Raw genomic sequence first — 56,119 nt, forward strand, 5'->3', positions numbered from 1 at the left:
CCAGAATTGCATTCGCCTTGATGAAGACTCAAGGCGAATACATGAGCAAAGGGGGCAAAAAGCATTGCCCACAACCATAGAATCTCCCACAGGTACCCCACTGGTTTCGAGACATGTGGTGTCCCTGTGGGAGCGGCTTCAGCCGCGAAGGGGCCGGTACAGGTTCAAGCAATCGATCAGTGCCACACCGCCATCAGCGCCTGCATTTCTGCTTCGCTGATCAGCCCTTGGGGATATCGTCCGGCAAGCAGACGTCGTGGGTCGGTCGTCCTGACCCTGATGCTTCCATGGTGTTTCAACCACTTCGCCACAAGCCTGAGCGATTGGTGATTCACTGCCGATGGGCGCAAAGCCGACTCACTTGCTGCGTTCATTTCTACACGTACTCCCTGGCCCGTGAGCGGCTAATTTACGTAAGGATTGTTACAGATCCGAGAGTTCGGCATGGCCGAGCTATCTGACTGAAAACAATACAAAACGTATGCCAGCACAGGCCTGAGGACAGCCTTGGAAACAAAAAGGCCCGTCATCCGACGGGCCCCTTCATTCACCGTGCGCTCAACGCTTGACCGGCGCCGGCTGCTGCTGGGTCAGGCAGTGAATGTTGCCACCGCCCAACAACAGCTCGCGACCGGGGATCATCACAACCTCGTGGTCGGGGAAGATCTTCGCCAGGATCGCTCTGGCCTCGGCATCTGCCGGGTCGTCAAAGCTTGGCGCGATGATGCCGCCGTTGACGATCAGGAAGTTCACGTACGAGCCGGCCAGGCGCACCGACGGGTCACGCTCCTGGCTGCCGGCCACCTGATCGACACCGGCACACTCTTCGGCGGTGGCGAACAGCGGGCCCGGGATCGGCATCTTGTGCACGATGAACTCACGGCCCTTGGCATCGCGGGTGTTTTTCAGCACCTCCATGGCGGCATGGCAACGTGCATAGTTGGGGTCGTTGGAATCATCGGTCCAGGCCAGTAACACTTCGCCCGGGCGCACGTAACAACAGAAGTTGTCGACGTGGCCGTCAGTCTCGTCGTTGTACAGGCCATCCGGCAGCCAGACCACGGTGTCCACCGCCAGATGGTCGCGCAGCACCGCTTCGATCTGCTCGCGGTTCAGATGCGGATTGCGGTTGCGGTTGAGCAGGCACTCCTCGGTGGTGATCACGGTACCTTCACCGTCCACGTGGATCGAGCCGCCCTCGAGCACGAAGCCTTCGGTGTGGTAGCGCTGGCAGCGTTCCATTTCCAGGACCTTGGCTGCCAGCTCCTCGTCGCGGTTCCACGGTGCGTACAGGCCGCCATCGAAGCCGCCCCAGGCATTGAAGCCCCAGTCCACGCCACGCACCTCACCCTGGTCGTTGATGACGAAGGTCGGGCCGGTGTCACGCACCCAGGCGTCGTCGTTGCTGATCTCGACCACGCGGATGTTCGGCTGGTCGAGCTGACGACGGGCATTTTCGTACTGGCCAGCGGAGACCGCGACGGTTACCGGCTCGAAGCGGGCAATGGCCTTGGCCAGTGTCACATGGGCAGCCTGCGCCGGCTTGCCGCCCAGGCGCCAGTTGTCAGGGCGCTCCGGCCAGACCATCCACACCTGGGTTTGCGGGGCCCACTCGGCGGGCATGTGGAAACCATCGGCACGGGGAGTGGAGTTGAGGGTTTTCATGATTGACCTCTGTGATGGCCCTGAGCCGGACTGTGCTGGGGCGTTTGTCAATTTATAACCGATATATATCGATATTTGAAGCCCGATAATCGGGAAATCTATGACCGAATACCGCCATTAAATCGATAACAATCGAAACATACGCAACCTTGGTCAAGAATCAAAGCGGCACGACCTCTACCATAGCCAGCCCTTGTGAATGCCTTTGAAGCTCAAGGCGGAAAAAACGGCCAGACCGGCTAGGGTCAATACATGAGCAGAACGGGCCAGCGAACCGCCATGAACATCATCCCTACCGCGATCCCCGAAGTACTGATCATCGAGCCGAAGATTTTTGCTGACAGCCGTGGTTTTTTCTTCGAGGCGTTCAACGCTCGTGAGTTCGCCCGGCAAACCGGCGTGAATGTCGAGTTCGTCCAGGACAACCACTCGAGCTCCATCAAGGGTGTGCTGCGCGGTCTGCACTACCAGGTGGAAAACACCCAAGGCAAGCTGGTGCGCGTGGTGCAGGGGGAAATCCGTGATATTGCCGTGGACGTGCGCAAAAGCTCGCCAACCTTCGGCCAATGGGTCGCGGTGCAGCTGTCGGCCGACAACCATCGCCAGTTGTGGATTCCGCCCGGCTTCGCCCATGGCTTTGCGGTGATGAGCGAGTCGGCCGAGTTTCTCTACAAGACCACCGACTACTACAACCCGGGCGCCGACCGCTGCATCCGCTGGGATGACCCGACGCTGGCCATCGACTGGGGGCTGCAGCAGCCACCAGTGCTGTCGGACAAGGACAAGCTCGGCCTGCCACTGGCAGAGGCGGAACTGCTGCCTTAACTAGCGCATAATTGCGGCAGACTTTTCTGGCGCCTTTACGTGATGATTGCAAAACCCACTCCCCCACGCCGTCCTCGCTGGCGCAGCCTGGCCCTGTTGGCCCTGTGCCTGGCCCCGTTACTGTGGCCCCTGCACCATCTGGCCGAACGCTACTACCAGGAAGAACTGGCCTCGCAGAACCGCCAGACCCTCGACCTGTACGTCGCCAACCTGCTCGGTACCCTGCACCGCTACGAAACCTTGCCGCAAATACTCGGCGACCTGCCGGCCCTGCGCGGAGTGCTGGCCGACCCGTTCCGTCTGGAAGCGGTGACCAACGCCAACCGCCTGCTCAAGGACATCGTCCAGCAGACCGGCGCCGAGGTGATGTACCTGATGGACGTCAGCGGCAACACCCTGGCCGCCTCCAACTGGGACAAGCGCGACAGCTTCGTTGGCCGCAACTTCGCCTTCCGTCCCTACTTCAACGAAGCCATGGCCGGCCGCCTGGGGCGCTTTTTCGGCCAGGGCACCACGTCGGCCAAGCGCGGCTACTTCTTTGCCGCCGCCGTGCGTGACCGTGAACGCATCGTTGGCGTACTGGTAGTCAAGGTCGACCTCGACCACACCGAAACCCTGTGGGGCCGCACACCCGAGCAGCTGTTGCTGACCGACCACAATGGCGTGGTCATCCTGACCTCCCGGCCCGACTGGCGCTTCCGTGCGACCCGCGCACTGACCGAGGCCGAGCGCCAGGCCATCATCGCCATTCAGCCCTACCCGACCCAGGCCCCGCAGCCGCTGGTGCTCAACCAGGACGCCTGGATCAGCCAGACCCGCGATATCAAGGAAACCGGCTGGCAGGTCAGCATCCTCGCCCCGCGCATGCTGGTCGACCGTTCGGTGCAAACCGTGATGGCCATCGGCGCTGGCACCCTATTGGTGCTTATGCTGCTGGCCGGCCTGGTGATGCAGCGGCGCCGTCATTACATCGACCGCATCGACTTCGAGGCACGTGGCCGCCAGGAGCTGGAAAAACGCGTAGCCGAGCGCACCGCCGATCTCGAAGGCCTGAACACCCGGCTCAAGAGCGCCGTGCTGGAGCGCGAAAACGCCCAGCAGGAGGCCGTGCGCGCGCAGGACGAACTGGTGCAGGCCGGCAAGCTGTCGGTACTCGGCACCATGTCGGCCAGCATCAGCCACGAACTCAACCAGCCGCTGGCCGCCATCCGCAGCTACGCGGAAAACGCCGAGATCCTGCTTGACCACCAGCGTACCGAAGACGCCCGCGGCAACCTCAAGCTGATCGGCGAACTGACCGGGCGCATGGCCTCGATCATCGCCCACCTGCGCGCCTTCGCCCGTCGTGACCGCCATGCCCCGGAGAGCGTGGCCCTGCAGCCGGCCCTGGACGATGCCCTGGCGCTGCTGGCCAAGCGCCGCCGGGCGATGGCCGTCGAGCTGATCCGCGACCTGCCGGAAGCCACCTTGTGGGTACAGGCCGGCGAGACCCGCCTGCGCCAGGTGCTCGGCAACCTTCTGGCCAATGCCCTCGACGCCCTGACCGAGAAGGCCAACCCGCGCCGCCTGTGGCTAAGTGCCGAGCAGCGCGATGACTGCGTCTACCTGTACATTCGCGACAACGGCCCCGGCTTCAGCCGCCAGGCCCTGGAGCACGCCAAGGAGCCGTTCTTCACCACCAAGACCCGCACCCAGGGCCTGGGCCTGGGCCTGGCCATCTGCGAAAGCCTGATGCGCGCCCTGGGCGGTGAGCTGCTGCTGGCCAACCACCCGGAGGGTGGCGCACTGCTGACCCTGCAGCTGCGTGTGGCCGCGCCTGGCGCTACTTTGCCCAATTCGGAGGACCCCTCGGCATGACCACCGAGACACTGATCGACAGCCGAGCCCAGATCATCCTGGTCGATGATGACCCGCACCTGCGCCAGGCACTGAGCCAGACCCTGGACCTGGCCGGGCTCAAGGTGGTCGCCCTGGCCGATGCCCAGGGCCTGGCCGAACGCATCGAGGCCGACTGGCCCGGCGTGGTGGTCAGCGACATCCGCATGCCGGGCATCGATGGCCTGCAGCTGCTGGAACAACTGCACGGCCGTGACAACGAACTGCCGGTGCTGCTGATCACCGGCCACGGCGATGTACCGCTGGCGGTGCAAGCGATGCGCGCCGGGGCCTACGACTTCCTGGAAAAGCCCTTTGCCAGCGACGCCCTGCTGGACAGCGTGCGTCGCGCCCTGGCCCTGCGCCGCCTGGTACTGGACAACCGCAGCCTGCGCCTGGCCCTGAGCGACCGCCAGCAATTGGCCACCCGCCTGGTGGGCCAGTCGCCGTCCATGCAGCGCCTGCGCGAGCAGATCGGCGCCCTGGCCGGCACCCGCGCCGATGTGCTGATCCTGGGTGAGACCGGTGCCGGCAAAGAGGTGGTGGCCCGCGCCCTGCACGACCTGTCCAGCCGCCGCGACGGGCCGTTCGTGGCGATCAATGCCGGCGCACTGGCCGAGTCTGTGGTCGAAAGCGAGCTGTTCGGCCATGAGCCCGGGGCGTTCACCGGTGCGCAGAAACGCCGCATCGGCAAGTTCGAGTTCGCCAACGGTGGCACGCTGTTCCTCGACGAAATCGAGAGCATGAGCCTGGATGTGCAGGTGAAACTGCTGCGCATGCTGCAGGAACGGGTGGTCGAGCGCCTGGGTGGCAACCAGCTGATCCCGCTGGATATCCGCATCATCGCCGCGACCAAGGAGGACCTGCGCCAGTCAGCCGACCAGGGGCGCTTCCGTGCCGACCTGTATTACCGCCTGAATGTGGCGCCGCTGCGTATTCCACCGCTGCGCGAACGTGGCGATGACATCCTGGTGCTGTTCCAGCACTTCGCCGACGCCGCCAGCCAGCGCCATGGCCTGCCGCCACACGCCCTGCAGCCGGCCCAGCGCGCCATGCTGCTGCGTCACGACTGGCCCGGTAACGTACGCGAGCTGCAGAACGCCGCCGAGCGTTTCGCCCTTGGCCTGGAACTGGCCCTGGACGGCCAGGCGCCACCTGCGGCAATGCCTGCGGTACCGATGCCGAGCGGCAACCTCAGCGAACAGGTCGAGCAGTTCGAACGCTCGCTGATCGCGGCCGAACTGGCCCAGCCACACAGCTCCATGCGCAGCCTGGCCGAGGCGCTGGGCATCCCCCGCAAGACCCTGCACGACAAGCTGCGCAAGCATGGCTTGAGCTTCGACGGCGGTAGCGGCGGGCATGACGATCAAGAGGACAACCGTTAATGAATACCGAAAGCCAGCACCTTCAGTCCGTCCTGCACGGCGACATCCCCCTGACCCGCGAAATGGGCCTGGAAGTGCTCGATTGGCAGCAGCACACCCTGCGCCTGCAATTGCCGCTGGCGGCCAACGTCAACCACAAGAGCACCATGTTCGGCGGCAGCCTGTACTGCGCCGCGGTGCTGGTGGGGTGGGGCTGGCTGCACCTGCGCTTGCGCGAGTTGGGGATCGATGACGGACATATCGTCATCCAGGAAGGGCAGATCAGTTATCCGCTGCCGGTTACCGGGGCGGCGGTGGCGCGCTGTGCGGCGCCGGATGAAAAGACCTGGGAGCGGTTCTTGACCATGTACCAGCGCCGCGGGCGGGCACGGTTGACGCTGGAGACCACGGTGAGCAATGCCGGTAGTGACGAGCCTGCTGTTACCTTCAGCGGCCAGTACGTGCTGCACCGCTGACCGCGGGCAAGTAGTGATGCCAGTCAGTTAGTGCTGTTGGGTCTGCTGCGCAGCCCATCGCCGGCAAGCCAGCTCCCACAGGTGCAGCGCCATGCTGAAGGTCTGCGCAGTACTTGTGGGAGCTGGCTTGCCGGCGATGGGCCGCAAAGCCGCCCCGGCGATATAGGCGGCGAAGCTGAAGTACTAAGCACCAACAGAGTGTGATGATACCCGTCAGATCAGGCTCAGGAAGGCTTGGCGCCACGCAGCATTTGCCGGCAATGCCAGGAAATGCGGGTTAAGCAACGACTCCTGCGCTGGGTACCGGAACGGCAAGCCATCCAGCCCGATTACCTCCCCACCAGCCCCTTCCACCACGCCCTGCGCCGCCGCGGTATCCCACTGCGAGGTCGGTGCCAGGCGCGGATAGCAGTCGGCGCTGCCCTCGGCCAGCAGGCAGAACTTCAAAGAACTACCGATATTAGCCAGCTCCAGCTCACCCACCGCAGCCCCCAACCCGGCCAATAACGCTTCCTGTTCCGGGCTGGTATGGCGACGGCTGGCGACCACGGTGAAACGCGCACCCGCCGGCGGCGCGTTGCGTACCTGGATCGCCTGGGCGGCCTCACCCGCTTCGGCACGCCAGGCGCCCAACCCGCGACCACCGAAGTAACAGCGCCCGTTGGTCGGCATGGAAACCACGCCAAACACCACCTCACCGTTTTCGACCAGGGCGATGTTGACCGTAAATTCCTCGCTGCCGGCGATGAACTCCTTGGTGCCGTCCAGCGGGTCGACCAGCCACCAGCGGCTCCAACCCTGACGCTCGGCCAGCGGAATGTTGCAGTCCTCTTCGGACAGCACCGGGATCTGCGGCGCCAGCGCCAGCAGGCCATCGGCAATCACCCGGTGCGCCGCCAGGTCGGCGGCGGTGACCGGCGAATCGTCGGTCTTGTTGGTCACGGCCACATCGGCACGCCAGAACGGCAAGATCGCGTCCCCCGCCAACAGGGCCAGCTTGACAACTTCGTGCATCAATTGCAGGTCGTTCATGCTTCCAGCAGCCCCCGCTGAATCAGCAGGTCACGCGCCAGGTACAGCGCCGCCAGCGCACGCCCCTCGGTAAACTGCGGGTGCATGGCCAGGGCCGAGAGTTCGCGCAGGTTGACCTTGTCGACCCGCATCGGCTCCGGCTCGTCGCCCTCCAGGCGCTCCTCGTACAGGTCGCTGGCCAGCACCACCTGGATCTTCTGGCTCATGTAGCCCGGCGACAGCGACAGCTCGGTCAGGTGCTCCAGCTGGCGCGCGCCAAAACCGGCTTCTTCCTTGAGCTCCCGGTCGGCTGCCGCCAGCACGTCCTCGCCCGGCTCGATCAGGCCCTTGGGCAACGACAGCTCGTATTCATCGGTGCCGCCACAATATTCCTCCACCAGCACCGCGTGCTCGGCATCGAGCATGGCCACGATCATCACCGCACCGTAGCCATTACCCCGGCCCACCAGGCGCTCGTAGGTACGCTCGTTGCCATTGCTGAAGCGCAATTGCACGGCTTCGACGCGAAACAGGCGGCTGCTGGCGACGATTTCGCGGCTGAGGACGGTGGGTTTCTGGCGCATGGGGCGGCTCCTTGGCGTGAACGGGTTACTATACCGTGGCTTGCCGACTGATCGAGAGTTTCCCATGCCTGTTCTTCCCTGGTCTGCCATCGATACCGTCCTGCTGGACATGGACGGCACCCTGCTCGACCTGCATTACGACAACCGCTTCTGGCTGGACCACCTGCCCCAGCGCTACGCCGAGCTGCACGGGGTGAGCCGGGCAATGGCGGAAATGGAGCTGCAGCCGCTGTTCGAACGCAATGCCGGCACGCTGAACTGGTATTGCCTGGACTTCTGGAGCCGCGAACTGCGGCTGCCGATCCGCGAGCTGAAACAGGAAATCGCCGACCTGATCGCCCTGCGCCCGGATGCCGATACGTTCCTTGCCGCGATCCGCAACGCGGGCAAGCGCGTGGTGATGATCACCAATGCGCACCGGGATTCGCTGTCGCTGAAGCTGGAGCGGGTGGAGTTGGCGCCGTATTTCGAAAGGCTGATCAGCTCGCATGACTATGGCTACCCGAAGGAAAGCCCGCAGTTCTGGGACGCATTGCAGGCGGACATCGGCTTTGAACCGGAGCGCAGCCTGTTCATCGATGACACCCTGGCGATTCTGCGCAGTGCACGACGGTTTGGCGTGGGGCATCTGCTGGCGGTGCGCCAACCGGATAGCCAGGCAGGGCCGCGGGATACCGAAGAGTTTGCGGCGGTCGAGGATTACCGGGAAATATTGGTAGGCCTGTGAGGGCCCTATCGCCGGCAAGCCAGCTCCCACAGGTACCTCGCAGGTCCTCAGGCCTGTGGTAATCCTGTGGAAGCTGGCTTGCCGGCGATAGGGCCAGTACAGGCTGCAGAGATCAGTCAGGAATACGCAACACCTGCCCCGGATAGATCTTGTCCGGGTGCTTGAGCATCGGTTTGTTGGCCTCGAAGATCTTCTGGTACTTGTTGGGGTCGCCATACACCTTCTTCGAAATGGCACTCAATGTATCGCCCTTCTCCACCGTCACGAACCGTGCGGCCTGGGCCACCGGTCCGGTCACGGTGATCTGGTCATCGACACTGGCCACGCCAGCGACGTTGCCCGCCGCCAGGATGATCTTCTCTTTCTCCTCCTGGCTGGCCACCTCGCCCGTGAGGATGATCTTGTCTCCCTCTACAGTGGCCTTGATATTCGGATTGCCCAGGCCGACACTTTCCACGTGTTTCTTCAACTGCTCTTCGGCATTGGCATTGCCGGGGGTCAGCAGGTCGATCAACTTCTCGCCCGCTTCCTTGACGAAACTGAACAAGCTCATAGCGCTCTCCTTGTTGACGAAACCTCGGACACAGCAGTCTAGGCCAGCTTTTCCCCTGGCGCCCCATGCGACCAATCGACGCGGTCTATCAAGGCATAGACCCTAGCGATTAGACGCCACCGACCCGCACGCCTAGGCTTGTGCTATCTGAAAGCCGCCAATAGCCCCGATGAAAAGTCAGCCCCGATGAACAGCAAACCTCCGGTATGCGCGGCCTCATCGCCCTTGACCATGCCCGCCGCCAGCAACACCTACGATTACGTCCAGCTCAATGACGCCAGACGCGACAGCACGCCCCTGGCCGAAGAAGTGGCCCTGGCCATTGCCTACAACGGCCTCAACCAGGCGGTGATGCTGGTCAGCCCCACCGACCTGGAAGACTTCGCCGTCGGCTTCAGCGTCGGCAGCGGCATTGTCGACGGCACAGCAGAAATCTACGATCTGAAACTCTCCGGCAGCGGCTCGGCGATGTATGCCGACCTGGAGATTTCCAGCCGAGCGTTCTGGAACCTGAAAAACCAGCGCCGCCAGCTGGCCGGCACCAGTGGTTGTGGCCTGTGCGGGGTCGAAGCATTGGAGCAGGCGCTGCCAGAGCTGGCCGAGCTGCCTGGCGCGCCCTTGCCACCGGCACAATGGTTGGTCGGCCTGCGTGAACGCATCGATGCCTTCCAGCCGCTCGGCCAGCACTGCGGCGCGGTGCATGCGGCGCTGTTCATGGACCGCCACGGCGAACTGCTGCTCGGCCGCGAAGACATCGGCCGGCACAACGCCCTCGACAAGCTGATCGGCGCCCTGCTGCGCCAGGGCATCGACAGCCAGGGTGGCCTGGCCATCGTCACCAGCCGCTGCAGCCTGGAGCTGATCCAGAAGGTGCTGCGGGCCGGTATCCAGACCTTGGTCAGCCTGTCGGCGCCAACCGGCCTTGCCCTGCAATGGGCGCGCAAGCACAACCTCAACCTTATCCATCTGCCCAAGCACAGCGCACCGCGGGTCTACAGCCCAGCGGCGGAGTCGTAACAGTCGTGACCTCGTACCAACACCTCCCGGACAACGCCCCAGCCTCTTCCCCTCGCTACAAGCCCTACCACGGCCCCGCCGGTGGCTGGGGCGCGCTGCGCAGCGTAGCCAAGGCCTGGGTGGGCAGCGATAACGCGCTGAAGAACATTCGCGCGCTGCTCAAGACCAACCAGAACGGCGGCTTCGATTGCCCCGGCTGCGCCTGGGGCGACTCGCCGGAAAGCGGCATGGTCAAGTTCTGCGAGAACGGTGCCAAGGCCGTGAACTGGGAGGCGACCAAGCGCCGCGTCGATGCCGCCTTTTTCGCCCGCTACAGCGTCACTTCGCTACTGCAGCAGAGCGACTACTGGCTGGAGTACCAGGGGCGCCTCACCGAGCCGATGGTCTATGACGCACCCAGCGACCGCTACCAGCCAATCAGCTGGGACGCCGCCTTCAACCTGATCGCCCGTGAGCTGAACAAGCTGGCCAGCCCTGACCAGGCCGAGTTCTACACTTCGGGGCGCGCCAGCAACGAAGCGGCGTACCTGTACCAGCTGTTCGTGCGCGCCTACGGCACCAACAACTTCCCCGACTGCTCGAACATGTGCCACGAGGCCAGCGGCGTGGCCTTGGGGCAGAGCATCGGGGTCGGCAAGGGCACCGTCACCTTCGACGACTTCGAGCACGCCGACGCGATTTTCGTCTGGGGCCAGAACCCCGGTACCAACCACCCCCGCATGCTCGACCCGCTGCGCGACGCGGTAAAACGCGGTGCCCAGGTGGTGTGCATCAACCCGCTCAAGGAGCGTGGCCTGGAGCGCTTCCAGCACCCGCAGAACCCGCTGGAAATGCTGACCAACAGCGACCGGCCGACGAACACCGCATTCTTCCGCCCGGCCCTGGGCGGCGACATGGCGCTGCTGCGCGGCATGGCCAAGTTCGTCCTGCAATGGGAACGCGAGGCCCAGGCCAACGGCGAACCAGCAGTCTTCGACCACGCCTTCATTGCCGAACATGGCCATGGCGTCGACGACTACCTGGCGGTAGTGGATGCCACCCCCTGGGAGCACATCCAGGCCCAGTCCGGCCTGGCGCTGGCCGACATCGAACTGGCCGCGCGCATGTATTGCCGTGGCAAGCGGGTGATCATGTGCTGGGCTATGGGTATTACCCAGCACCGCCACTCAGTGCCGACCATCCAGGAAATCGTCAACTTGCAGATGCTGCGCGGCAACATCGGCGTGCCAGGCGCAGGCCTGTGCCCGGTGCGCGGCCACAGCAACGTGCAGGGTGACCGCACCATGGGCATCAATGAGCGCCCGCCGGTGGCCCTGCTGGACGCCATCGAGCAGCGCTTCGGCTTCCCCGTGCCCCGGCACAATGGCCACAACACCGTCGAGGCGATCCACGCCATGCTCGACGGCCGGGCCAAGGTATTCATCGGCCTGGGCGGCAACTTCGCCCAGGCCACGCCGGACACCGAGCGCACCGCCCAGGCACTGAGCAACTGCGAGCTGACCGTGCACATCAGCACCAAACTCAACCGCAGCCACCTGGTACACGGCAAGCAGGCACTGATCCTGCCGTGCCTGGGCCGCACCGACATCGACCTTCAGGCAGAAGGGCCACAGGCGGTAACGGTAGAAGACTCGTTCAGCATGGTCCACGCCTCCAATGGCCAGCTGAAGCCGCTGTCGACGCAGATGCGCTCGGAGCCGGCGGTCATCGCCGGTATCGCCGCCGCCACCCTCGGCAAGAAGCCCGTGGACTGGCACTGGCTGGTAGCTGACTACGACCGTATCCGCGAGCTGATCGGCGACACCATCGCCGGCTTCAGCGGCTTCAACCAGCGCCTGCGCGAGCCGGGCGGTTTCTACCTGGGCAACAGCGCTGCCAGCCGTGAATGGAATACCAGCACCGGCCGCGCAAACTTCAAGGCCAACCTGCTGCCCGACACGCTGATCGACGAGCGTGTACGCGCCAGCGGGCAGGTGCCTGACCTGATCATGCAATCGATGCGCTCGCACGATCAGTACAACACCACCATCTACGGCCTGGACGACCGCTACCGTGGCGTGCGTGGCCAGCGCGAGGTGCTGTTCGCCAACGAAGCCGACATCATCCGCCTGGGCTTCCAGCCGGGGCAGCAGGTCGACATCGTGTCGTTGTGGGGGGATGAGCATGTGCGCCGTGTGCACGGCTTCACTTTACTGGCCTACGACATCCCGGCCGGGCAGGCGGCGGCGTACTATCCGGAGGTGAACCCGCTGGTGCCGCTGGAAAGCATTGGCGATGGCAGCCATACGCCGACGTCGAAGTTCATCGCCATCAAGCTGGAGCGGGCGCGGGACGACGGGCGCATCCTGTAGGAATGGTGTTGGCCTCTTCGCGGGCGTGCCCGCGAAGAGGCCGGAAGCCGTGCCGCCAAAAACGAAAAAAGCCCTGTTCCATCAAGGCTCAGGGCTTCGTCATAAAGGTCTCAGACAGCGAAAAAACGATAAAGTTTCACAGTAAATACAGTAAGTTAGAGAATTGTGTACAACTCGTGTTACTCGTCGGATTTCCGTTGCCAGGCGTGCCTGCAAGGCTCAAAAATCGCCCCGTCATCCTTATGAGGCTCTCTTGATGAAGAAGTACTCCTCGATACTGTTGTTGTCTTTCAGCTTGCTCAGCGGCGTTGCCATGGCAGGCGGCACCACCGAGGCCGGCATTGGCGGCGCATTGGGTGGGGTACTGGGCTCCGTGGTGGGCAACTCCATCGGTGGTAGCACCGGCGGCGCCATTGGTGCCGGTCTGGGCGGCGCAGCTGGCGGTGCCCTGGGTGCCGACAAGCGTCAGCGCGGTGAAGCCGCTATCGGCGGCGCGCTGGGCGCCGCAGGCGGTAACGTGGTCGGCCGCTCCGTGGGCGGCACTACCGGTAGCTACATTGGCGCAGCAGCCGGCGGTGGTGCCGGTGGTGCACTGGGTAACTACCTGGGTAAAGAGGCCGACAGAGACGATTACCACGAAGGCCGCCGCTACCGTCGTGGTTATGACGACGACCGTCGCCACTGGGACCGTGGCCACCACTACGGCCATCGCAAGCACAAGCACAAGCGCCACTGGCGCGACTAACGCCTGAGGGCCTTGCCCCGGCAACAAAAGCCCCGCCCCTGCCAGCGGGGCTTTTTTATGCCTGCTGTTCCAGCAGTACACCAGACAGGATCACCTGCAGCGTCTCTGGCAACACCACTGGCCGTCCATTGGCGCGTTCGATGAAGACCTGCACCACCGTGCCTGCCGCACACGCCTCCGGCTCCCCTGGGCGGAACAGGGCCAGGCGGTACTCCACCGTGCTGCCAGCCAGTCGTGCCACCCCCAGCCCTACTTCCAGCACGTCCGGGAAGCCGGGCAGAGCGTAGAAATCCGCCGCCGAACTGACCACGAATGCCGCCAGCTCGCCGTCACGCAGGTCCAGGTCGGCCTGTTCGACGAGGAACGCCTGGATGGCGGTTTCGAAGAAGCCGTGCACGGTGGCACCGGCAATATGGCCGTTCAGGTCGTTGTCCTGGGGGCGGGTGAGGATGGGGTGGAAGTGGGAGAAGGCAGTGCGCTGAGGGGATTCGGTCATCTGGCTGGCTCTTGTCTTCGCAATGGATGCTGACAGTGAAACAGAAAAACCGGATTTTCGCTGCCTGTGCCGGCCTCTTCGCGGCTAAAGCCGCTCCCACAGGTACACCACCAACGTTGAATGCAGTGCAGTACCTGTGGGAGCGGCTTTAGCCGCGAAGAGGCCGGTACAGGCAGTAGAAAACGAAAAGGCCGCCCGTAGGGGCGGCCTTTTCGTTACAGGTAAGCTCAGCTTACAGCTGCGGGCCAGCGGCCTTGATGGCGTCGGAAACTTCGAACTTCTTGAAGTTTTCGATGAACAGCTTGGCCAGGCCTTTGGCAGCCTCGTCGTAGGCAGCCTTGTCAGCCCAGTTGGTGCGCGGGTTGAGCAGCTCGGTTTCAACACCCGGAACGGCCTTCGGCACATCCAGGTTGATGATGTCCAGGTGCTCGGTTTCGGCACCGATCAGCGCGCCACTCTGGATCGCAGCGATCACGGCACGGGTGGTCGGGATGCTGAAGCGCTTGCCAACGCCGTAGCCACCGCCGGTCCAGCCGGTGTTGACCAGGTAGACCTTCGAGTCGAAGCCTTTGATACGCTTGATCAGCAGCTCGGCGTACTCGCCAGCCGGGCGCGGGAAGAACGGCGCGCCGAAGCAGGTGGAGAAGGTCGACTTGATGCCGCTGCCCGAACCCATTTCGGTGGAACCGACCAGCGCGGTGTAGCCGGACAGGAAGTGGTAGGCCGCCTGCTCGTTGTTCAGGATCGAAACCGGAGGCAGAACACCCGTCAGGTCGCAGGTCAGGAAGATGACTGCATTCGGCTCGCCACCCAGGTTCGCTTCGGAACGCTTGGCAACGTGCTCCAGCGGGTAGGCCGCACGGCTGTTCTGGGTCAGGCTGACATCGCTGTAGTCGGCGTGCTTGTTGGCGTCGAGAACGACGTTTTCCAGCACGGCGCCATGCTTGATGGCTTTCCAGATGACCGGCTCGTTCTTCTCGGACAAGTCGATGCACTTGGCGTAGCAACCGCCTTCGATGTTGAACACCACGCCCTCGCCCCAGCCGTGCTCGTCGTCACCGATCAGGTAACGGCTTTCGTCGGCCGACAGGGTGGTCTTGCCGGTGCCGGACAGGCCGAAGAACAGGGTCACATCGCCTGCTTCGCCAATGTTGGCCGCGCAGTGCATCGGCAGCACGTCGGCAGCCGGCAGCAGGAAGTTCTGCACCGAGAACATGGCTTTTTTCATTTCGCCGGCGTAGCGCATGCCAGCGATCAGCACCTTCTTCTGGGCGAAGTTGATGATCACGCAACCATCGGAGTTGGTACCGTCACGCTCAGGCTCGCACACGAAGTTGGCGACGTTGAGGACCTGCCACTCGCCACGGCCAGCCGGGTTGTACTGCTCCGGGTTGATGAACAGGCAACGGCCGAACAGGTTCTGCCAGGCAGTCTGGGTGGTCATCTTCACCGGCAGGTAGTGCTCGGCGGCCGCCCCTACGTGAACGTAGGAAACGAAGTGATCCTGGGCGTTGTTGAACGCCTCAACGCGGTCCCACAGGGCATCGAACTTGTCGGCCGGGAACTTGCGGTTGATCGGGCCCCAGGCAATGGCGTCCTGGGTGGAAGGCTCTTCGACGATGAAACGGTCAGCCGGCGAACGGCCAGTACGGTGACCGGTCTCCACGACCAGTGCGCCAGTATCGGCTAGTACGCCTTCACCGCGTTGCAGCGCTTCTTTTACCAGCTCATCGACGCTCAGGTCGGTGTACACGGTGTTGTTGGCTTGCGTCATGAGATACCCCATCCGGCCCGAGGCCGAGTGCTCCAAACGTTTTGTAGTTGTCTTGAAAAAACTACTACAGCGAAAAAAGTGGCCGGATTATGCCAGAAACGCCCAAAAAAAGTAGGCCCCTCCTGTCAGAACTGCGCTTTTGCGCAATTCGACAGGAGATTGTCCTGTGGTTAAACGTTTCAGTGACGAGTTTCTGAGGCTACGTCAGTGCCGCCACCGGCAAACAGTTGCGCCACATCGCTGGCGTCGAAGAAATAGCGCTCGTTGCAGAACTGGCAATCGATCTCCACCTGCCCGCCGCACTCTTCCACCAGCACCGTGGCATCGTGCTCGCCCAAACTGACCAGCGCATTGCCGGAACGTTCGCGCGAGCAGCTGCACTTGAAGCGCAGCGGCTGGATATCGAACAGGCGCACGGCATCTTCATGATACAGGCGGTGCAGCAGGGTTTCGTTGTCCAGCGCCCACTCATCAGCCTTGAGCGTGGTAGCCAATGCCACAACGTGCTGCCAGCTTTCTTCACGCTCTTCATCGTCCGGCTGGCGATCGCGCGGCAGTTGCTGCAGCAGCAGGCCACGGGCCTTGCCGCCCTCGGCGTTGAGCCAGAAACGGGTATTGAGCTGCTGCGACTGGACGAAGTAGTTGGTGAAGCACTCCGACAGGTTGGTGCCATCGAGATCCACGGTGCCTTGGTAGCGTTGGCCCTTGACCGGATCGATGGTCAGGGTCAGGTGGCCGTCGGGCATCAGTTGCGACAGGGTGGCGCCGTCAGGGATCTGCTCGGCGTCATAGCGAGCCATGCCACGGATGTCGCGCTCGCTCGAACACTCCACCATCAGCAGCGGGATCGGCCCTTCCGAACGTGCCTGCAGAATCAGCAGGCCGTCGAACTTCATCGCCCCTACGAGCAAGGCAGTGGCCGCCATCAGCTCGCCGAGCAGTGCCTGCACTGGCTGTGGGTACTCATGACGCGCCAGCACCGCGGCGTAGCTGTCATCGAGAGACACCCACTCGCCGCGCACATCGCGCTCGTCGAAGATGAAACGTTGGGTGAAATCGGTATCAGGCAAGTCGCTCATAGGTTTTGGCTATCTGAAAAATGATGACAAAATGGTTACAAGGGTTGTCGAAAACATGTGAGAACCCCGTGACAGAGCGCTCACGAGGCGCTCCGATTTCTGTTTGCAATAGAGGTATTTTATGGACAATTCACCACTGTTCCAAGCAAGGTGGTCCTGGGGGCCATTGGCAGCCTGTACGCTGCTCCCCATCGCTCTACTGTGTTTCTGGTTATGGCCCATTGGCCAGATCTTGTGCCTGACTTTCGACGAGTGGCTGTTCCACAGCCTGAATTCTCCGCTGGCCGACAACACCACCTGGCGCTACATCTGGACCGTCGGCAGCCTGCGCCCGTTCGACATCGTCGTCGGCCTGATCCTTCTGGCAGTGCTTATCCGTGGCGACTGGGTGTTCAAGGCAACCCAGGTACGCCAGGCCTTTTTCGGTTTTCTGGTCACGCTGATCCTCTTAGTGGTGATTCGCGCGCTGTTTTCCAAGTGGGTGGATGCAGCAGGCTGGCAGCACAAGAGCCCGTCGATGATGTTCGACGAGGTGGTGCACCTCAGCGACTACTATCCGAACCTGGAGGCGGCCTGGGAGCTCAAGGACCGCTCCAGCAAGAGTTTCCCGGGGGATCATGCCTCGGTGTTGCTGGTCTGGGCGCTGTTCATGAGCGTGTTCAGCCGCCGCCTGGTGCAATATCTGGTGGTCTGGGGGTTGGCGGTATTGTTCATGTTGCCGCGCCTGGTGGCCGGTGCCCACTGGGGGCAGGATGACTACATCGGCGGGCTGCTGATGGCGGTGCTGGCGTTGGGCTGGAGCTGCTACACGCCGCTGGCGGCCAAGGGGAGCGCGCTGCTGCTGCGCTGGACGGCGCCGATGTTCGCGATCGCGGCCAAGTTACCGCTGGTCGGGCGCTTGGCGGTGACCCGCTAGATCCCTGGGTCTACTGCGTAGCCCATCGCGACACAAGGCCGCTCCTACAGGGGTTGCACAAGTTTCAGGGCTTGCGCAGTACCTGTGGGAGCTGGCTTGCCGGCGATGGGCCGCAAAGTGGCCCCGGCTATTCGAAGCTCCCATGCAACAGGTGAATCTGGCGCCGTTGCTTCTTGGTCGGCCGCCCATCGGTGGTCACGCCCATCGCCCCGGCCTTGCGCAGTTCCGCCGCCTGTTCGCGCCGGCGCACGCTGTCCTCGGTCTCTTCGTACAACGTCTGCGCTTCTGGCGCACCACGCCGCACCACCGACAGAGCCTTCACCACCACGGTGCGCTCGTCGAACCCGGTACGCAGCACGAACTCGTCACCCACCCGCGGCTCCTTGCCCGGCTTGCAGCGCTCACCCCGGCAGTGCACCTTGCCGCTCTCGATCGCCGCCTTGGCCAGCGCGCGGGTCTTGTAGAAGCGTGCTGCCCACAGCCATTTGTCCAGGCGTACCTTGTCGTCATCTTCGGCTTTTTGTGCCATCCCATTACCTCGAACGCTGTGTTTCATCGAACTGTACTACCGTAACGATCGGATGCAAAAAATCCCCGCCGTGCTTACAGTTCAACACCTCATCCGCAGGGTGCGTTTCGTGAAGACATTTGACCATTTGACTGTGATCGGCCTGCGCGAGTGGGTCGCCCTGCCCGACCTTGGCGTGGCCGGGTTGCGCGCCAAGATCGACACTGGCGCCAGCACCTCCAGCCTGCACGCCACCGAGGTAGAGCCGTTCGAGCGCGACGGCCAGCCCTGGGTCCGCTTCACCGCACACCTTGGCTCGGTGGTGCAGTTGCGCCACCGGCGCTGCGAGGCACCGCTGGTGACCATGAAAACCATCAAGAGCTCCAACGGCCAGGCCCAGACCCGCTATGTCATCCGCACGTCACTGGCCCTGGGCGATGGTGTGTGGGAGGTGGAGTTCACCCTGGCCTGCCGCAAGAACATGCGTTATCGCCTGTTGCTGGGTTCCAAGGCCCTGATCCATGGTCAGCTGGTGGTCAACCCCGGTCTCAAATACGTACAAGACAAACCGGCCTTTCCGGCCACCCTTTCTCCTGCCACAGGTGCTGCATGAAGATCGCTGTGCTGTCGCGCAATCCGCGTCTGTATTCCACCCGCCGCCTGGTCGAAGCCGGTGCCCAGCGGGGCCACGAAATGGTGGTGATCGATACCCTGCGGGCCTACATGAACATTGCCAGCCACAAGCCGCAGATCCACTACCGCGGCAAACCGCTTGAAGGCTTCGACGCGGTGATCCCCCGCATCGGTGCCTCGGTGACCTTCTACGGCTGTGCGGTGCTGCGCCAGTTCGAGATGATGGGCGTGTATCCGCTCAACGAGTCGGTAGCGATAGCCCGCTCCCGCGACAAGCTGCGTTCGCTGCAACTGCTGTCGCGGCGCGGCATCGGCCTGCCGATTACCGGCTTCGCCCACTCACCGGACGACATCCCCGACCTGATCCAGATGGTCAACGGCGCCCCGCTGGTGATCAAGGTACTGGAAGGCACACAGGGCATCGGCGTGGTGCTGTGCGAAACCACCAAGGCCGCCGAATCGGTGATCGAGGCGTTCATGGGGTTGAAGCAGAACATCATGGTGCAGGAATACATCAAGGAAGCGGGTGGCGCGGATATCCGCTGCTTCGTGGTCGGCGACAAGGTCATCGCGTCGATGAAGCGCCAGGCCAAGCCGGGGGAATTCCGCTCCAACCTGCATCGTGGTGGGGTGGCCAGCCTGATCAAGATCACCCCGGAAGAACGCATGACCGCCATTCGCGCGGCAAAGGTGATGGGCCTGAGCGTGGCGGGTGTGGATATCCTGCGCTCCAACCATGGGCCGCTGGTGATGGAAGTGAACTCGTCGCCGGGGCTGGAGGGGATTGAAATTACCACCGGCAAGAACGTGGCCGGCATGATCATCGAGCATCTGGAGAAGAATGGCGGCCCTAATCAGACTCGGACCAAGGGTAAGGGCTGATTCAAGCCTGTACCGGCCCTATCGCCGGCAAGCCAGCTCCCACAGGATTACCACGACCTTCAGTTTTGTGGATTACCTGTGGAAGCTGGCCAGCCGGCGATAGGGCAGGTGCAGCCAACCAGATTCATACAGCATTACGCGGCAGCAACAACCCCAAAGGCAACCGTACCCGCGCCTCGATCCCGCCACCAGAGCGATTGCGCAGTTCCACATTCCCACCATGCTGCGCCGCGATCCGCTTGACGATCGCCAGCCCCAGCCCGGTGCCCTTGCCGCCGCGCGCCCGGTCACCACGAATGAACGGGTTGAAGATGGTCTCAAGCTCCGACTCGTCGATCCCCGTCCCGCGGTCCAGTACGCTCAGCACCACATACGGCGCACTCTCGTCGCCCGACACATAGGCGGCCACCTCGACCCCCTTGCCGGCATGGTGCAGGGCGTTGCCGATCAGGTTGCCCAGCATGCGTTTGAGCGAAACCCGGCGCAGCGGGAACGGTGGAATCGGCTCCAGGCACAACCGCACCCGTTCTTCCGGCTGGTTGTACGGTGCCACCACTTCGCGCACCAGGTCGGCCAGGTCGACCTCTTCAACCGGTTCGTCACGGCCATCGCGGATGAAGGCCAGGAACTGGTCGAGGATCGCGTCCATGTCCTCGATATCGCGGACCATGTCGTCACTCAGTTCGCTGTCGCTGTCCAGCAAAGACAGCGACAGACGCAGGCGCGTCAGCGGTGTGCGCAGGTCGTGGGAAACCCCGGCCAGCATCAGCTCGCGCTCGCGCCCGGCCTGCTCGACATCCTCGGCCATCTGGTTGAAGGCCTTGTACACCTCGGTCATCTCGCTGGGCGTGTCGCTGATCGGCAGGCGCACGCTGCGCCCCTGGCCCAGCTGCCGGGCGGCGAAAACCAGGCGCTTGAGCGGCTGGTTCAGCTGGCGCACGAAGATCCAGGCCGAAGCTGTGGACAACAGACCGATGGCCAGGAACCAACCCAGCACGTTCCAGATCTTCTGCCCACGCAGCGGGTGCGGGTATAGCGGTACCTTCAACCAGCCCGGGCCCAGGCTTGGCGCATTGACCCACAACGCCGGCGGCGCATGAATGCGCAGCCGTACCTCGGTGTCTTCACCCAGCTCGGCCCGCATCTGCCGCTGGTAGATTTCGCTGTAGGGCCAGTGCTGCTCACCCTCGGGCACGCCCGAGCCGGTAACCCGGATAAGGCCTGCCGCTTCGGCGATCTTGTCGCGGTTTTCTTCGTCGGCCGCCCAATAAGCGCGCAGGGTCAGCGCAACACCGTGGCTGTACTGACGGTCGACCAGCACGTCCTCGTTCATCAACAGGTAGACCAGGGTCAAGGCCTTGGAGAAGAGAACGACGATCAACACCAGCCACAGGGTGCGGGCGAAGAAACTTTGCGGAAACCAGAGCGGTGTTTTCATCGACGGCGCGGCATCATTTACCGGCGTTACCGTCTGGCACGAACACGTAGCCCACGCCCCACACGGTCTGGATATAACGCGGCTTGGACGGGTCCGGCTCGATCATGCGGCGCAGACGCGAGATCTGCACGTCGATGGAGCGCTCCAGCGCATCCCATTCTCGGCCACGCGCCAGGTTCATCAGCTTGTCGCGGGTCAGCGGCTCGCGCGCGTGCATGACCAGCGCCTTGAGCACGGCGAATTCGCCGGTGGTGAGCATGTGCACTTCGTCGCCACGCTTGAGTTCGCGGGTGGCCAGCGACAGCTCGTAGTCGCCGAAGGTGACCGACTCGTCTTCGCTGCCAGGCGCACCCGGCACGCTCGGTGCCTGGCGACGCAACACGGCCTTGACCCGGGCCATCAGCTCGTCCGGGTTGAACGGCTTGCCCAGGTAGTCGTCGGCGCCCAGCTCCAGGCCCTTGATACGGCTGAGCTCGTCACCCTTGGCGGTGAGCATGATGATCGGGATCTGGTTGTTCTGCTGGCGCAGGCGCTTGCATGCCGACAAGCCATCTTCGCCGGGCAGCATCAGGTCGAGCACCACCAGGTTGAACACCTCACGCTGCAGCAGGCGGTCCATCTGCTCGGTGTTGGGCACCGCGCGGGCACGGTAGCCCTTGCTGGTGAAGAAACGTTCCAGCAGGCTGCTCAGCCCCGGGTCGTCGTCGACGATGAGAATCTTGTCACCTTCAGCGGTGTTTGGCGTGCCGGTCATGAATAACTCCTCTGATATCGCCGCGCATTATGGCGTAGCCATTGCTGCACGTTGCGTGAGCATTGTTAGCAGATTTTTCCCCCGGCGCCAGTTCCGGCTGGCCGGGCGCCATCACCGCAAGCCGTTTGCGATGGGTATAATGCGCGGCTTTCATCCAGCGCCGCCGGGCGACAGGCCCACAGGCGACCCCCGTATTCACAAATGTCAGGTGGTTTACATGGACAGCATCAACAGCCGTATCGCCGAGGAACTGGGCGTACGCCCCCAGCAGGTCGAGGCGGCCGTGGGCCTGTTGGACGAAGGCTCGACCGTGCCCTTCATCGCCCGCTACCGCAAGGAAGTGACCGGTAGCCTGGACGACACCCAGCTGCGCCATCTGGAAGAGCGCCTGCGCTACCTGCGCGAACTCGACGAGCGCCGCGCCAGCATCCTGGCCAGCATCGAGGAGCAGGGCAAGCTGACCCCGGAACTGGCCCGCGAGATCAAGCTGGCCGATACCAAGACCCGCCTCGAAGACCTGTACCTGCCGTACAAGCAGAAGCGCCGCACCAAGGGCCAGATCGCCCTGGAAGCCGGCCTCGGCGAGCTGGCCGACGGCCTGTTCAACAACCCCGACCTGGCCCCGGAAAGCGAAGCCGCACGCTTCGTCAACGCCGACAAGGGCGTGGCCGACGTCAAGGCCGCGCTGGAAGGCGCCAAGTACATCCTCATGGAGCGCTTCGCCGAAGATGCCGCCCTGCTCGACAAGCTGCGCAGCTTCCTCAAGCAGGAGTCGGTACTCAGCGCCCGCGTCGTGCCTGGCAAGGAAGAAGAAGGTGCCAAGTTCCGCGACTACTTCGCCCATGACGAGCTGCTGCGCAACGCCCCGTCGCATCGCGCCCTGGCAATTTTCCGCGGGCGTAACGAAGGCGTGCTGAGCGCCTCGCTGAAAGTGGGCGAAGAACTGCCCGGCACCCTGCACCCGTGCGAGCTGATGATCGGCAACCACGTCGGTATCGAGAACCGCAACCGCCCGGCCGACAAGTGGCTGGGCGAAGTGGTGCGCTGGACCTGGAAGGTCAAGCTGTACACCCACCTGGAAACCGACCTGTTCGGCGAGCTGCGCGACAACGCCGAAGGCGAGGCGATCAATGTGTTCGCCCACAACTTGCACGACCTGCTGCTGGCCGCCCCGGCCGGCCCGCGTGCCACCCTGGGCTTCGACCCGGGCCTGCGTACCGGCTGCAAGATCGCCGTGGTCGATGCCACCGGCAAGCTGCTGGACCACACCACGGTCTACCCGCACGCACCGAAGAACGACTGGGACCGCACCATTTCGATCATGGCTGCGCTGTGCGCCAAGCACTCGGTGGAGCTGATCGCCATCGGCAACGGCACCGCCAGCCGCGAAAGCGACAAGCTGGTGGCGGAGCTGGTCAAGAAGTACCCGGCACTGAAGATCACCAAGATCATGGTTTCCGAGGCCGGCGCTTCGGTGTACTCCGCATCGGAACTGGCCGCCCGCGAATTCCCGGACCTGGACGTGTCGATCCGTGGCGCCGTGTCGATTGCCCGCCGCCTGCAGGACCCGCTGGCCGAGCTGGTGAAGATCGACCCGAAATCCATCGGTGTCGGCCAGTACCAGCATGACGTGTCTCAGCTGAAACTGGCGCGCGGCCTGGACGCCGTGGTCGAGGATTGCGTGAACGCAGTGGGCGTGGACGTCAACACCGCCTCGGTGGCCCTGCTGACGCGCATCTCCGGCCTTAACGCTACCCTGGCGCAGAACATCGTCGCCCACCGCGATGCCAACGGCCCGTTCGCCACTCGCGCGGCACTGAAAAAGGTCAGCCGCCTGGGTGAGAAAACCTTCGAACAAGCTGCCGGCTTCCTGCGCGTGATGAACGGCGACAACCCGCTGGACGCCTCCGCGGTGCACCCCGAGGCCTACCCGCTGGTGCAACGGATTGCCGCCGATACCGGCCGTGACATCCGCTCGCTGATCGGTGACAGCAGCTTCCTCAAGCGCCTGGACCCGAAGAAGTTCACTGACGAAACCTTCGGCCTGCCGACCGTCACCGACATCCTGCAGGAACTGGACAAGCCTGGCCGCGACCCACGCCCCGAGTTCAAGACCGCCACTTTCCAGGACGGCGTCGAAGACCTCAAGGACCTGGAACCGGGCATGATCCTCGAAGGCGTGGTGACCAACGTCACCAACTTCGGTGCCTTCGTCGACATCGGCGTGCACCAGGACGGCCTGGTGCACATTTCGGCGCTGTCGGAGAAGTTCATCAAGGACCCGCGTGAAGCGGTCAAGGCCGGCGACGTGGTCAAGGTCAAGGTCATGGAAGTGGACATCCCGCGCAAGCGTGTCGGCCTGTCCATGCGCATGAGCGACACCCCTGGCGAGAAGGTCGATGGCAACCGCGGCGGTAACCGTGGCAATGGCGGCAACCGCCAGCAGCAGGCGCCGCGCCAGCGCGAAACCGCCACCGCAGCACCGGCCAACAACGCCATGGCCGCACTGTTCGCCAACGCCAAACAGCTCAAGAAGAAGTGATGGACGTTCCACGCGAATACGTCGAAAGCGCCTTCAGCCAGCTCCTTGGCTGCCGCCTGCAACGCCTGGAAACAGGTGTTGCCGAGGTAGCCCTGGCGCTCGAGCCACACTTGCGCAACCGTGGCCAGAAGCTGCACGGCGGGGCGATCTTCAGCCTGGTGGACATCGCCATGGGCCTGGCCTGCTCGGCCAGCCATGGCTTCGACCAGCAAAGCGTCACCATCGAGTGCAAGATCAACTACATGCGCGCCGTCAGTGACGGCGAGGTGCTGTGCACCGCCCGTGTGCTGCACGCCGGGCGGCGCACCCTGGTGGTCGACGCCGACGTAGTTCAGGGCGACAAGCTGGTCGCGAAAGCGCAAGGAACCTTCGCGGTTCTCTAGCTCACCAAGCAGTATCTGCGGTATTTTCGGCAACAGCCGGGGGCCGCTTCGCGCCCCATCGCCGGCAAGCCGGGCCCCCACAGGTAATCCACAAGCCTGAATATCGTGGTTTACCTGTGGGAGCCCGGCTTGCCGGCGATGGGCTGCGAAGCGGCCTCCGAAGTCGGCGCTGCGCAATGCCGGAACCGCGTAAACCAGGCGACAACGCCAGTTCCTTTTCCCACTACCCTTGTAGACCGTCTTTTCTACCCCCATATTGGGGCGACTGACGCGTGAAGGAATACATCTTGAGCGACCTCCTCAACCGCCGCCTGAGCCTGCTCGGCGCCAATCTCCCCCTGCTCAAGCAGTGCCTGCACGGTATTGAGCGCGAATGCCTGCGCGTGACCGAAGAAGGTCGCCTGGCCCAGACCCCGCATCCGCAAGCCCTGGGATCGGCGCTGACCAACGAGCAGATCACCACCGATTATTCCGAGTCGCTGCTGGAGTTCATCACCCCGGCCCTGCCCGACCCGGCCAAGGTGCTGGAAAGCCTCGAAGAGACCCACCGTTTCGTCTACAGCAAGCTGGGCGACGAATACCTCTGGAGTCCGTCGATGCCCTGCACGCTGCCGGCCGAGGAGGACATCCCGATCGCCGAGTACGGCAGCTCGAACATTGGCAAGCTCAAGCACGTCTACCGCAAGGGCCTGGCCCTGCGCTACGGCCGCACCATGCAGTGCATTGCCGGTATCCATTACAACTTCTCGCTGCCCGAAGCGCTGTGGCCTTTGCTGCGCGCAGCAGAGGGCGGCAGCGAGAGCGACCGCGACTACCAGTCGTCGGCCTATATCGCACTGATCCGCAATTTCCGCCGCTACAGCTGGCTGTTGATGTACCTGTTCGGCGCCTCGCCGGCACTGGACAAAGGCTTCCTGCGTGGCCGCCCGCACCAGCTCGAAGAGCTGGATGCCGAAACCCTGTACCTGCCCTACGCCACCAGCCTGCGCATGAGCGACCTGGGCTACCAGAGCAATGCCCAGGCCGGCCTCACCCCGTGCTACAACAACCTGGCCAGCTACACCGACAGCCTGCGCAAGGCGGTGGGCACGCCCTACCCGCCTTACGTCGAAGTCGGCACGCACGTGGATGGCGAATGGGTACAGCTGAACACCAACATCCTGCAGATCGAAAACGAGTACTACTCGAACATTCGCCCCAAGCGCGTCACCTACACCGGCGAGCGGCCGATCCAGGCCCTGACCTCGCGCGGCGTTCAGTATGTGGAAGTGCGTTGCCTGGACATCAACCCGTTCCTGCCGGTTGGTATCGACCTGACCGAGGCGCGTTTCCTCGACGCATTCCTGCTGTTCTGCGCGCTGGAAGACAGCCCGCAACTGGACAACGGCGAATGCGGCCAGTGCACCAACAACTTCCTGACCGTGGTCAAGGAAGGCCGGCGCCCGGGCCTGGAACTTCACCGCAATGGCCAGCCGATCGGCCTGAAGGCCTGGGCCAGTGAGCTGATCGAGCGTATCCGGCCACTGGCCGAACTGCTCGACCAGGCGCAAGGCGGCGCAGAACACGGCAAGGCCCTGGATGCCCAGCAGGCCAAGGTCGACGACGCCTCGCTGACCCCGTCGGCCCAAGTGTTGGCGCGCATGACCGAGCATGACGAAAGCTTCGTCAAGTTCGCCTTGCGCCAGAGCCGTATCCACGCCGAAACTTTCCGCGAGCAGCCACTGCCAGTCGAACGCCAGCAGGCCTTCGAAATCCTCGCCCGCGACTCGCTGGCCGAGCAATCGCGCCTGGAACAACAGGAGGTCGGCGACTTCGACCTGTTCGTCGGTGCCTACCAGGCCAGCATCCTGGCGATCAGCAACTGATGACCCGCACTGCTACCCCGCGCAGGCCGCGCGCCAGCAGCCAGGCCAGGATCGAGGCGATTCTGGCGGCTGCACGCGAGTTGCTGGCCGAGCTGGGGGTGGCGGGCCTGTCGATCTACAGCGTGGCCGAGCGCGCGCAGATTCCACCGTCTTCGGTGTATCACTTCTTTGCCAGTGTACCGGCGCTGCTGGAGGCATTGACGGCCGATGTACACCGGGCCTTTCGTGAAGCGCTGAGCGCGCCGATCGACAGCAGTGCGTTCAACACCTGGCACGAACTGTCACGGCTGGTAGAGCAGCGCATGCTGGATATCTACAACGAGGACGCGGCGGCGCGACAGCTGATCCTGGCCCAGCATGGCCTGAGCGAAGTGGTGCAGGCCGATCGGCAGCACGACATGGAACTGGGCGACTTGATGCACAAGTTGTTCGACCAGCACTTTCATCTTCCGGTGATGCCGGCGGATGTGGACGTGTTTGCCTTGGCCATGGAATTGAGCGACCGAGTGTATGCGCGGTCGGTGCAGCTGCACGAAGCGATCACCCCGCGCATGGCCGAGGAAGGCAAGCGAGTGTTCGAGGCGTATCTGGGGTTGTATCTGCCGCCATTTCTGGCCAAGCGTTCCAGCTGAGATCATTGGGGCCGCTGTGCGGCCCTTCGCGGGCACGCCCGCTCCCACAGGGACCGCGCAAAACCTGAAACCTGCGCACTACCTGTGGGAGCGGGCGTGCCCGCGAAGGGCTGCAAAGCAGCCCCATGGCCAACACCCATCACAGCTTGGCGATGGACACTTCAGTCGACTTCACGAAGGCAATCACTTCACTGCCCACCTGCAGCTCCAGCTCACGCACAGAGCGGGTGGTGATGACCGAAGTGACGATACCCGAGGCGGTCTGCACGTCGATTTCCGACAGTACCGGGCCTTCGAGGATTTCTTTCACGGTGCCTTTGAACTGGTTGCGAACGTTGATGGCTTTGATGGTCATGATTTGATTCCTTCTCTATGGCTTCAGTCTGGTAAGTGAGTCAGTCAGTGCGCCCAACGCAGTTGCGTGGGCAAAGGGGCTACAGGATCCGGCTCGGGCGCAGCGCCCGGGGCCGACAGAACACGGTTGAGCACTTCGCTTTCCAGCGCGGCCAGGCGGTGCGAACCACGCGCCCGAGGCCGTGCCAGGTCGACAGTGAGGTCGAGCCCGACCTCGCCGTCCTCGATCAGGATCACCCGGTCAGCCACGGCGACTGCCTCGCTGACATCGTGGGTAACCAGCAACACAGTGAAGCCGTGCTGACGCCACAGGCGTTCGATCAGTTGCTGCATCTCGATACGGGTCAATGCATCCAGCGCACCGAGCGGCTCGTCCAGCAGCAGCAGGCGCGGCTGGTGAATCAGCGCCCGGGCCAGGGCCACGCGCTGCTTCTGGCCACCCGAGAGTGCCGCCGGCCATTCATTGGCGCGGTCGGCCAGGCCAACCGACTCCAACGCTTCCAGCGCACGCGGGCGCCAGTCGCCAGACAGGCCCAGGCCAACGTTGTCGATCACCTTCTTCCATGGCAGCAGGCGCGCGTCCTGGAACATCAGGCGGGTTTCTTCGCGGGCCTGCTCCAGCGGCGCGGCACCGGCCAGCAACTGGCCTGCAGTGGGCTGGTCGAGACCGGCCAGCAGGCGCAGCAAGGTGCTCTTGCCACAGCCACTACGGCCGACGATGGCGACGAACTGGCCGGCAGGAATATGCAGCTCGATACCCTTCAGTACCTCGCGCTGGCCAAAGGTCTTGCGCAGGCCGCTGGATGCCAGCGGGATACCACGCAGCAGGCGTGGCGGCTGTTCCTTGAGCACGGTCATGCGCCCTCCTTCTTCGCCACTTGATAGGCCGGGTGCCAGCGCAGCCACACACGCTCCAGGCCGCGGGCGGCGAGGTCGGCAAGCTTGCCGAGCACGGCATACATGACGATGGCCAGCACCACCACGTCGGTCTGCAGGAACTCACGGGCGTTCATCGCCAGGTAACCGATGCCGGCATTGGCCGAAATGGTTTCGGCAACGATCAGGGTCAGCCACATGAAGCCCAGGGCAAAGCGCACGCCTACCAGGATCGAAGGCAATGCCCCGGGCAGGATCACCTGGCGGAACAGGCTGAAGCCGGACAAGCCATAGCTGCGCGCCATCTCCACCAGCGCCGGGTCGACGTTGCGGATACCGTGGTAGGTGTTCAGGTAGATCGGGAACAGCGTACCCAGCGCGACCAGGAAGATCTTTGCCGACTCGTCGATACCGAACCACAGGATCACCAGCGGGATCAGCGCCAGGTGTGGCACGTTGCGGATCATCTGCACCGAGCTGTCGAGCAGGCGTTCGCCCCAGTTCGACAGACCGGTGATAAAGCCCAGCACCAGGCCGATGCTGCCACCGATGACGAAGCCCAACCCGGCACGCCAGCCACTGATGGCAAGGTGGGTCCAGATCTCGCCGCTGCGCACCAGCTCGACGCCGGCGCTGACCACGGCGCTGGGCGCAGGCAAGATGCGCGTAGACAGCCAGCCGGCGCTGACCGCCAGTTGCCAGGCAGCCAGCAGCAGTACCGGCAGCGCCCATGGCGCCAGGCGCTGGCCAAGGTTGTTGGAAGTTGCACGACTCATGGCCTGGCCCTCAGCTCTGCGCTACGGACTTGGGCAGTATGTCGTTGGCCACCATTTCGCCAAACGGGCTCACATAGCCACCGGTCTTGGCTTGCTCCGGGCGTTGCACATCCAGGTGCGGGAACAGCAGCTCGGCCACCCGGTACGACTCTTCCAGGTGCGGGTAGCCGGAGAAGATGAAGGTATCGATGCCCAGCTCGGCATATTCCTTGACCCGCGCCGCGACGGTCGGGCCATCCCCCACCAGCGCGGTACCGGCACCACCACGTACCAGGCCGACACCGGCCCACAGGTTGGGGCTGACTTCCAGCTTGTCACGGTTGCCGTTGTGCAGGGCGGCCATGCGTTGCTGGCCGACCGAGTCGAAGCGCGCAAGCGAGGCCTGGGCACGAGCGATGGTGTCGTCGTCCAGGTGCGAGATCAGCTTGTCGGCGGCGGCCCATGCTTCTTCGTTGGTCTCCCGCACGATCACGTGCAGGCGGATGCCGAAGCGCACTTCACGGCCCTGGGCAGCGGCTTTCTCACGCACCTGGGCGATTTTTTCGGCGACCGCACTCGGCGGCTCGCCCCAGGTCAGGTACAGCTCGACCTGCTCGGCGGCCAGGTCCTGTGCGGCTTCGGAGGAACCGCCGAAATACAGAGGTGGGCGTGGTTGCTGGATCGGCGGGTAGAGCAGCTTGGCGCCCTTCACCTGGATGTGCTTGCCGTCATAGTCGACCACCTCGCCTTCCAGCACCTTGCGCCAGATACGGGTGAACTCCACAGAGGCTTCATAACGTTCCTGATGGCTCAGGTGCAGGCCGTCACCGGCCAACTCGTCCGGGTCGCCACCGGTCACCAGGTTGAACAGCGCGCGGCCGTTGGACAGGCGATCAAGGGTTGCTGCCTGGCGTGCCGCCACGGTCGGCGAAATGATCCCGGGGCGCAGGGCAACCAGGAACTTCAGCCGCTGGGTCACAGGGATCAGCGATGCCGCGACCAGCCAGGAGTCCTCGCAGGAACGCCCGGTAGGGATCAGCACGCCACCAAAGCCGAGCCGGTCAGCCGCCTGGGCGATCTGCTGAAGGTAGCCATGGTCGACGGCGCGTGCACCATCGGAAGTGCCCAGGTACTTGCCGTCACCGTGGGTAGGAAGGAACCAGAAGATGTTAAGGCTCATTGGAGTTGTCTCCTCAAGGGGGCTCAGCCAGGGCGGCGCCCCGGCGCAGGCGAATCAATCAAGGCGCACTGGCGACCTTGGCCGGGGGTGTCCAGATCACGTCCTTGATGCTCAGCGGCTTGGGAATCAGCTTCAGTGCCTGGAACGTGTCGGCGATCTTCTGTTGTGCGGCCACCACTTCCGGGGTGAGCGGCGCGGCACCATAGCCTTGGCGCTTGACCGAGGTCAGGGTGATGTCGCCAGGCAGGCCGAGCAGCGGCGCGACCTGTTCTGTCACTTCCTGTGGGTTGGCCTGGGACCATTCACCCACGGCACGCACTTCTTCGATCAGGGTGTTGATCACCGCCGGGTGCTGGGTCGCGTAGTTGCGGGTGGCCAGGTAGAACTGATGGTTGTCGACCAGGCCCTTGCCGTCACGCAGGGTATGAGCCTGCAGCTGTTTCTCGGCGGCAGCCTGGTACGGGTCCCAGATCACCCAGGCGTCCACGCTGCCGCGCTCGAAGGCGGCGCGGGCGTCGGCCGGGGGCAGGTACACCGGCTGGATGTCGGTGTATTTCAGGCCTGCGTCTTCCAGGGCGCGAACCAGCAGGTAGTGAACGTTGGAGCCTTTGTTGAGGGCGACTTTCTTGCCCTTGAGGTCTTTGACCGACTGGATCGGTGAGCCCTTCGGCACCAGGATTGCCTCGCTGTGCGGCGCTGGCGGCTCGTAGGCGACGTACAGCAGGTCGGCACCGGCGGCCTGGGCAAACACCGGTGGGGTTTCGCCGGTGACGCCAAAGTCGATGGAGCCGACGTTCAGCCCCTCAAGCAGCTGCGGGCCGCCGGGGAACTCGGTCCATTGCACCTGCACGCCCTGCTCGGCCAGGCGCTTTTCCAGCGTGCCCTTGGCCTTGAGCAGCACCAGGGTGCCGTATTTCTGGTAACCGATACGCAGGCTCTCGGCCTGGGCTTGGGTGATGGCGCCGAAGGACACAGCCGCCGCAAACAGGGCGACCAGACCGCGACGCAAGAAGACTGTGCGCATGGCGCTCTCCTGTGCGAGTGGGTTCGGGTTGCACCTGCTTGCCTCGTTGTCGGGCGAGTAAGGTGGTAAAGCGGGTTGGGCCGGTCAGATGCTCCAGCGAGCGCTGATCAGGCGTTCGTTCAATACGCCGGGGGCCACGGGGCGCGGCCGACGGGCCAGTGCAACGTGGAAGGTTTCCAGCGCGTCCTGCAGGCGTTCTTCCAGCGCAGCTGCGAGCTGCGCAGGCCTGCTGCCTTCTCCGTAGGCGACCTGACTGTCGTCGGCGAAGATCCCTTGCAGGGTCTCTTGCGCCTTGAGTGCCGACAGCACAGGTTTCAGTGCGTAATCCACCGCCAGCATGTGAGCGATGCTGCCGCCGGTGGCGATTGGCAACACGATCTTGTGTACCAGGGCGCGTTCGGGCAGCAGGTCGAGCAAGGTTTTCAGGGCACCGGCGAACGAGGCCTTGTATACGGGCGTGGCGACTATCAGGCCATCGGCCTGGGCCACCAGCTGCTGGAAGTGCTGCACCTGCGGGCTGTCGAAACGGGCGTGCAGCAGGTCTTCGGCGGGAAAGTCACGTACCTGGAACGTCACTACCTCGACGCCACGGTCCTGCAGCCACTGGCGCGAGCGCTCCAGCAGCACGCCGGAGCGTGAACGGGTACTGGGGCTACCACCGATTGAGACGACCAGCATTGCAGCGCTTCCTTGTGTTCTGTTGGAGGTGACATTAACAGTCAGCGCATATATCTAGAAATCATATTTTTTCATTTGTTTATTCCATTTTTATCAATCTCCTGTTTTGACCCTTTCGCGGGTATACGCGAAGAAGCCATCGCAGTTTTCAGCAGGCATAAAAAAGGGCCGTCGAAACGGCCCGAATATCCCTGCTTTGGCTAAGAGCAATGCAACGAGGAATCCTTTAACGATTGGGCTGCGGGGTCAGCCGCAGATAGGGTTTGACCGCCCGGTAACCTTTGGGGAAGCGCTGTTTGATCTCTTCTTCGTCCTTCAGCGAGGGCACGATTACCACGTCGTCACCGTCCTGCCAGTTACCTGGCGTGGCGACCTTGTGGTTGTCGGTCAGCTGCAGCGAGTCGATCACCCGCAAGATTTCGTTGAAGTTGCGCCCGGTACTGGCCGGGTAGGTGATGGTCAAGCGCACCTTCTTGTTCGGGTCGATGACGAACAGCGAGCGCACAGTCAGGGTGTCGCTGGCGTTCGGGTGGATCAGGTCGTACAGGTCAGACACCTTGCGGTCGGCGTCGGCAATGATCGGGAAGTTGACCACGGTGTTCTGGGTTTCGTTGATGTCATCGATCCAGCGGTGGTGCGAATCGACCGGGTCCACCGACAGGGCGATGGCCTTGACCCCGCGTTTGGCGAAATCGTCCTTCAGCTTGGCGGTAAGGCCCAGTTCGGTGGTGCACACCGGGGTGAAGTCGGCCGGGTGGGAGAACAACACCCCCCAGCTGTTGCCCAGCCACTCGTGGAAGCGGATCTTGCCTTCGCTGGAATCCTGTTCGAAATCGGGGGCGATATCGCCGAGTTTTAGGCTCATGGGCTGCGGCTCCTTTGTGCTGGGTTCTGTACCGTGTGGGTTGAATGTGCCTGCATTTGATTAAAAACAAAAAGAATAAATACTGATTTATTTATAACCATTATGCATACGAAATCGCAGATACAAAAAAGCCTCGCGCTAGGCGAGGCTTCTTGTTCAGCTACGGCTTACAGGAAGTTGTAAGTGTAGTTCACGATGAAGCGAGTCTGGTCTTTGTCCCCGATGCTTTCGCCGCTACCACGGTAAACACCCTGACGCAGGCTGAAGCCCAGGCCTTTGAGGGAGCCTTGCTGAATGGTGTAGTCGACGCGTGCGTCACGTTCCCATTCGTTGTAGCTGCCGTCGCCCGACTTGTTGCGGATGTCGTCACCACGCAGGTAGGCCACCGAAGCCTTCAGGCCTGGAACGCCCAGGGACGCGAAGTCATAGGAGTACTGACCGAAGGTGGTGTTCTCACCGGCACGAGCGAACTGGTTGATCATGCTATCGGTGAACAGGTAGAAGCTTGCGCCGCCATTGCCTTCCAGCGAGGAAGTGGCGCCGTCCTTGCGGACGCTACCTTGGTTCAGCCAGACGAAACCACCATCGTCACCCACTTGCTGGTGACCGAGCATCAGCGCGTGGCCACCCAGGGTGTAGGTGAACATGGCGCTCCAGGTCTTGTTGTCGACCTCGCCCCCGTTCTTCGCGTAGCCACCGTTGTTGTCGAAGGCGTAACCGGTCTCGCCATTCTTGCCGTCGCTGCGGCTATCGAAGTAGCGCAGGTCGGTCTTGAACGACTGGTTGTCGGCGATCTTGAAGACGTGGGTAGCACCCAGGAAGTGCTGCTTGTAGAAGTCTTCCAGGTTCGAGTAGTAGTACTGCAGGGTCAGGTCTGGAGTGAGCTTGTAGTCACCACCGGCAAACTGGAACTTGTTGCTGTCGCGGAAGGCGCCAGAAACGGAAAGACCGGTACGGTTGCTCGAGGCACGACCCATGGCGTGGGTCAGTTGACCAGCATTGATGGTCAGATTGTCGATTTCCTTCGACTGCAGGGTGCCACCCTCGAAGGTCTGCGGCAGCAGACGGCCATCGTTGGAGACCAGGATCGGCAGCATAGGCGCCAGGGCGCTACCGTAGTGGACCTCGGTCTTGGAGAAGCGAGCCTTGGCGTTACCACCAATGCGTGCCCAGTCGTGGACTGCCGAACCATCGGAGTCGCTTGGGAAGAAGGTGTTGTTGGCATCTGGACGGCTACCACGGCCACCATCCAGGTGAATGCCCCACAGTGCCTGAACGTCGACACCAAAACCTACGGTGCCTTCGGTGAAGCCAGACAGGTAGTCGAGCTTGAAGCCTTGACCGCTTTCTTTCTGGTCGATACCGCTTTCGCGGTTGTCGTCGTTGAAGTACATGGTGCGCGAGCTGAGCGTTAGTTTGCTGTCTTCAACGAAACCGGCAGCGCCTGCTTGTTGGGCGAGAACCCCCAGTGCCACGGCCAGGGCCAGGCTGGACTTGTACATGTTTTGCTCCTCTACGTTCTAATTCTTGTGTATCTCTGGCGGTGGGATCTGCTGCCCCGCTCACCGTGGATTGGCGATTTAGTCCCAAAGTGTGACCGTTTAGTCAATCGTTTCTAAACGTTTCGCGACTTTGGTCTAAGACGCCACCTGCGCTACAGGATAATGACAATCCTATAAATCCAAAATGACTGTTTTATGAATTGGTAAGATTTTTAAGGAATATGTTAGGAACTGTTACTGCCATTCGTTAGCAGCAGCGTATTTTTCATAACCCTTGGTTATTTGCAAACGTTTGCTCATAACCTAATTCCGTAACGTTCTATCGGGACGAAAAAGCCTAGCAGCCGTCTGTGATTTCGCCATTGCCCAGGATTACCTATGGTGCGTCCTTCGTGCGCTCGATGTGGGAGCGGGCATGCCCGCGAACACCGGCGACGCCGGTGCCATCCACAGCGTCGCCTGCTTCGCGGGCACGCCCGCTCCCACAGGGGATCGCGTAAAGACAGCATGGTTAAAGCAATTGGCTCCTAAGCTAATGCAAAAAAGTTATTTATTTTAATTTTCTTAGATCATTTAGCCTTCTCGCCATCCATCACACCGATTGCCTGACGAGAGGTCCACCATGATCCCGCACGCTCCGCTGCGCCTGTTCGCCGCCCTGACCCTCGCCAGCGCCAGTTGGTTGGCCCAGGCTGCCGACCTGACCGTGGCCTACCAGACCACCGTCGACCCAGCCAAAGTGGCGCAGGTCGATGGCAACTACGAAAAAGCCAGCAACGCCAGCATCGACTGGCGCAAATTCGACAACGGCGCCGACGTGATCACCGCCGTAGCCAGCGGCGACGTACAGATCGGCTACCTGGGCTCCAGCCCGCTGGCCGCCGCAGCCACCCGCAAGCTGCCGGTCGAGACCTTCCTGATCGCCACACAGATTGGCGCCGGTGAAGCGCTGGTCGCTCGCGACAGCATCAAGACGCCACAAGACCTGGTCGGCAAGAAAGTCGCCGTGCCGTTCGTCTCCACCGGCCATTACAGCCTGCTGGCCGCGCTGAAGAGCTGGAACATCGACCCGTCCAAGGTGCAGATCCTCAACCTGGCGCCGCCGGCGATCATTGCCGCCTGGAAGCGCGGCGACATCGACGCTACCTACGTCTGGGACCCGGCCCTGGGTGTGGCCAAGGAGAACGGCAAGGTGCTGATTACCTCCGGCGAGCTGGCCGAGAAAGGCGCACCGACCTTCGACGCATGGATCGTGCGCAAGGACTTCGCCGCCAAGCATCCCGACGTGGTCAAGGCCTTCGCCAAGGTCACCCTCGACGCCTACGCCGACTACCGCAAGAACCCGCAAGCCTGGCTGGCCAACCCCGACAACGTGAGCAAGCTGGCCAAACTGTCTGGTGCCAAACCTGCTGACATCCCGGTGCTGCTGCAGGGCAACGTCTACCCGCTGGCCGCCGACCAGGCCAATGCACTGGGCGCGCCGACCACCCAGGCGCTGACCGACACGGCCACCTTCCTCAAGCAGCAAGGCAAGGTCGACGCGGTGCTGCCGGACTACTCGCCGTACGTCAGCGCCCAGTACCTGCCCAACTAAGCCTGTAGAAAACCGACCGGAGCCTGCCATGGCCTTGCTCGAACTGGAGCGCATCAGCGCACAGTACCCCGGTGCCGAAACCCCGGTACTGGCCGACATCAACCTGAGCCTGGGGCCACGCCAACTGCTGGTGGCCCTGGGGCCTTCCGGCAGCGGCAAGACCTCGCTGCTCAACCTGATCGCCGGCTTCGTCGCCCCCAGCGGCGGGCGCATCACCCTGGACGGCGTGCCCGTCCTGGGCCCCGGCGCCGAGCGCGGCGTAGTGTTCCAGGACGATGCGCTGCTGCCCTGGCAGAACGTGCTGGGCAACGTCGCATTCGGCCTGGAACTGGCCGGCGTATCACGTGCCGAGCGTGAGGCCAAGGCCCGCGAAATGTTGGCCCTGGTCGATCTCGATGGCTTTGGCGAGCGGCGTATCTGGCAATTGTCCGGTGGCCAGAAACAGCGCGTGGGCCTGGCCCGGGCGTTGGCAGCCAATCCACGGGTGTTGCTGATGGACGAGCCGTTCGGCGCTCTTGATGCCTTCACCCGCGAGCAGATGCAGGAATTGTTGCTGCAGGTCTGGCAACGCACTGCCAAGCCGGTGTTTCTGATTACTCACGACATCGAAGAAGCAGTGTTCCTCGCCAGCGAGCTGGTGCTGCTGGCGCCCAACCCGGGGCGCGTGGTGGAGCGCCTGCAACTGGACTTCGGCCAGCGCTACGCAGCAGGTGAACCCGCGCGGGCGATCAAGTCCGACCCGGCCTTCATCGAGACCCGCGAGCACGTACTGGCACGGGTGTTCTCCCAACGTCAAAGCCTGCAGGAGCGCGCATGAGCAGCCTGGACCTGCCGGTCGCCGGCAAACGCAACACCCAACCCCGGCCAGCCACCAAGCTGCGCCGCCCCCTGCCCACCCGCTGGATAAGCACCCTGACCCTGGCCAGCCTGTTGTTTGCCTGGTGGCTGGTGACAGCGGCCGGCTGGATCGAACCGCTGTTCCTGCCCTCGCCCGCCGACATCCTGACCAAGGCCGGAACCCTGCTGACCCAAGGCTATATGGATGCCAGCCTGTGGCAGCATCTGGGTGCCAGCCTGGGGCGCATCGGCGTGGCCCTGCTTGCCGCCACGCTTACCGCCATCCCGGTGGGTATCGCCATCGGCTACAACCGCGTGGCCCGCGGCATTCTCGACCCGCTGATCGAGTTCTACCGGCCAATCCCGCCGCTGGCCTACCTGCCGCTGATCGTCATCTGGTGCGGCATCGGCGAGCTGTCCAAGGTGCTGCTGATCTACCTGGCAATCTTCGCTCCCATTGCCATTGCCACCGCCACCGGCGTACGCACGGTCGACCCGGCCAAGCTGCGTGCCGCGCAATCGCTGGGCGCGACCAAGACCCAGCTGATCCGCCACGTGATCCTGCCCAGCGCCCTGCCCGACATCCTCACCGGCATCCGCATTGGCCTGGGCGTTGGCTGGTCGACCCTGGTGGCCGCCGAGCTGATCGCCGCCACCAGCGGCCTGGGCTTCATGGTGCAGTCGGCGGCGCAGTTCCTGGTTACCGATGTAGTGGTGCTGGGGATCCTGCTGATCGCGCTGATCGCCTTCGCCCTGGAAATGAGCCTGCGTGCCCTGCAACGCAAACTGGTGCCTTGGCACGGGCAGAGCCACTGAATCCTGTTGACCACGCCAGCAGCCTGGCGCCTGTTTGAAGAGACCGACATGAGCCTGACCATTACCCCCCTCAGCCCGGCGCTTGGCGCCCAGATCAGCGGCGTGGACATCAGCCGCGATATCACCTTAGAAGAACGCGACGCCATCGAGCAGGCGCTGCTGCAACACCAGGTGCTGTTCTTCCGCGACCAGCCGATCAACCCGCAGCAGCAGGCACGTTTTGCCGCCCGCTTCGGCGACCTGCACATCCACCCGATCTACCCCAACGTGCCGGAAACCCCGCAGGTGCTGATCCTCGACACAGCGGTTACCGATGTGCGCGACAACGCCGTATGGCACACCGACGTGACCTTTCTGCCGACCCCGGCCCTGGGCGCGGTACTCAGCGCCAAGCAGTTGCCGGCCTACGGCGGCGATACCCTGTGGGCCAGCGGCATCGCTGCCTTCGAAGCATTGTCGGCACCGCTGCGCGAGATGCTCGACGGGCTGACCGCCACCCATGACTTCACCAAATCGTTCCCGTTGGAGCGCTTCGGTACCACACCGCAAGACCTGGCGCGCTGGGAAGCAACCCGGCGCAACAACCCGCCGCTGTCGCACCCGGTGGTGCGCACGCATCCGGTGAGCGGGCGCAAGGCGTTGTTCGTCAACGAGGGGTTCACCACGCGCATCAATGAGTTGAGCGAACTGGAAAGCGAGGCACTGCTGAAGCTGCTGTTCGCCCATGCGACGCGGCCGGAGTTCAGCATTCGCTGGCGGTGGCAGGAGAATGACGTGGCGTTCTGGGACAACCGCGTGACCCAGCATTTTGCCGTGGATGACTACCGACCGAACCGGCGGGTGATGCATCGGGCGACCATCCTCGGGGATGCACCCTTTTAGTTGTTGCCTGTACCGGCCTCTTCGCGGGCTTCCCCGCTCCCACCGGTTCAACACAGTTTCTGAAATCTGTGCCGGACCTGTGGGAGCGGGCAAGCCCGCGAAGAGGCCGGTACAGGTTATTACCTGACCAGATGCAGGTACTGCATGTGCCGTTCGTACTGGTCGAGGATGTCGTTGATGATCTGCTCCTTGCTGTAGCCCACCAGATCATAGTTCTGGCTGCCTTCGCTCAGGTGCACCTCCGCCCGGTAGTAACGGCGGTTCTTCAACTCTTGCGTACCCAGCCCACCCAAGGCGAACGATGGCGTGAAGTAGCCACGCATCTGCACCTGGTAAATGAACGGCTGTTCCTCGCCATGGCCAATCTTCAGGCTGACGTTGTCGTGGCTCGGGTCGTCCTGGGTAATCAGCACCAGGCCCTTCTGCTCGAACACTTCACGCACATCGGCAATTGCCGGACGCACCACGTCGTCCATGAAGCGGTACACCTCATCACGCGACGGGAAGTGCACCGCCTGGCTCAGGCGCTGGCGCCAGCCACCACGGCCGCGGCGTGACTGGGCGAACGGGGCCAGCGAATGCATCTGCGCGATCTGCCGTTGCGACTCCAGGTAGAACGCCTTGTGCAGCCCCCACATCATGCACAGCAGGATCAGCGAGAACGGCAACGAGGTCAGCACCACCGCCGATTTAAGCGAATCGATGCTGCCGGCGAACAACAGCGCACTGGTGATCAGCGCCGTCATCGCGCCCCAGAAGATGCGCAGCCAGTTCGGCCCATCCTCGTCGGCATCACCACCCTTGGCCGACAAGGTCGAGAGCACCACGGTGCCCGAGTCGGCCGAGGTGACGAAGAACACGAAACTGATGAACACCGTCATGGCGATCACCGTCTTGCTCCAGGGGTAGGTCTCCAGCAGCAGGTACAGGCTCATCGACGGGTTATCCAGCGCCGACTGGCCCAGCGCTGTCATGCCATGGTTGATGACCTGGTCCAGGGCGCTGTTGCCGAAGATCGACATCCACGCCAGGGTGAAGCCCAGTGGAATCAACAGCACACCAAAGACGAATTCGCGGATTGTGCGGCCACGGGAGATGCGGGCGATGAACAGGCCCACGAACGGCGCCCAGGCAATCCACCAGGCCCAGTAGAACACCGTCCAGCCGCCCAGCCAGTCACGGTTCTCGCCGTAGGCATAGACGTCGAAGCTCTTGCGCGGCAAGGCACCCAGGTAATCGCCGAGGTTCTGGATCAGCGTGTTGAACAGGTGCTGGGTAGGCCCTGCAAACAACACGAACAGCAACAGCGTGCAGGCCAGGAACAGGTTGATGTCGCTCATCACCCGCACCCCCTTCTCCACCCCGGCAACGGCCACGGCCACTGCGGCACCCATCATCAGAGTGATTAGCAGCACCTGCACCCACTGGCTGTGGTCGATGCCGAACAGGTAGTCGAGGCCAGCATTCAGGTGCAGCACGCCAAACCCCATGTCGGCACCCAGGCCGAACACCGTGGCGATGATGCCGAAGCCGTCCACTGCATAACCGATCGGCCCGTTGATGCGCTTGCCTATCAGCGGGTACAACGCCGAACGCAAGGCCAGCGGCAGGTTGTGCCGGTAGGCGAAGTAGGCCAGGGCCATACCAACGAAGGCGAACACACCCCAGCCATGCAGGCCCCAGTGCAGGAACAGTATCTGCATCGCCTGGCGCCCGGCCTCGGCCGTGCCCGCTTCGCCCTGGGGCGGCTGCAGCATGTGGGTCAGGGGTTCGGAAACACAGAAGAAGAACAAGGTGATGCTGATGCCGGCGGCAAACAGCATGCCGGCCCACGAAAGGTAGCTGAACTCGGGCTCGTCGTGGTCGGCACCGAGCTTGATCTTGCCGTAGCCGGACAAGGCGGTGACCACCACGAAGACCAGGTACAGCGTCATCGCCAGCATGTAGTACCAGCCGACCGTGTTGGCCGCCCAGTTCTGCGCCGCCAGCAACCAGTCGCCTGCTGCTTGCGGATAGGAAATGACCACCAGGCCGAAGATGAGGATGAAACTTGCCGCGAAATAGAACACCGGGGGGTTCATGCGGATCTTGCCGTTGGCAAGGGAAGGGGTCGGTGCACTCATTGGGGGTGCACCTCGTCGAATGACGTAAGGTTCGGAATGAACGGGTTCAGCAAAGGAATCCTCCTGTTGAACACCGGCAGCGGACCAGCGTTTTTTCATTGAACAAGCGTTCAAGTTAAACATGGATCGGATTTCAATGCGAATCGGGGCGCTGATTGGTGCCCTCCTGCACTGGCCTCTTCGCGGGCTTGCCCGCTCCCACAGGTACTGCACAAGATTCAATATTTGTGCGGTCCCTGTGGGAGCGGGCAAGCCCGCGAAGAGGCCAAGGAAATGCCAGATCAGTTCTTGTCCAGGCAATCCAGCTGCAGGTTGGCCTGGGTAATGTTGCTCTCGGCCGGCACACTGCGGGTCAGCCACACATTGCCGCCAATGGTCGAGCCTTTGCCGATGGTGATCCGCCCCAGCACCGTGGCCCCGGCATAGATCACCACATCGTCCTCGACGATCGGGTGACGTGGCAGGCCCTTGTGCAGGGTGCCCGATTCATCGCTGGGGAAGCGCTTGGCGCCCAGGGTCACCGCCTGGTAGATGCGCACACGCTCGCCGATGATCGCGGTTTCGCCGATCACCACGCCGGTACCGTGGTCGATGAAGAAGCTCGGGCCGATCTGTGCCCCGGGGTGAATGTCGATCCCCGTGGCCGAATGCGCCAGCTCCGAGCTGATCCGCGCCAGCAGCGGCAGGCCGGCCTGGTACAGGTGGTGCGCCAGGCGGTGGTGGATGATTGCCAGGATGCCCGGGTAGCACAGCAGCACTTCATCGACACTGCGCGCCGCCGGGTCGCCGTGATAGGCGGCCAACACATCGGTGTCGAGCAGCACGCGCAGGCCCGGCAGGGCGGCGGCGAAACCCTGCACCAGGCTCAGCGCATGAGCATCGACGCCAGCCAGCTCGCCCTTGCTTTGCCGTGCGGCGTAGCGCAGCTCCAGGCGGGCCTGGGCCAGCAACGCAGTCAGCGCGGCATCCAATGTATGGCCGACGTAGAAGTCTTCGCTTTCTTCGCGCAGGTCGACCGGGCCAAGGCGCATGGGGAACAGTGCGCCGCACAGTTGCTCCAGGATGTGCCGCATCGCTTCGCGCGAAGGCAGCTCACGCCCGCCCTGCTCGCCGCTGCTGCGGCCGTTGCGGGTACGCCATTGTTCACGGGCACCGCGCAGGCCGGTGACGATGCTCTGCAACTGCCAGTGCCCGGGTGAAGGTTGTTCGCTCACGGTTTTCTCCTGCCTGAAGAGGCCAAATGTTTGTATCGGCAGGTCAGGCCCTTTCGCGGGTAAACCCGCTCCCACAGGTACACCACAAGGCTCAAGATCTGTGGGGTCCCTGTGGGAGCGGGTTCACCCGCGAAAGGGCCGGACCTGCTTACATGTAATCCACTCTACGGCAAATCCATCTCTTGGAAAAAACAACGCTTTATTCCATCCTGCGCTAAGTCAGGCATAAGCCGCGATGACGGAGCAGGCAACCTCGCCTACCCTCAAAGCAGCCAGCACCTGGCAGATCACAAAAAGGAAATAACAAAATAATTTTTTAGTATTTCCTGGCCTAAGCAGCCGACCCTATAGTCGCCACCCACTACTTACACAACAAGCGCGGGGCTCTGAAATGTCTAAATTCGCCAAACCGCTACTCAACGCCAGCCTGGCACTTCTGCTGGGTGCCGGCCTGCTCAGCCAGGCCTTCGCCGGTGAGCAGCTGAAGACCATCCAGGAAAAAGGCGTGATCAACGTCGGCCTGGAAGGCACCTACCCACCGTTCAGCTTCCAGGACGAAAACGGCAAGCTGACCGGCTTCGAAGTGGAGCTGTCCGAACTGCTGGCCAAGGAGCTGGGGGTAAAGGCCAAGGTGCAGCCGACCAAGTGGGACGGCATCCTCGCCGCCCTGGAATCCAAGCGCCTGGACGTGGTGATCAACCAGGTGACCATTTCCGAAGAGCGCAAGAAAAAGTATGACTTCTCCGAGCCTTACACCATCTCCGGCATCCAGGCACTGATCCTGAAGAAGAAGGCCGAGCAGATGAACATTCACAAGGCCGCAGACCTGGCTGGCAAGAAGGTCGGCGTGGGCCTGGGCACCAACTACGAGCAATGGGTCAAGAAGGATGTGCCGCAAGCCGATGTGCGCACCTATGAAGACGACCCCAGCAAGTTCGCCGACCTGCGCAACGGCCGTATCGACGCCATCCTGATCGACCGCCTGGCCGCGCTGGAATACGCGCAAAAAGCCAAGGACACCGAACTGGCCGGCGATGCATTCTCGCGCCTGGAAAGCGGCGTGGCCCTGCGCAAGGGCGAGCCGGAACTGCTGGCAGCGATCAACAAGGCGCTGGACAAGCTCAAGGCTGACGGCACGCTGGCCAAGCTGTCCGAGAAATACTTCGGTGCCGATGTCACCAAATGATTGCTGAAAGCCTGCAACTCGTTGTCGACTCCGCGCCCTTCCTGCTGAAGGGCGCGGGTTATACAGTGCTGCTCAGTGTTGGCGGCATGTTCTTCGGCTTGCTGCTTGGCTTTGCCTTGGCACTGATGCGGTTGTCGAAGATCTTGCCGCTGAACTGGCTGGCGCGGGTCTACGTGTCGTTCTTCCGCGGCACGCCGTTGCTGGTGCAGCTGTTCGTCATCTACTTCGGCATGCCGCAGATCGGCATCGAGCTCGACCCGATCCCGGCATCGCTGATCGGCCTGTCGCTGAACATGGCTGCCTACATCTGCGAAATCCTGCGCGCGGCGATTTCCTCGATCGACCGCGGCCAGTGGGAAGCCGCCGCCAGTATCGGCATGACCCGCGTCCAGGCCATGCGCCGGGCGATCCTGCCCCAGGCCTTGCGTACCGCACTGCCGCCGTTGGGCAACAGCTTCATCTCGCTGGTCAAGGACACCGCCCTGGCGGCGACCATCCAGGTGCCCGAGCTGTTCCGCCAGGCCCAGCTGATTACCGCACGCACCTTCGAAGTGTTCACGATGTACGTGGCAGTAGCGGTCATCTACTGGGTGCTGTGCAGCATCCTCGCGCACTTCCAGAACCGCATGGAAGCGCGAGTCAACCAGCATGACCAGGAGCATTGAGCATGATTGAAGTCAAAGGCCTGACCAAGCGGTTCAAGGGCCAGACCGTGCTCAACGGTATCGACCTGACCGTGCAGCCCGGCGAAGTGGTGGCCATCATCGGCCCCAGCGGCTCGGGCAAGACCACCTTCCTGCGTTGCCTCAACCTGCTGGAAACACCCGATGCCGGGCAGATCCAGATTGGCGACATCAGCATCGACGCCAATCGCCCGCTAGGTGGGCAGCAAAGTGCGATTCGCCGCTTGCGCCAGCAGGCCGGGTTCGTGTTCCAGAACTTCAACCTGTTCCCTCATCGCACCGCCCTGGAAAACGTGATCGAGGGGCCGGTGATCGTCAAGAAGACGCCGCGCGAGCAGGCCATCGAACTGGGCCGGCGCCTGCTGGCCAAGGTCGGCCTGGCGGGCAAGGAAGACGCCTACCCACGGCGCCTGTCCGGTGGCCAGCAGCAACGGGTTGCCATCGCCCGCGCCTTGGCCATGGAACCGGAGGTGATCCTGTTTGACGAGCCGACCTCGGCGCTGGACCCCGAACTGGTGGGTGAAGTGCTGGCGACCATCCGCGGCCTGGCCGAGGAGAAGCGCACCATGATCATCGTTACCCACGAAATGAGCTTTGCCCGCGACGTGGCGAACCGGGTGATCTTCTTCGACAAGGGCGTGATCGTGGAGCAGGGCGAGGCCAAGGCGCTGTTTGCGGCGCCGAAGGAAGAGCGTACCCGGCAGTTCTTGCGCAAGTTCCTGGGGACTGCTGCCTCCGAGTAAACCTGTTGCGGCCTCTTCGCGGGCACGCCCGCTCCCACAGGTGTGGCACCGATTTCAAGATCTGTGCTGTACCTGTGGGAGCGGGCGTGCCCGCGAAGAGGCCGGCACATCCGCAGCAAAATCCCCCTTCTATACATATTCCAAAGAGTTAGTTCATAAACTTTTTATAAAGCATTAGGGTATATAAACCGGACCACCGGACCAGCACATATCTGTCGCGATCAGCTGTAGCGGCACTACTTTTTTGTGAGGTCAGGAATGGTCAGGATCACAATCACCCCAGTGCGTAACGCCAGGGCATTGAGTGCAGCCAAGGAGCGACACTGATGTCCAGCCAACCCAATACCCAATTCCACAGCGATCTCGACAGCTCGCCCCTGCTGCTGCCGGCCAAGGTACTGCGCAACGACGCTGAAGCCCTGCAAGCGGCCCGCGAACTGGCCGAGGTCGCCCGCGAGCAGGCCGCCCGCCGCGACCAGCAACGCAAACTGCCATGGGCCGAGATCGAACTGTTCACCCGTAGCGGCCTGGGCAGCATCAGCGTTCCCAAGGCCCATGGCGGCCCCGATGTGTCATTCGAGACCGTGGCCGAAGTGTTCCGTCTGATCAGCGCCGCAGACCCGGCCCTGGGGCAGATCCCGCAGAACCAGTTCGGCATGTTGCAACTGCTGCGCCTGACTGCCACCGAGGCGCAGCAGGCGGTGATCTTCCGCAGCGTGCTCGATGGCTGGCGCATCGGCAATGCCGGCCCCGAACGCGGCACCAAGGACACCCTGACCCTCAAGGCCAGGATCACCCGCGTCGGCGACAGCTATCGCATCAGCGGCGAGAAGTTCTATTCCACCGGTGCCCTGTTCGCCCACTGGGTGGCGGTCAAGGCACTGGACGACGAAGGCCGCCAGCGCCTGGCATTCGTGCGCCGAGGCAGCCCGGGGCTGCGCATCGTCGATGACTGGTCCGGGTTCGGCCAGCGCACCACTGCCAGCGGCACCGTGCTGCTCGACCAGGTACCGGTGGATGCCGACCTGGTGATCGACAACTGGCGCCAGCGCGACATTCCCAACATCCAGGGCGCTGCCTCGCAGCTGATCCAGGCGGCGATCGATGCTGGCATCGCCGAAGCGGCGATCGAAGACGCCATCAGCTTCGTGCGCGAAAAGGCTCGGCCATGGATCGAGGCCAAGGTCGACCGCGCCAGCGACGACCCCTATGTGATCGCCGACATTGGCCGCCTGAAGCTCGAGCTGCACGCCGCCGAAGCGCTGCTGCGCAAGGCCGCGCGAGTCCTCGACGAAGTCAACGCCGCGCCGATCGATGCTGCAAGCGCGGCGCGAGCTTCGATCGCGGTGGCCGAGGCCAAGGTGCTGACTACCGAGATTGCCCTGCAGGCCAGCGAAAAGCTGTTCGAGCTGGCCGGCAGCCGCGCCACCCTCGCCGAGTTCAACCTCGACCGCCACTGGCGCAATGCCCGGGTGCACACCCTGCATGACCCGGTGCGCTGGAAGTACCACGCGGTTGGCGCATACCACCTCAACGGCACCTTGCCTGCACGGCATTCCTGGATCTGATTTGTGAGCCTTGGGGCTGCTTTGCAGCCCAATCGCCGGCAAGCCAGCTCCCACAGGTCCTGCACTGCCTTCAAGACCTGTGCTGTCCCTGTGGGAGCTGGCTTGCCGGCGATTGGGACGCGAAGCGGCCCCTAAGGCCCCGGAGAACAACATGACTACTACAATCATCGCCAACGACAGCGAAGCCCTGAACGTCGCCGAAGAAGTCGCCCAAAACCTGCGCCGCGACAGCGCCCTGCGCGACCGCGAGCGCCGCCTGCCGCATGCCGAACTGGAGCTGTTCACCCGCTCTGGCCTGTGGGCCATCAGCGTGCCCAAGGCCTTCGGCGGCGCCGGCGTGTCCAACGTCACCCTGGCCAAGGTCATCGCCCGCATCGCCCAGGCCGACGGCTCGCTCGGGCAGATTCCGCAAAACCACTTCTACAGCCTGGAAGTGCTGCGGGTAAACGGCACACCCGAGCAGCAAAAGCGCCTGTACGCCGAAGTAGTGGCGGGCAGCCGCTTCGGCAACGCCCTGGCCGAACTGGGCACCAAGACCGCCAACGAGCGTACCACTCGCCTGACCCGCGACGGCGACGGCTTTCGCATCAACGGCCGCAAGTTCTACTCCACCGGCGCCATCTACGCCCAGCGCATTCCCACCTCGGTGGTCGATGAGCAGGGCGTGCAGCACCTGGCCTTCGTCCCGGCCGACAGCAAGGGCCTGCAAGTGATCGACGACTGGAGCGGCTTCGGCCAGCGCACCACCGGCAGCGGCTCGGTGGTGTTCGACAACGTATACGTCAGCGCCGCCGACGTGTTGCCGTTCCAGAGCGCCTTCGAACGCCCCACCCCGGTCGGCCCGCTGGCGCAGATACTTCATGCCGCCATCGACACCGGCATCGCCCGCGCCGCATACGAAGATGCCCTGCACTTCGTACGCACGCGCAGCCGCCCCTGGGTCGACTCCGGCCTGGACAAGGCCAGCGATGACCCGCTGACGCTGAAGAGTTTCGGCCACCTGGCGATCCGCCTGCACGCTGCAGAAGCCTTGCTCGAGCGCGCCGGCGAACACCTGGACCGCGCCCGCGACGACAGTACTGCCGACAATGTGGCCGCCGCTTCCATCGCGGTGGCCGAGGCCCGTGCCATCAGCACCGAGATTTCCCTCGCAGCCGGCACCACCCTGTTCGAACTGGGCGGTAGCCAGGCCACCCTGGCCGAACACAACCTCGACCGCCACTGGCGCAACGCCCGCGTGCACACCCTGCACGACCCGGTGCGCTGGAAGTACCACGCCATCGGCAACTACTACCTCAACGATGCCAACCCACCACGCCGGGGGACCATCTGATGGCCAAACAGATACTGCTCAATGCCTTCAACATGAACTGCATCGGGCACATCAACCACGGCCTGTGGACCCACCCACGGGATACCTCGACCCAGTACAAGACCCTGGATTACTGGACCAGCCTGGCGCGCCTGTTGGAGCGCGGCTTGTTCGACGGGTTGTTCATCGCCGACATCGTCGGCACCTACGACATCTACGGCCAGTCGCTGGACGTCACCCTCAAGGAGTCGATCCAACTGCCGGTCAACGACCCGCTGCTGCTGGTCTCGGCCATGGCCGCCGTCACCCGCCACCTCGGCTTCGGTCTTACCGCCAACCTCACCTACGAAGCGCCGTACCTGTTCGCCCGCCGCCTTTCCACCCTGGACCACCTGAGCAATGGCCGGGTGGGCTGGAACATCGTCACCGGCTACCTCGACAGTGCCGCCCGGGCCATGGGCCTGGCGCAGCAACCCGAGCATGACCGCCGCTACGACCAGGCCGACGAGTACCTGCAGGTGCTGTACAAGCTGCTGGAAGGCAGCTGGGCCGATGATGCCGTGGTCGCCGACCGCCAGCAGCGCATCTATGCCAGGCCCGACAAGGTGCGCAAGGTCGATCACAAGGGCGAGTTCTACAAGGTCGATGGTTACCACCTGTGCGAACCCTCGCCGCAACGTACACCGGTACTGTTCCAGGCCGGCAGCTCGCAGCGTGGCCTGGCCTTCGCAGGCAACCATGCCGAATGCGTGTTCATCAGTGGCCAGGACAAGGCCGCCACCCGCGCCCAGGTCGACAAGGTGCGCGCCGCCGCCCAGGCCGCTGGCCGCAACCCGCAAGCGGTCAAGGTGTTCATGGGCATCACGGTGATCGTCGCCGCCACCGAGCAGCAGGCCCAGGCCAAGCATGCCGAGTACCTGCGCCATGCCAGCGCCGAGGCCGGGGTCGCGCACTTCGCAGCGTCCACCGGCATCGACTTCGCCGCCTACGCCCTGGACGAGCCGATTGTCTTCAGCCAGGGCAACGCCATCCAGTCAGCCACGCGCCAGTTGCAGGACAACGCCTGGACCCGCCGGCGCCTGCTGCAGCAGCACGCCCTGGGTGGCCGTTACGTGACCCTGGTCGGCGCTCCCGAGCAGGTGGCCGAGCAGCTGATCGCCTGGATCGATGAAACCGGCCTGGACGGTTTCAACCTGACCCGCACCGTAACCCCGGAAAGCTTCGAGGACTTCATCGACCTGGTCGTCCCGCAGTTGCAACAACGTGGCCGCTACAAGACCGCCTACGCCGAAGGCACCCTGCGCGAAAAACTGTTCCAGGCCGGCCACCCGCATTTGCCCGCCGACCACCCTGGCTCGGCTTACCGCTTTACCTCTACCCCTGCCCCGACTGGAGCCCTGCACCATGCTTGATAACCTGTTCCGGCCCGTCGCGGCCATTGCCCTCACCCTCGGCCTGACTGCCAGCGCGCTGGCTGCCGAACCGCTGAAGATCGGCACCACCTCGGCCTTCGCCATCCCGCTGGAAGCCGCAGTGGAAGAAGCGCACAAGCAAGGCCTGGAAGTGAAGCTGGTCGAGTTCAGCGACTGGATCGCACCTAATGTCAGCCTCAACAGCGGCGACATCGACGTGAACTACTTCCAGCACATCCCATTCCTGGAAAACGCCAAGGCAGCCGCGGGCTTCAACCTGGTGCCCTACGCCCCGGGCATCATCAACAACGTCGGCCTGTACTCGAAAAAGTACAAAACCTTCGCCGACCTGCCCGAAGGTGCCAGCGTGGCCATCGCCAACGACCCGATCAACAGCGGCCGTGGCCTGCAGCTGCTGGCCAAGGCCGGGCTGATCACCCTCAAGCCGGGGGTCGGCTACAAGGCCACCGAGGACGACATCGTCGCCAACCCGAAGAAACTGAAGATCCTTCAGGTCGAGGCCGTACAGCTGGTACGCGCCTATGACGACGCCGACCTGGTTCAGGGCTATCCGGCCTACATCCGCCTGGCCAACAGCTTCGACGCCGGCTCCGCACTGCTGTTCGACGGGCTGGAGAACAAGGAATACGTGATCCAGTTCGTCATTCGACCGCAAAGCAAGGACGACCCGCGCCTTGCCAGGTTCGTCGACATCTACCAGCACTCGCCAGTGGTGCGGGCAGCCTTGGACAAGGCCCATGGCAAGCTCTACCAGGCCGGTTGGGAGGGCTGACATGAGCCAGGCCAGCGCGCTCCGGGCGCCCACCGCACAACCACTGCCGCCAACGGCCAGGGAGCAGGCCTTGCGCCCGGAGGTCAATGAAGCCCATGTGCGCTTCATCGGCCTGGGCAAGACCTACCCGGGCCAGGCGCAACCGGCCTTGCAAGGCATCGACCTGAACATCCGCCATGGCGAGATCTTCGGCATCATAGGCCGCAGCGGCGCCGGCAAGTCATCGCTGCTGCGCACCATCAACCGCCTGGAGCAACCCAGCCAGGGTCGGGTGCTGATCGACCAAGTGGACATCGCGCCCTTCGACGAGGACCACCTGGTAGCCCTGCGTCGGCGCATCGGCATGATCTTCCAGCACTTCAACCTGATGTCGGCCAAGACCGTGTGGCAGAACGTCGAACTGCCCCTGAAGGTGGCCGGCGTGGCCAAGGCCGAACGCCAGCGCAAGGTGCGCGAACTGCTGGAGCTGGTCGGTCTGCAGGAAAAGCACCACGTGTACCCGGCGCAGCTGTCCGGCGGGCAGAAGCAGCGCGTGGGCATTGCCCGGGCGCTGGTGCATGACCCCGAGATCCTGCTGTGCGACGAGGCCACCTCGGCGCTGGACCCTGAAACCACCGCGTCCATTCTCGAACTGCTGCGTGACATCAACCAGCGCCTGGGCCTGACCATCGTGCTGATCACCCACGAGATGGCGGTAATCCGCGATATCTGCCACCGGGTGGTGGTGCTGGAACGTGGAGAAGTAGTCGAGCAGGGTGAGGTCTGGCGGGTGTTTGGCTCACCGCACCACGAAGTCACCCGTACCCTGCTGGCACCGTTGCAGGCCAGGTTGCCAGCCGCGCTGCAAGCCAGCCTGCGGGCCAGCCCGGCAAGCCGCGACAGTGCTGTGGTGCTGAGGCTGACCCTGTTCGGCGAGCCCGAACTGTCTGCCCTGTTCAACGACCTTGGCGGCCGTGTGCGCCTGCTGCAGGGCGGGGTGGAAACCATCGGCGAGCATGCCCTGGGGCAGCTGATCCTGTCGGTGCAGCACTCGCCGCACGACACTCATCAATTGCTGGAGCGCGCCCGCCGCTGGGCCGCGGACGTGGAGGTACTGGGCCATGTGGCTTGATCGCTTGCTGGAAGGCTTGCTCGATACCCTGCTGATGGTCGGCGTGTCGTCGCTGATCGCTCTGCTGGTGGGAATACCGATGGCGGTGCTGCTGGTTACCAGCGACAAGGGCGGAATCTTCGAGGCGCCGCTGCTGAACCGCGTACTGGGAGCCTTCGTCAACCTGTTCCGCTCGATCCCGTTCCTGATCCTGATGGTCGCGCTGATCCCCTTCACCCGCCTGGTAGTGGGTACCACCTATGGCGTTTGGGCGGCGGTGGTGCCGCTGACCATTGCCGTCACGCCGTTCTTCGCGCGGATTGCCGAGGTCAGCCTGCGCGAAGTCGACCACGGCCTGGTGGAGGCAGCACAGGCCATGGGCTGCCGACGCTGGCACATTGTCTGGCATGTGCTGCTGCCAGAGGCGCTGCCGGGGATTGTCGGGGGCTTCACCATTACCCTGGTGACCCTGATCAACTCCTCGGCCATGGCCGGAGCGATCGGTGCGGGGGGCCTGGGGGACATCGCCTACCGCTATGGCTACCAGCGCTTCGACAGCCAGATCATGCTGACCGTGATTGCCATGCTGGTGGCGTTGGTGGCGTTGATCCAGCTGGGTGGAGACCGGTTGGCGAAAGGCTTGAACAAGCGCTGAATTCTTCGCGGGCACGCCCGCTCCCACAGGTACTGCACAGGGCTTGAATACAACGATATCCCTGTGGGAGCAGGCATGCCCGCGAAGGGGCCTTCAACCCCAGCGCAAATCCCCGGCAGGCACCGGCCGCCCGAACCAGTACCCTTGCCCCAGCTGACACAGCTCATGCAGCAGGAAGCTGGCCTGTTCTGCCTGCTCGATGCCCTCGGCGTGCACCTGCATGCCCATGCTGCGGGCCAGGGCGATGATCACCCGGACAATCGCGATGTCGTCTTCATCCAGCGGTAACCCGGCAACGAAACCCTGATCGATCTTCAGCTTCTGCACCGGCAAGCGCTTCAGCCGCAGCAGCGATGAATAACCGGTGCCGAAGTCGTCGATAGCCAGAGTCACCCCCAGCTCGCGCAGGCGATGCAACTGCTCCAGGGCCACCTCCGGGTCCTCCATCACCGCGCTCTCGGTCACCTCCAGCTCCAGCAAGGCCGGGGCCAGGCCGGTGTCGCGCAGTACCTCGGCCACCTGTTGGTACAGCTCGTGCTGGCCAAACAGGCGGCTGGAGATGTTCACCGCCACGAACGCCAGCTGCCGCCCTTCACCCTGCCACCGTACCATCTGCCGACACGCCTGGCGCAGTACCCAGGCGTCGATCTCGGCAATCAACCCAGTGCGCTCGGCAATCGGGATGAACTCGCCCGGTGGCACCAGCCCGCGCTGGGGGTGTTGCCAACGCACCAACGCCTCGACGCCGACCTGGCGGCCGGTCGTCAGGTCGTGCACCGGCTGGTAGAACACCCGCAGCTCGTCCTGCTCCAGGGCCCGGCGCAGCTCGCCGGCGGTTTCGACCCGGTGCTGGGCGTGGGCGGTCAGCTCTTCGGTGTACAGCGCATAGCAGGCCCGCCCGTTGCTCTTGGCCTTGTACAACGCCGAGTCGGCATTGCGCAGCAACTGCTCGGCACTCAAGGCATCGCTGGGGAACAGGCTGATGCCCACGCTGACACTGATGAACAGGCGGTGACCGTCGAACAGGAACGGCTGGCGCATGCGCTCGATGATGCCCTGCGCCAGCTTGCCCGCCTGGCCGACCTCATGGCAGTTTTCCGCCAGCACGCCAAATTCGTCGCCCCCAAGGCGCGCCAGGGTCACTCCGCTGCCCAGCACCTCACCCAGGCGCTCACCCACCAGTTTCAGCAACTGATCGCCAATAGTGTGGCCGAGGCCATCGTTGATGCTCTGAAAGTGGTCCAGGTCCAGCAACAGCAGGGCACAACCACGCTTGTTGGCCTGGGCTGCAGCCAGGGCCTGCTCGGCCCGGTCGTTGAACAGAAGGCGGTTGGGCAGGCCGGTCAGAGGGTCGTGGTGGGCCAGGTAGGCCAGCTCCTGTTCAGAATGCTTTATTGCACTGATGTCGCTGAACACAGCCACGTAGTGGCTGAGCTCGCCCTCATCGTCGCGGATGGCGCAAATGGTCTGCCATTGCGGGTAGATTTCGCCGCTCTTGCGCCGGTTCCAGATTTCCCCACTCCACTCGCCCTTTTCCGCCAGGGTGGCGAAGATCTGCTGGTAGAACGCCGAGCCATGGCGGCCCGACTTGAACTTGTTCGGGCGCTGGCCGATGACCTCGTCCTTCTGGTAGCCGGTGATGCGCATGAAGGCACGGTTGACGTGCACGATCAGGCCATCGCGATCGGTCACCAACACGCCTTCGAGGGTGCTGTCGAACACCGCTGCGGCCATGCGCAGGCGTTCACGGTCTTCGCCACGCATACGCGCGCCAACGCCGATGAAGTCGAGCAGCCGCACCCGCGAAACATAGATAAGCAAAGCGCTGAGCAGCACCCAGACCACCAAGTTGATCTGTCGGCCCACGGTCCGTGCCAGAGGATCGTCGGTCATGCCGTGCAACAACACCTCGGCCAGCGTCAGCCAGAGGACCGAGAGCACCACATACAGCGCAGCCATGCGCAAGGCGTCGCGAACGGAAACAGACATGTCGGGTGCAATTGCCCATAGAAAAGGATGGGGCATTATAAAGGCTGAAACATGCCGTGACCTCCTATCTGAACGGTTGACTGGTTTTATTTCCCAGCCAAGGGATAATCGGCCCTTCCCCCTGCATTTCGAGGGTATCTGCACCTATGTGGTACAACGGCCTGCTCGACTTGTCGGCCTGGCAACTGGTCGGCATCACTTTGCTGATGACCCACGTGACCATTGTCAGCGTCACGGTCTACCTGCACCGCTACTCCGCGCACCGGGCCCTGGAGCTCAATGGCGCGCTCAAGCACTTCTTCCGTTTCTGGCTGTGGCTGACCACGGCGCAGAACACCCGCGAATGGACTGCCGTCCACCGCAAGCATCACGCCAAGTGCGAAACCCCCGACGACCCGCACAGCCCTGTGCACAAGGGCCTGAGTACGGTGCTGCGCAAAGGGGCCGAGCTCTATCGTGAAGAGGCACGCAACCCCGAGACCCTGCGCATTTACGGCAAGAACTGCCCGGACGACTGGATCGAGCGCAACCTCTACTCGCGCTACAAGCTGGGCGGCATCGCGCTGATGGCGGTGATCGACCTGCTGCTGTTCGGCACCATCGGCATCACCATCTGGGCAGTGCAGATGATGTGGATTCCGTTCTGGGCCGCCGGCGTGGTCAACGGCCTGGGGCATGCCCTCGGCTACCGCAACTTCGAGTGCCGCGACGCCGCCACCAACCTGGTGCCGTGGGGCATCGTGATCGGTGGCGAAGAGCTGCACAACAACCATCACACCTACCCCAACTCGGCCAAGCTGTCGGTCAAGCGCTGGGAGTTCGACATGGGCTGGGCGTGGATCCGCCTGTTCTGCCTGCTGCGCCTGGCCAAGGTGCAGCGTGTGGCGCCCATCGCCCACCGGGTGGCCGGCAAGGCCAGCCTGGACATGGACACCGCCATGGCCATCCTCAACAACCGTTTCCAGATCATGGCCCAGTACCGCAAGCTGGTGATCGGCCCGCTGGTCAAGCAGGAACTGGCCCGCGTCGATGCCTCGCTGCGCCACCACTTCCGCCGCGCCAAGCGCCTGTTGTCGCGCGAGACCAGCCTGCTGGAAGACCGCCATCATGTGCGCATCGAGTCGATGCTCGCCCACAGCCAGGCGCTGAAGACCATCTACGAAAAACGCCTGGCCCTGCAGCAGATCTGGGCGCGTACCAGCGCCAACGGCCACGATATGCTGGCCGCCATGAAAGACTGGGTACACGAGGCGGAAACCAGCGGCATCCACGCCCTGCGAGACTTCGCGGCACAGCTCAAGACCTACTCCCTGCGCCCGACCGGCGCCTGACCGCCGTTGATCGGCACGCCCGGTTTACGGGGCGTGCCGCCTGGAACTTCGCCCTCTCGTTCACACTCATATCTGGCACATCGCCCGCGTGGCGGGCCAGATGCTGGCCGCACGCTTTCACGCCGAGATCTGCTCCGTGCACATGGCCAAGAACATTCCAACGACACTGCCCGGCACCCCGCCTCCCGAAGCCGCCCAGACCCTGCTTGCGCTGCTCCACGCCCAAGGCGAGGTTGCCCGCCTGAGCGAGCGCGAGCAACTGTTCAGCTCGCTGCTCGACAGCGTCAACGCGGTGCTATGGGCCTTCGACTGGGAAACCCGTCAGGTGCTGTATGTCAGCCCCGCCTACGAGCGCATCTTCGGTCGCCCGGCCAGCCTGGTGCTGGCCGACTACAACGAGTGGCGCGACAGCATCTACCCCGACGACCTGGAGTTCGCCGAGCGCAGCCTGGCCCAGGTCCTGCTCAAGGGTTCGGTGGAAGACCGCGAATACCGAATCCTCAATGCCGAAGGTCAACTGCGCTGGCTGAGCGACAAGTGCTACATCAACCAGCAACGCGATGGCGACCGGGTGATCATCGTCGGCATCGCCGAAGACATCACCGAGAAAAAGCAGCTCGAAGGTGAACTTCAGCGCCTGGCCACCACCGACGTGCTGACCCAGAGCAGCAACCGTCGGCACTTTTTCGAATGCGCCCAGCAAGCCTTCGACAACGCCCGCGAAGACGGAACACCACTGGCCTTCCTGCTGCTGGACATCGACGACTTCAAGCGCATCAACGACAGCTACGGCCACCAGGAAGGCGACCAGGTGTTGCAGCAGATCGCTGATAGCGGCAAGGCTGTGCTACGCCGAGGTGACCTGTTCGGGCGCATTGGTGGCGAGGAGTTTGCGGCAGTGTTCCCGGGCTGCAGTGCCCAGGTCGCGGAGCAGATTGCCGAGCGCTTGCAGCGGCAGATCCAGCGGCTGAGCTTCAGCCATGGGGAGCAGACCTACGGCGTGACGGTTAGCCAGGGGGTGACCGGGCTGACGGACGATGACGCGGCGCTGGACAGCCTGTATGCCCGGGCCGATGCGGCGATGTACCAGGCCAAGCGGCAGGGCAAGAACCAGATCGTCCGCGGTTGAGCCGTGGGGGTGCTATGCACCCCAATCGGCGGCAAGCCCGCTCCCACAGGTACGGCGCAATCCTCCAGCCTTGTGCAGTACCTGTGGGAGCTGGCTTGCCGGCGATGGGCCGCAAAGCGGACCCAAAATCTCAGTTGGAAACCTCGGCCTCAGCCGACGGCGGCTCTTCCTGCGGCTTCACCTCCAGGTTCTCCACCTTACGCAACCGCCTCAGTTCCGGCAGGCCAAGCTTGAGCAGTCGAGCGGTCTTGCTGCTGGCCACCTTTTCCAGCCCCTGCTCGGCCGGCAGCCGCGCCAACTGCCCGGCCAGGTTCATGGCCAGGATCTCGCGCGAATACACCCCGCCGCCCAGCTGGTAGATCGCCGCGATCAACTCGCGCAACCCCAGCGGCAACCGCCAGCGTGTACGTAGCGCCGAGCCGAATGCGGCCCC

At 63.5% G+C, this 56,119-nt stretch carries 53 protein-coding genes (1 of these 53 cut by a window edge); 30 read left to right on the top strand and 23 right to left on the bottom strand.

Annotated elements, in window-relative coordinates:
- Positions 1-176: 176 nt before the first annotated feature.
- Positions 177-374, bottom strand: coding sequence for a hypothetical protein (locus IRZ77_RS26935; RefSeq protein ID WP_080563721.1), 198 nt, complete (start codon positions 372-374; stop codon positions 177-179).
- Positions 375-558: 184 nt separating this feature from the next.
- Positions 559-1,665, bottom strand: a complete 1,107-nt coding sequence (gene aguA / locus IRZ77_RS11730; protein ID WP_039614238.1) for an agmatine deiminase — start codon at positions 1,663-1,665, stop codon at positions 559-561.
- A 279-nt stretch (positions 1,666-1,944) separates the two neighbouring features.
- Between aguA and rfbC the strand changes: the two genes are divergently transcribed.
- The 4 genes from rfbC to IRZ77_RS11750 are packed head-to-tail and all read left to right on the top strand — an operon-like array spanning position 1,945 to position 6,205.
- The gene (rfbC, locus tag IRZ77_RS11735; protein ID WP_046614515.1) at positions 1,945-2,490 is read left to right on the top strand and encodes a dTDP-4-dehydrorhamnose 3,5-epimerase; all 546 of its coding nucleotides are present in this window, start codon (positions 1,945-1,947) and stop codon (positions 2,488-2,490) included.
- A gap of 42 nt (positions 2,491-2,532) precedes the next feature.
- Entirely contained in the window at positions 2,533-4,347 is a 1,815-nt protein-coding gene (locus IRZ77_RS11740) for a sensor histidine kinase (RefSeq protein ID WP_025337341.1), read from the top strand.
- Positions 4,344-5,750, top strand: coding sequence for a sigma-54-dependent transcriptional regulator (locus tag IRZ77_RS11745; RefSeq protein WP_108480022.1), 1,407 nt, complete (start codon positions 4,344-4,346; stop codon positions 5,748-5,750). The genes IRZ77_RS11740 and IRZ77_RS11745 overlap by 4 nt, the downstream gene beginning before the upstream one ends.
- Entirely contained in the window at positions 5,750-6,205 is a 456-nt protein-coding gene (locus IRZ77_RS11750; RefSeq protein ID WP_046614518.1) for a thioesterase domain-containing protein, read from the top strand. The genes IRZ77_RS11745 and IRZ77_RS11750 overlap by 1 nt, the downstream gene beginning before the upstream one ends.
- Positions 6,206-6,418: 213 nt before the next feature.
- On the opposite strand, the gene cysQ is transcribed toward IRZ77_RS11750, so the two are convergent.
- Both cysQ and nudE read right to left on the bottom strand, forming a co-directional pair.
- Positions 6,419-7,237 carry a 3'(2'),5'-bisphosphate nucleotidase CysQ gene (gene cysQ / locus IRZ77_RS11755; RefSeq protein WP_196173528.1) on the bottom strand — a complete coding sequence of 273 codons (819 nt, stop codon included), beginning with the start codon at positions 7,235-7,237 and terminating at the stop codon, positions 6,419-6,421.
- On the bottom strand, positions 7,234-7,800 hold the full coding sequence (gene nudE / locus IRZ77_RS11760) for an ADP compounds hydrolase NudE (protein WP_015268611.1): 567 nt from the start codon (positions 7,798-7,800) through the stop codon (positions 7,234-7,236). Before nudE ends, cysQ begins: the two co-directional genes overlap by 4 nt.
- Positions 7,801-7,864: 64 nt before the next feature.
- On the opposite strand from nudE, the gene yrfG reads away from it, so the two are divergent.
- On the top strand, positions 7,865-8,527 hold the full coding sequence (yrfG, locus tag IRZ77_RS11765) for a GMP/IMP nucleotidase (RefSeq protein WP_153671294.1): 663 nt from the start codon (positions 7,865-7,867) through the stop codon (positions 8,525-8,527).
- A gap of 112 nt (positions 8,528-8,639) precedes the next feature.
- Here yrfG and lysM read toward each other — a convergent pair whose 3' ends face one another.
- Positions 8,640-9,080, bottom strand: a complete 441-nt coding sequence (gene lysM, locus IRZ77_RS11770) for a peptidoglycan-binding protein LysM (protein WP_046614521.1) — start codon at positions 9,078-9,080, stop codon at positions 8,640-8,642.
- Between the two features lie 186 nt (positions 9,081-9,266).
- On the opposite strand from lysM, the gene fdhD reads away from it, so the two are divergent.
- The 3 genes from fdhD to IRZ77_RS11785 all read left to right on the top strand — a co-directional run bounded on the left by fdhD (position 9,267) and on the right by IRZ77_RS11785 (position 13,193).
- The gene (fdhD, locus tag IRZ77_RS11775) at positions 9,267-10,097 is read left to right on the top strand and encodes a formate dehydrogenase accessory sulfurtransferase FdhD (protein ID WP_046614522.1); all 831 of its coding nucleotides are present in this window, start codon (positions 9,267-9,269) and stop codon (positions 10,095-10,097) included.
- 5 nt (positions 10,098-10,102) lie between these two features.
- Entirely contained in the window at positions 10,103-12,448 is a 2,346-nt protein-coding gene (locus IRZ77_RS11780; RefSeq protein WP_196173529.1) for an FdhF/YdeP family oxidoreductase, read from the top strand.
- Positions 12,449-12,704: 256 nt separating this feature from the next.
- On the top strand, positions 12,705-13,193 hold the full coding sequence (locus IRZ77_RS11785) for a glycine zipper domain-containing protein (RefSeq protein ID WP_046614524.1): 489 nt from the start codon (positions 12,705-12,707) through the stop codon (positions 13,191-13,193).
- 55 nt (positions 13,194-13,248) lie between these two features.
- Here the strand turns inward: IRZ77_RS11785 and IRZ77_RS11790 are convergent, their stop codons facing one another.
- The 3 genes from IRZ77_RS11790 to hslO form a co-directional block, all read right to left on the bottom strand.
- The gene (locus tag IRZ77_RS11790) at positions 13,249-13,689 is read right to left on the bottom strand and encodes an acyl-CoA thioesterase (protein WP_046614525.1); all 441 of its coding nucleotides are present in this window, start codon (positions 13,687-13,689) and stop codon (positions 13,249-13,251) included.
- 232 nt (positions 13,690-13,921) lie between these two features.
- Complete coding sequence (locus IRZ77_RS11795; RefSeq protein ID WP_063914462.1) at positions 13,922-15,463, bottom strand: phosphoenolpyruvate carboxykinase; 1,542 nt, start codon at positions 15,461-15,463, stop codon at positions 13,922-13,924.
- A 179-nt stretch (positions 15,464-15,642) separates the two neighbouring features.
- Complete coding sequence (gene hslO, locus IRZ77_RS11800) at positions 15,643-16,542, bottom strand: Hsp33 family molecular chaperone HslO (RefSeq protein WP_196173531.1); 900 nt, start codon at positions 16,540-16,542, stop codon at positions 15,643-15,645.
- Between the two features lie 121 nt (positions 16,543-16,663).
- Between hslO and IRZ77_RS11805 the strand changes: the two genes are divergently transcribed.
- Positions 16,664-17,458, top strand: a complete 795-nt coding sequence (locus IRZ77_RS11805) for a phosphatase PAP2 family protein (protein ID WP_135002127.1) — start codon at positions 16,664-16,666, stop codon at positions 17,456-17,458.
- 127 nt (positions 17,459-17,585) lie between these two features.
- On the opposite strand, the gene IRZ77_RS11810 is transcribed toward IRZ77_RS11805, so the two are convergent.
- The gene (locus IRZ77_RS11810) at positions 17,586-17,987 is read right to left on the bottom strand and encodes an RNA-binding S4 domain-containing protein (RefSeq protein WP_046614529.1); all 402 of its coding nucleotides are present in this window, start codon (positions 17,985-17,987) and stop codon (positions 17,586-17,588) included.
- A 109-nt stretch (positions 17,988-18,096) separates the two neighbouring features.
- On the opposite strand from IRZ77_RS11810, the gene rimB reads away from it, so the two are divergent.
- Positions 18,097-18,579: a retropepsin-like aspartic endopeptidase RimB gene (gene rimB, locus IRZ77_RS11815; protein WP_025754077.1), complete on the top strand. Its 483-nt coding sequence runs from the start codon at positions 18,097-18,099 to the stop codon at positions 18,577-18,579.
- Complete coding sequence (gene rimK, locus IRZ77_RS11820) at positions 18,576-19,481, top strand: 30S ribosomal protein S6--L-glutamate ligase (protein ID WP_196173533.1); 906 nt, start codon at positions 18,576-18,578, stop codon at positions 19,479-19,481. The genes rimB and rimK overlap by 4 nt, the downstream gene beginning before the upstream one ends.
- A 124-nt stretch (positions 19,482-19,605) precedes the next feature.
- Here the strand turns inward: rimK and IRZ77_RS11825 are convergent, their stop codons facing one another.
- Positions 19,606-20,919 carry an ATP-binding protein gene (locus IRZ77_RS11825; protein ID WP_046614530.1) on the bottom strand — a complete coding sequence of 438 codons (1,314 nt, stop codon included), beginning with the start codon at positions 20,917-20,919 and terminating at the stop codon, positions 19,606-19,608.
- Between the two features lie 13 nt (positions 20,920-20,932).
- Positions 20,933-21,673: an osmolarity response regulator transcription factor OmpR gene (ompR, locus tag IRZ77_RS11830; RefSeq protein WP_012270052.1), complete on the bottom strand. Its 741-nt coding sequence runs from the start codon at positions 21,671-21,673 to the stop codon at positions 20,933-20,935.
- Positions 21,674-21,890: 217 nt separating this feature from the next.
- Between ompR and IRZ77_RS11835 the strand changes: the two genes are divergently transcribed.
- From IRZ77_RS11835 to IRZ77_RS11850, 4 genes are all read left to right on the top strand, one after another.
- Positions 21,891-24,215 carry a Tex family protein gene (locus IRZ77_RS11835; RefSeq protein WP_015268601.1) on the top strand — a complete coding sequence of 775 codons (2,325 nt, stop codon included), beginning with the start codon at positions 21,891-21,893 and terminating at the stop codon, positions 24,213-24,215.
- A complete protein-coding gene (locus tag IRZ77_RS11840) occupies positions 24,215-24,598 on the top strand; it encodes a PaaI family thioesterase (protein ID WP_003257433.1) in 384 nt (127 codons plus the stop codon). Before IRZ77_RS11835 ends, IRZ77_RS11840 begins: the two co-directional genes overlap by 1 nt.
- 287 nt (positions 24,599-24,885) lie before the next feature.
- Positions 24,886-26,463 carry a glutamate--cysteine ligase gene (gene gshA / locus IRZ77_RS11845; RefSeq protein WP_196173535.1) on the top strand — a complete coding sequence of 526 codons (1,578 nt, stop codon included), beginning with the start codon at positions 24,886-24,888 and terminating at the stop codon, positions 26,461-26,463.
- Complete coding sequence (locus IRZ77_RS11850) at positions 26,463-27,095, top strand: TetR/AcrR family transcriptional regulator (protein WP_196173537.1); 633 nt, start codon at positions 26,463-26,465, stop codon at positions 27,093-27,095. The genes gshA and IRZ77_RS11850 overlap by 1 nt, the downstream gene beginning before the upstream one ends.
- 139 nt (positions 27,096-27,234) lie before the next feature.
- On the opposite strand, the gene IRZ77_RS11855 is transcribed toward IRZ77_RS11850, so the two are convergent.
- From IRZ77_RS11855 to IRZ77_RS11890, 8 genes are all read right to left on the bottom strand, one after another.
- Entirely contained in the window at positions 27,235-27,450 is a 216-nt protein-coding gene (locus IRZ77_RS11855) for a TOBE domain-containing protein (RefSeq protein ID WP_003255829.1), read from the bottom strand.
- Positions 27,451-27,494: 44 nt separating this feature from the next.
- Positions 27,495-28,307: an aliphatic sulfonates ABC transporter ATP-binding protein gene (gene ssuB / locus IRZ77_RS11860; protein ID WP_013970450.1), complete on the bottom strand. Its 813-nt coding sequence runs from the start codon at positions 28,305-28,307 to the stop codon at positions 27,495-27,497.
- Positions 28,304-29,101: an aliphatic sulfonate ABC transporter permease SsuC gene (gene ssuC / locus IRZ77_RS11865; protein ID WP_046614535.1), complete on the bottom strand. Its 798-nt coding sequence runs from the start codon at positions 29,099-29,101 to the stop codon at positions 28,304-28,306. Before ssuC ends, ssuB begins: the two co-directional genes overlap by 4 nt.
- 10 nt (positions 29,102-29,111) lie before the next feature.
- Positions 29,112-30,260 carry an FMNH2-dependent alkanesulfonate monooxygenase gene (gene ssuD / locus IRZ77_RS11870; RefSeq protein ID WP_196173539.1) on the bottom strand — a complete coding sequence of 383 codons (1,149 nt, stop codon included), beginning with the start codon at positions 30,258-30,260 and terminating at the stop codon, positions 29,112-29,114.
- A gap of 58 nt (positions 30,261-30,318) precedes the next feature.
- Positions 30,319-31,284 (bottom strand): sulfonate ABC transporter substrate-binding protein, encoded by a 966-nt coding sequence (locus IRZ77_RS11875; protein ID WP_085599957.1) that lies wholly within the window; start codon positions 31,282-31,284, stop codon positions 30,319-30,321.
- An 84-nt stretch (positions 31,285-31,368) separates the two neighbouring features.
- On the bottom strand, positions 31,369-31,962 hold the full coding sequence (ssuE, locus tag IRZ77_RS11880) for an NADPH-dependent FMN reductase (protein WP_046614537.1): 594 nt from the start codon (positions 31,960-31,962) through the stop codon (positions 31,369-31,371).
- A 226-nt stretch (positions 31,963-32,188) separates the two neighbouring features.
- Positions 32,189-32,827, bottom strand: coding sequence for a peroxiredoxin (locus tag IRZ77_RS11885; protein ID WP_013970445.1), 639 nt, complete (start codon positions 32,825-32,827; stop codon positions 32,189-32,191).
- A gap of 167 nt (positions 32,828-32,994) precedes the next feature.
- The gene (locus IRZ77_RS11890) at positions 32,995-34,329 is read right to left on the bottom strand and encodes an OprD family porin (RefSeq protein ID WP_196173541.1); all 1,335 of its coding nucleotides are present in this window, start codon (positions 34,327-34,329) and stop codon (positions 32,995-32,997) included.
- A 622-nt stretch (positions 34,330-34,951) separates the two neighbouring features.
- On the opposite strand from IRZ77_RS11890, the gene tauA reads away from it, so the two are divergent.
- Genes tauA through tauD form a run of 4 tightly spaced genes read left to right on the top strand, consistent with a single transcriptional unit; the run spans position 34,952 to position 38,458 of the window.
- Entirely contained in the window at positions 34,952-35,923 is a 972-nt protein-coding gene (tauA, locus tag IRZ77_RS11895; RefSeq protein ID WP_046614539.1) for a taurine ABC transporter substrate-binding protein, read from the top strand.
- 28 nt (positions 35,924-35,951) lie between these two features.
- Positions 35,952-36,740 (top strand): taurine ABC transporter ATP-binding subunit, encoded by a 789-nt coding sequence (gene tauB, locus IRZ77_RS11900; RefSeq protein ID WP_196173543.1) that lies wholly within the window; start codon positions 35,952-35,954, stop codon positions 36,738-36,740.
- Positions 36,737-37,576 carry a taurine ABC transporter permease TauC gene (tauC, locus tag IRZ77_RS11905; RefSeq protein WP_108480033.1) on the top strand — a complete coding sequence of 280 codons (840 nt, stop codon included), beginning with the start codon at positions 36,737-36,739 and terminating at the stop codon, positions 37,574-37,576. The genes tauB and tauC overlap by 4 nt, the downstream gene beginning before the upstream one ends.
- Before the next feature lie 48 nt (positions 37,577-37,624).
- On the top strand, positions 37,625-38,458 hold the full coding sequence (gene tauD / locus IRZ77_RS11910; protein ID WP_085600142.1) for a taurine dioxygenase: 834 nt from the start codon (positions 37,625-37,627) through the stop codon (positions 38,456-38,458).
- Between the two features lie 119 nt (positions 38,459-38,577).
- Here tauD and betT read toward each other — a convergent pair whose 3' ends face one another.
- Positions 38,578-40,539, bottom strand: a complete 1,962-nt coding sequence (betT, locus tag IRZ77_RS11915; RefSeq protein WP_178081770.1) for a choline transporter BetT — start codon at positions 40,537-40,539, stop codon at positions 38,578-38,580.
- Positions 40,540-40,862: 323 nt separating this feature from the next.
- Positions 40,863-41,795 carry a serine O-acetyltransferase EpsC gene (epsC, locus tag IRZ77_RS11920; RefSeq protein WP_108480034.1) on the bottom strand — a complete coding sequence of 311 codons (933 nt, stop codon included), beginning with the start codon at positions 41,793-41,795 and terminating at the stop codon, positions 40,863-40,865.
- Positions 41,796-42,186: 391 nt separating this feature from the next.
- Between epsC and tcyJ the strand changes: the two genes are divergently transcribed.
- The 9 genes from tcyJ to IRZ77_RS11965 all read left to right on the top strand — a co-directional run bounded on the left by tcyJ (position 42,187) and on the right by IRZ77_RS11965 (position 51,237).
- Entirely contained in the window at positions 42,187-42,981 is a 795-nt protein-coding gene (gene tcyJ / locus IRZ77_RS11925) for a cystine ABC transporter substrate-binding protein (RefSeq protein ID WP_196173545.1), read from the top strand.
- Positions 42,978-43,646: a cystine ABC transporter permease gene (tcyL, locus tag IRZ77_RS11930; RefSeq protein ID WP_025337317.1), complete on the top strand. Its 669-nt coding sequence runs from the start codon at positions 42,978-42,980 to the stop codon at positions 43,644-43,646. Before tcyJ ends, tcyL begins: the two co-directional genes overlap by 4 nt.
- A 2-nt stretch (positions 43,647-43,648) precedes the next feature.
- Positions 43,649-44,407, top strand: a complete 759-nt coding sequence (gene tcyN, locus IRZ77_RS11935; RefSeq protein ID WP_013970435.1) for an L-cystine ABC transporter ATP-binding protein TcyN — start codon at positions 43,649-43,651, stop codon at positions 44,405-44,407.
- A gap of 326 nt (positions 44,408-44,733) precedes the next feature.
- Positions 44,734-45,975, top strand: coding sequence for an SfnB family sulfur acquisition oxidoreductase (locus IRZ77_RS11940; RefSeq protein WP_025337316.1), 1,242 nt, complete (start codon positions 44,734-44,736; stop codon positions 45,973-45,975).
- Between the two features lie 151 nt (positions 45,976-46,126).
- The gene (locus tag IRZ77_RS11945; protein WP_196173547.1) at positions 46,127-47,308 is read left to right on the top strand and encodes an SfnB family sulfur acquisition oxidoreductase; all 1,182 of its coding nucleotides are present in this window, start codon (positions 46,127-46,129) and stop codon (positions 47,306-47,308) included.
- Entirely contained in the window at positions 47,308-48,699 is a 1,392-nt protein-coding gene (locus tag IRZ77_RS11950) for an LLM class flavin-dependent oxidoreductase (RefSeq protein WP_135002130.1), read from the top strand. Before IRZ77_RS11945 ends, IRZ77_RS11950 begins: the two co-directional genes overlap by 1 nt.
- The gene (locus tag IRZ77_RS11955; protein ID WP_046614545.1) at positions 48,692-49,492 is read left to right on the top strand and encodes a MetQ/NlpA family ABC transporter substrate-binding protein; all 801 of its coding nucleotides are present in this window, start codon (positions 48,692-48,694) and stop codon (positions 49,490-49,492) included. The genes IRZ77_RS11950 and IRZ77_RS11955 overlap by 8 nt, the downstream gene beginning before the upstream one ends.
- A 1-nt stretch (position 49,493) precedes the next feature.
- Positions 49,494-50,603 carry a methionine ABC transporter ATP-binding protein gene (locus tag IRZ77_RS11960; RefSeq protein ID WP_135002131.1) on the top strand — a complete coding sequence of 370 codons (1,110 nt, stop codon included), beginning with the start codon at positions 49,494-49,496 and terminating at the stop codon, positions 50,601-50,603.
- A complete protein-coding gene (locus IRZ77_RS11965; RefSeq protein ID WP_196173549.1) occupies positions 50,593-51,237 on the top strand; it encodes a methionine ABC transporter permease in 645 nt (214 codons plus the stop codon). The genes IRZ77_RS11960 and IRZ77_RS11965 overlap by 11 nt, the downstream gene beginning before the upstream one ends.
- A gap of 93 nt (positions 51,238-51,330) precedes the next feature.
- Here IRZ77_RS11965 and dibA read toward each other — a convergent pair whose 3' ends face one another.
- Positions 51,331-53,226 carry a phosphodiesterase DibA gene (dibA, locus tag IRZ77_RS11970; RefSeq protein ID WP_085599935.1) on the bottom strand — a complete coding sequence of 632 codons (1,896 nt, stop codon included), beginning with the start codon at positions 53,224-53,226 and terminating at the stop codon, positions 51,331-51,333.
- Between the two features lie 146 nt (positions 53,227-53,372).
- On the opposite strand from dibA, the gene desA reads away from it, so the two are divergent.
- Both desA and IRZ77_RS11980 read left to right on the top strand, forming a co-directional pair.
- Complete coding sequence (desA, locus tag IRZ77_RS11975) at positions 53,373-54,557, top strand: delta-9 fatty acid desaturase DesA (RefSeq protein WP_046614549.1); 1,185 nt, start codon at positions 53,373-53,375, stop codon at positions 54,555-54,557.
- Positions 54,558-54,657: 100 nt separating this feature from the next.
- Positions 54,658-55,686 (top strand): GGDEF domain-containing protein, encoded by a 1,029-nt coding sequence (locus IRZ77_RS11980; RefSeq protein ID WP_196173551.1) that lies wholly within the window; start codon positions 54,658-54,660, stop codon positions 55,684-55,686.
- A 130-nt stretch (positions 55,687-55,816) separates the two neighbouring features.
- Here the strand turns inward: IRZ77_RS11980 and IRZ77_RS11985 are convergent, their stop codons facing one another.
- Positions 55,817-56,119, bottom strand: partial view of a response regulator gene (locus IRZ77_RS11985; RefSeq protein ID WP_196173553.1) — the 3' end only. Its footprint extends 957 nt past the window's final position; only the last 303 of its 1,260 coding nucleotides appear in the window; its start codon lies beyond the right edge, outside the window; the stop codon is at positions 55,817-55,819.

Origin of the sequence: Pseudomonas pudica, from assembly GCF_015680405.1 — a bacterium.
GTDB lineage: Bacteria > Pseudomonadota > Gammaproteobacteria > Pseudomonadales > Pseudomonadaceae > Aquipseudomonas > Aquipseudomonas pudica.

What these genes read in the sequence shown, in the direction of transcription:
- IRZ77_RS26935 (WP_080563721.1), bottom strand. Translation starts at nt 374, where the DNA reads ATGAACGCAGCAAGTGAGTCGGCTTTGCGCCCATCGGCAGTGAATCAC.
- aguA (WP_039614238.1), bottom strand. Translation starts at nt 1,665, where the DNA reads ATGAAAACCCTCAACTCCACTCCCCGTGCCGATGGTTTCCACATGCCC.
- rfbC (WP_046614515.1), top strand. Translation starts at nt 1,945, where the DNA reads ATGAACATCATCCCTACCGCGATCCCCGAAGTACTGATCATCGAGCCG.
- IRZ77_RS11740 (WP_025337341.1), top strand. Translation starts at nt 2,533, where the DNA reads ATGATTGCAAAACCCACTCCCCCACGCCGTCCTCGCTGGCGCAGCCTG.
- IRZ77_RS11745 (WP_108480022.1), top strand. Translation starts at nt 4,344, where the DNA reads ATGACCACCGAGACACTGATCGACAGCCGAGCCCAGATCATCCTGGTC.
- IRZ77_RS11750 (WP_046614518.1), top strand. Translation starts at nt 5,750, where the DNA reads ATGAATACCGAAAGCCAGCACCTTCAGTCCGTCCTGCACGGCGACATC.
- cysQ (WP_196173528.1), bottom strand. Translation starts at nt 7,237, where the DNA reads ATGAACGACCTGCAATTGATGCACGAAGTTGTCAAGCTGGCCCTGTTG.
- nudE (WP_015268611.1), bottom strand. Translation starts at nt 7,800, where the DNA reads ATGCGCCAGAAACCCACCGTCCTCAGCCGCGAAATCGTCGCCAGCAGC.
- yrfG (WP_153671294.1), top strand. Translation starts at nt 7,865, where the DNA reads ATGCCTGTTCTTCCCTGGTCTGCCATCGATACCGTCCTGCTGGACATG.
- lysM (WP_046614521.1), bottom strand. Translation starts at nt 9,080, where the DNA reads ATGAGCTTGTTCAGTTTCGTCAAGGAAGCGGGCGAGAAGTTGATCGAC.
- fdhD (WP_046614522.1), top strand. Translation starts at nt 9,267, where the DNA reads ATGAACAGCAAACCTCCGGTATGCGCGGCCTCATCGCCCTTGACCATG.
- IRZ77_RS11785 (WP_046614524.1), top strand. Translation starts at nt 12,705, where the DNA reads ATGAAGAAGTACTCCTCGATACTGTTGTTGTCTTTCAGCTTGCTCAGC.
- IRZ77_RS11790 (WP_046614525.1), bottom strand. Translation starts at nt 13,689, where the DNA reads ATGACCGAATCCCCTCAGCGCACTGCCTTCTCCCACTTCCACCCCATC.
- IRZ77_RS11795 (WP_063914462.1), bottom strand. Translation starts at nt 15,463, where the DNA reads ATGACGCAAGCCAACAACACCGTGTACACCGACCTGAGCGTCGATGAG.
- hslO (WP_196173531.1), bottom strand. Translation starts at nt 16,542, where the DNA reads ATGAGCGACTTGCCTGATACCGATTTCACCCAACGTTTCATCTTCGAC.
- IRZ77_RS11805 (WP_135002127.1), top strand. Translation starts at nt 16,664, where the DNA reads ATGGACAATTCACCACTGTTCCAAGCAAGGTGGTCCTGGGGGCCATTG.
- IRZ77_RS11810 (WP_046614529.1), bottom strand. Translation starts at nt 17,987, where the DNA reads ATGGCACAAAAAGCCGAAGATGACGACAAGGTACGCCTGGACAAATGG.
- rimK (WP_196173533.1), top strand. Translation starts at nt 18,576, where the DNA reads ATGAAGATCGCTGTGCTGTCGCGCAATCCGCGTCTGTATTCCACCCGC.
- IRZ77_RS11825 (WP_046614530.1), bottom strand. Translation starts at nt 20,919, where the DNA reads ATGAAAACACCGCTCTGGTTTCCGCAAAGTTTCTTCGCCCGCACCCTG.
- ompR (WP_012270052.1), bottom strand. Translation starts at nt 21,673, where the DNA reads ATGACCGGCACGCCAAACACCGCTGAAGGTGACAAGATTCTCATCGTC.
- IRZ77_RS11835 (WP_015268601.1), top strand. Translation starts at nt 21,891, where the DNA reads ATGGACAGCATCAACAGCCGTATCGCCGAGGAACTGGGCGTACGCCCC.
- IRZ77_RS11840 (WP_003257433.1), top strand. Translation starts at nt 24,215, where the DNA reads ATGGACGTTCCACGCGAATACGTCGAAAGCGCCTTCAGCCAGCTCCTT.
- IRZ77_RS11850 (WP_196173537.1), top strand. Translation starts at nt 26,463, where the DNA reads ATGACCCGCACTGCTACCCCGCGCAGGCCGCGCGCCAGCAGCCAGGCC.
- IRZ77_RS11855 (WP_003255829.1), bottom strand. Translation starts at nt 27,450, where the DNA reads ATGACCATCAAAGCCATCAACGTTCGCAACCAGTTCAAAGGCACCGTG.
- ssuB (WP_013970450.1), bottom strand. Translation starts at nt 28,307, where the DNA reads ATGACCGTGCTCAAGGAACAGCCGCCACGCCTGCTGCGTGGTATCCCG.
- ssuC (WP_046614535.1), bottom strand. Translation starts at nt 29,101, where the DNA reads ATGAGTCGTGCAACTTCCAACAACCTTGGCCAGCGCCTGGCGCCATGG.
- ssuD (WP_196173539.1), bottom strand. Translation starts at nt 30,260, where the DNA reads ATGAGCCTTAACATCTTCTGGTTCCTTCCTACCCACGGTGACGGCAAG.
- IRZ77_RS11875 (WP_085599957.1), bottom strand. Translation starts at nt 31,284, where the DNA reads ATGCGCACAGTCTTCTTGCGTCGCGGTCTGGTCGCCCTGTTTGCGGCG.
- ssuE (WP_046614537.1), bottom strand. Translation starts at nt 31,962, where the DNA reads ATGCTGGTCGTCTCAATCGGTGGTAGCCCCAGTACCCGTTCACGCTCC.
- IRZ77_RS11885 (WP_013970445.1), bottom strand. Translation starts at nt 32,827, where the DNA reads ATGAGCCTAAAACTCGGCGATATCGCCCCCGATTTCGAACAGGATTCC.
- IRZ77_RS11890 (WP_196173541.1), bottom strand. Translation starts at nt 34,329, where the DNA reads ATGTACAAGTCCAGCCTGGCCCTGGCCGTGGCACTGGGGGTTCTCGCC.
- tauA (WP_046614539.1), top strand. Translation starts at nt 34,952, where the DNA reads ATGATCCCGCACGCTCCGCTGCGCCTGTTCGCCGCCCTGACCCTCGCC.
- tauB (WP_196173543.1), top strand. Translation starts at nt 35,952, where the DNA reads ATGGCCTTGCTCGAACTGGAGCGCATCAGCGCACAGTACCCCGGTGCC.
- tauC (WP_108480033.1), top strand. Translation starts at nt 36,737, where the DNA reads ATGAGCAGCCTGGACCTGCCGGTCGCCGGCAAACGCAACACCCAACCC.
- tauD (WP_085600142.1), top strand. Translation starts at nt 37,625, where the DNA reads ATGAGCCTGACCATTACCCCCCTCAGCCCGGCGCTTGGCGCCCAGATC.
- betT (WP_178081770.1), bottom strand. Translation starts at nt 40,539, where the DNA reads ATGAACCCCCCGGTGTTCTATTTCGCGGCAAGTTTCATCCTCATCTTC.
- tcyJ (WP_196173545.1), top strand. Translation starts at nt 42,187, where the DNA reads ATGTCTAAATTCGCCAAACCGCTACTCAACGCCAGCCTGGCACTTCTG.
- tcyL (WP_025337317.1), top strand. Translation starts at nt 42,978, where the DNA reads ATGATTGCTGAAAGCCTGCAACTCGTTGTCGACTCCGCGCCCTTCCTG.
- tcyN (WP_013970435.1), top strand. Translation starts at nt 43,649, where the DNA reads ATGATTGAAGTCAAAGGCCTGACCAAGCGGTTCAAGGGCCAGACCGTG.
- IRZ77_RS11940 (WP_025337316.1), top strand. Translation starts at nt 44,734, where the DNA reads ATGTCCAGCCAACCCAATACCCAATTCCACAGCGATCTCGACAGCTCG.
- IRZ77_RS11945 (WP_196173547.1), top strand. Translation starts at nt 46,127, where the DNA reads ATGACTACTACAATCATCGCCAACGACAGCGAAGCCCTGAACGTCGCC.
- IRZ77_RS11950 (WP_135002130.1), top strand. Translation starts at nt 47,308, where the DNA reads ATGGCCAAACAGATACTGCTCAATGCCTTCAACATGAACTGCATCGGG.
- IRZ77_RS11955 (WP_046614545.1), top strand. Translation starts at nt 48,692, where the DNA reads ATGCTTGATAACCTGTTCCGGCCCGTCGCGGCCATTGCCCTCACCCTC.
- IRZ77_RS11960 (WP_135002131.1), top strand. Translation starts at nt 49,494, where the DNA reads ATGAGCCAGGCCAGCGCGCTCCGGGCGCCCACCGCACAACCACTGCCG.
- IRZ77_RS11965 (WP_196173549.1), top strand. Translation starts at nt 50,593, where the DNA reads ATGTGGCTTGATCGCTTGCTGGAAGGCTTGCTCGATACCCTGCTGATG.
- dibA (WP_085599935.1), bottom strand. Translation starts at nt 53,226, where the DNA reads ATGTCTGTTTCCGTTCGCGACGCCTTGCGCATGGCTGCGCTGTATGTG.
- desA (WP_046614549.1), top strand. Translation starts at nt 53,373, where the DNA reads ATGTGGTACAACGGCCTGCTCGACTTGTCGGCCTGGCAACTGGTCGGC.
- IRZ77_RS11980 (WP_196173551.1), top strand. Translation starts at nt 54,658, where the DNA reads ATGCTGGCCGCACGCTTTCACGCCGAGATCTGCTCCGTGCACATGGCC.